At 72.4% G+C, this 56,903-nt stretch carries 53 protein-coding genes (2 of these 53 running past the window's edge); 35 read left to right on the plus strand and 18 right to left on the minus strand.

Annotation, left to right across the window (positions count from 1 at the left end; all coding sequences use genetic code 11):
- The 5 genes from AC5L3X_RS26330 to AC5L3X_RS26350 all read left to right on the plus strand — a co-directional run.
- On the plus strand, positions 1-104 hold the 3' portion of the coding sequence (locus tag AC5L3X_RS26330; protein ID WP_189125601.1) for a nuclear transport factor 2 family protein. Its footprint begins 400 nt before the window's first position; 104 of the gene's 504 nt are visible here — the last part of the coding sequence; its start codon lies off the left edge, out of view; it ends in the stop codon at positions 102-104.
- A gap of 75 nt (positions 105-179) precedes the next feature.
- Positions 180-1,358, plus strand: coding sequence for a hypothetical protein (locus tag AC5L3X_RS26335; protein WP_494860391.1), 1,179 nt, complete (start codon positions 180-182; stop codon positions 1,356-1,358).
- A complete protein-coding gene (locus AC5L3X_RS26340) occupies positions 1,358-2,179 on the plus strand; it encodes an SDR family oxidoreductase (protein ID WP_494860392.1) in 822 nt (273 codons plus the stop codon). Before AC5L3X_RS26335 ends, AC5L3X_RS26340 begins: the two co-directional genes overlap by 1 nt.
- Before the next feature lie 13 nt (positions 2,180-2,192).
- Positions 2,193-3,362 (plus strand): sulfotransferase family protein, encoded by a 1,170-nt coding sequence (locus AC5L3X_RS26345; protein WP_494860393.1) that lies wholly within the window; start codon positions 2,193-2,195, stop codon positions 3,360-3,362.
- 83 nt (positions 3,363-3,445) lie between these two features.
- Positions 3,446-5,785, plus strand: a complete 2,340-nt coding sequence (locus AC5L3X_RS26350; RefSeq protein ID WP_494860395.1) for a hypothetical protein — start codon at positions 3,446-3,448, stop codon at positions 5,783-5,785.
- Between the two features lie 184 nt (positions 5,786-5,969).
- On the opposite strand, the gene AC5L3X_RS26355 is transcribed toward AC5L3X_RS26350, so the two are convergent.
- Positions 5,970-6,668, minus strand: a complete 699-nt coding sequence (locus tag AC5L3X_RS26355; RefSeq protein WP_494860397.1) for an MBL fold metallo-hydrolase — start codon at positions 6,666-6,668, stop codon at positions 5,970-5,972.
- Positions 6,669-6,787: 119 nt separating this feature from the next.
- On the opposite strand from AC5L3X_RS26355, the gene AC5L3X_RS26360 reads away from it, so the two are divergent.
- The 5 genes from AC5L3X_RS26360 (at position 6,788) to AC5L3X_RS26380 (ending at position 12,332) form a co-directional block, all read left to right on the plus strand.
- Positions 6,788-7,750, plus strand: coding sequence for a LysR family transcriptional regulator (locus AC5L3X_RS26360; protein WP_494860398.1), 963 nt, complete (start codon positions 6,788-6,790; stop codon positions 7,748-7,750).
- Between the two features lie 65 nt (positions 7,751-7,815).
- Positions 7,816-8,919: an epoxide hydrolase family protein gene (locus AC5L3X_RS26365; RefSeq protein WP_494860400.1), complete on the plus strand. Its 1,104-nt coding sequence runs from the start codon at positions 7,816-7,818 to the stop codon at positions 8,917-8,919.
- Positions 8,920-9,093: 174 nt separating this feature from the next.
- On the plus strand, positions 9,094-10,773 hold the full coding sequence (locus AC5L3X_RS26370) for a DHA2 family efflux MFS transporter permease subunit (RefSeq protein ID WP_494860401.1): 1,680 nt from the start codon (positions 9,094-9,096) through the stop codon (positions 10,771-10,773).
- Positions 10,754-11,731 carry an Lrp/AsnC family transcriptional regulator gene (locus tag AC5L3X_RS26375; protein WP_494860402.1) on the plus strand — a complete coding sequence of 326 codons (978 nt, stop codon included), beginning with the start codon at positions 10,754-10,756 and terminating at the stop codon, positions 11,729-11,731. Before AC5L3X_RS26370 ends, AC5L3X_RS26375 begins: the two co-directional genes overlap by 20 nt.
- 37 nt (positions 11,732-11,768) lie before the next feature.
- Positions 11,769-12,332, plus strand: coding sequence for a dihydrofolate reductase family protein (locus AC5L3X_RS26380; protein ID WP_494860403.1), 564 nt, complete (start codon positions 11,769-11,771; stop codon positions 12,330-12,332).
- A gap of 76 nt (positions 12,333-12,408) precedes the next feature.
- Here the strand turns inward: AC5L3X_RS26380 and AC5L3X_RS26385 are convergent, their stop codons facing one another.
- From AC5L3X_RS26385 to AC5L3X_RS26410, 6 genes are all read right to left on the minus strand, one after another.
- Complete coding sequence (locus AC5L3X_RS26385) at positions 12,409-14,433, minus strand: geranylgeranyl reductase family protein (protein WP_494860404.1); 2,025 nt, start codon at positions 14,431-14,433, stop codon at positions 12,409-12,411.
- Position 14,434: 1 nt separating this feature from the next.
- Positions 14,435-15,412 (minus strand): polyprenyl synthetase family protein, encoded by a 978-nt coding sequence (locus tag AC5L3X_RS26390; RefSeq protein WP_494860406.1) that lies wholly within the window; start codon positions 15,410-15,412, stop codon positions 14,435-14,437.
- Positions 15,409-16,884: a hypothetical protein gene (locus tag AC5L3X_RS26395; protein WP_494860407.1), complete on the minus strand. Its 1,476-nt coding sequence runs from the start codon at positions 16,882-16,884 to the stop codon at positions 15,409-15,411. Before AC5L3X_RS26395 ends, AC5L3X_RS26390 begins: the two co-directional genes overlap by 4 nt.
- A complete protein-coding gene (locus AC5L3X_RS26400; RefSeq protein ID WP_494860408.1) occupies positions 16,865-17,122 on the minus strand; it encodes a hypothetical protein in 258 nt (85 codons plus the stop codon). Before AC5L3X_RS26400 ends, AC5L3X_RS26395 begins: the two co-directional genes overlap by 20 nt.
- Before the next feature lie 256 nt (positions 17,123-17,378).
- A complete protein-coding gene (locus AC5L3X_RS26405; protein WP_494860409.1) occupies positions 17,379-18,245 on the minus strand; it encodes an alpha/beta fold hydrolase in 867 nt (288 codons plus the stop codon).
- 247 nt (positions 18,246-18,492) lie between these two features.
- Positions 18,493-18,825: a hypothetical protein gene (locus tag AC5L3X_RS26410; RefSeq protein ID WP_494860410.1), complete on the minus strand. Its 333-nt coding sequence runs from the start codon at positions 18,823-18,825 to the stop codon at positions 18,493-18,495.
- 54 nt (positions 18,826-18,879) lie between these two features.
- On the opposite strand from AC5L3X_RS26410, the gene AC5L3X_RS26415 reads away from it, so the two are divergent.
- From AC5L3X_RS26415 to AC5L3X_RS26425, 3 genes are read left to right on the plus strand one after another with little or no spacing between them, the layout of a single operon-like run.
- A complete protein-coding gene (locus tag AC5L3X_RS26415; protein WP_494860411.1) occupies positions 18,880-19,212 on the plus strand; it encodes an Lrp/AsnC ligand binding domain-containing protein in 333 nt (110 codons plus the stop codon).
- Positions 19,209-20,033, plus strand: coding sequence for an SRPBCC family protein (locus tag AC5L3X_RS26420; protein WP_494860413.1), 825 nt, complete (start codon positions 19,209-19,211; stop codon positions 20,031-20,033). Before AC5L3X_RS26415 ends, AC5L3X_RS26420 begins: the two co-directional genes overlap by 4 nt.
- Positions 20,034-20,085: 52 nt before the next feature.
- Positions 20,086-20,439 carry a DUF1801 domain-containing protein gene (locus AC5L3X_RS26425; protein WP_494860415.1) on the plus strand — a complete coding sequence of 118 codons (354 nt, stop codon included), beginning with the start codon at positions 20,086-20,088 and terminating at the stop codon, positions 20,437-20,439.
- A gap of 64 nt (positions 20,440-20,503) precedes the next feature.
- Here the strand turns inward: AC5L3X_RS26425 and AC5L3X_RS26430 are convergent, their stop codons facing one another.
- Positions 20,504-21,940 carry an MFS transporter gene (locus tag AC5L3X_RS26430; protein ID WP_494860416.1) on the minus strand — a complete coding sequence of 479 codons (1,437 nt, stop codon included), beginning with the start codon at positions 21,938-21,940 and terminating at the stop codon, positions 20,504-20,506.
- Between the two features lie 131 nt (positions 21,941-22,071).
- On the opposite strand from AC5L3X_RS26430, the gene AC5L3X_RS26435 reads away from it, so the two are divergent.
- A complete protein-coding gene (locus tag AC5L3X_RS26435) occupies positions 22,072-22,509 on the plus strand; it encodes a MarR family winged helix-turn-helix transcriptional regulator (protein ID WP_189125616.1) in 438 nt (145 codons plus the stop codon).
- Between the two features lie 63 nt (positions 22,510-22,572).
- Here the strand turns inward: AC5L3X_RS26435 and AC5L3X_RS26440 are convergent, their stop codons facing one another.
- From AC5L3X_RS26440 to AC5L3X_RS26470, 7 genes are all read right to left on the minus strand, one after another.
- Positions 22,573-23,301 carry a 3-oxoacid CoA-transferase subunit B gene (locus tag AC5L3X_RS26440; protein ID WP_494860418.1) on the minus strand — a complete coding sequence of 243 codons (729 nt, stop codon included), beginning with the start codon at positions 23,299-23,301 and terminating at the stop codon, positions 22,573-22,575.
- Complete coding sequence (locus AC5L3X_RS26445) at positions 23,298-23,975, minus strand: 3-oxoacid CoA-transferase subunit A (RefSeq protein WP_494860420.1); 678 nt, start codon at positions 23,973-23,975, stop codon at positions 23,298-23,300. Before AC5L3X_RS26445 ends, AC5L3X_RS26440 begins: the two co-directional genes overlap by 4 nt.
- A gap of 70 nt (positions 23,976-24,045) precedes the next feature.
- Complete coding sequence (locus tag AC5L3X_RS26450) at positions 24,046-25,233, minus strand: thiolase family protein (RefSeq protein WP_494860422.1); 1,188 nt, start codon at positions 25,231-25,233, stop codon at positions 24,046-24,048.
- 72 nt (positions 25,234-25,305) lie between these two features.
- Positions 25,306-26,568: an FAD-dependent monooxygenase gene (locus AC5L3X_RS26455; RefSeq protein ID WP_494860424.1), complete on the minus strand. Its 1,263-nt coding sequence runs from the start codon at positions 26,566-26,568 to the stop codon at positions 25,306-25,308.
- Positions 26,569-26,602: 34 nt separating this feature from the next.
- The gene (locus AC5L3X_RS26460) at positions 26,603-27,325 is read right to left on the minus strand and encodes a maleylpyruvate isomerase family mycothiol-dependent enzyme (protein ID WP_494860426.1); all 723 of its coding nucleotides are present in this window, start codon (positions 27,323-27,325) and stop codon (positions 26,603-26,605) included.
- Complete coding sequence (locus tag AC5L3X_RS26465) at positions 27,325-28,161, minus strand: fumarylacetoacetate hydrolase family protein (protein WP_494860428.1); 837 nt, start codon at positions 28,159-28,161, stop codon at positions 27,325-27,327. The genes AC5L3X_RS26460 and AC5L3X_RS26465 overlap by 1 nt, the downstream gene beginning before the upstream one ends.
- Positions 28,158-29,306: a cupin domain-containing protein gene (locus tag AC5L3X_RS26470; RefSeq protein ID WP_494860430.1), complete on the minus strand. Its 1,149-nt coding sequence runs from the start codon at positions 29,304-29,306 to the stop codon at positions 28,158-28,160. The genes AC5L3X_RS26465 and AC5L3X_RS26470 overlap by 4 nt, the downstream gene beginning before the upstream one ends.
- A 144-nt stretch (positions 29,307-29,450) precedes the next feature.
- Here AC5L3X_RS26470 and AC5L3X_RS26475 point away from each other — a divergent pair, with 144 nt between their 5' ends.
- The gene (locus AC5L3X_RS26475; RefSeq protein ID WP_494860431.1) at positions 29,451-30,212 is read left to right on the plus strand and encodes an IclR family transcriptional regulator; all 762 of its coding nucleotides are present in this window, start codon (positions 29,451-29,453) and stop codon (positions 30,210-30,212) included.
- Here AC5L3X_RS26475 and AC5L3X_RS26480 read toward each other — a convergent pair.
- On the minus strand, positions 30,191-32,479 hold the full coding sequence (locus AC5L3X_RS26480) for a hypothetical protein (protein WP_494860432.1): 2,289 nt from the start codon (positions 32,477-32,479) through the stop codon (positions 30,191-30,193). The two genes, AC5L3X_RS26475 and AC5L3X_RS26480, sit on opposite strands and share 22 nt — an antisense overlap.
- Positions 32,480-33,103: 624 nt before the next feature.
- Between AC5L3X_RS26480 and AC5L3X_RS26485 the strand changes: the two genes are divergently transcribed.
- The 19 genes from AC5L3X_RS26485 to AC5L3X_RS26575 all read left to right on the plus strand — a co-directional run bounded on the left by AC5L3X_RS26485 (position 33,104) and on the right by AC5L3X_RS26575 (position 54,037).
- Positions 33,104-33,931 carry an IclR family transcriptional regulator gene (locus AC5L3X_RS26485; protein ID WP_225263373.1) on the plus strand — a complete coding sequence of 276 codons (828 nt, stop codon included), beginning with the start codon at positions 33,104-33,106 and terminating at the stop codon, positions 33,929-33,931.
- A 293-nt stretch (positions 33,932-34,224) separates the two neighbouring features.
- Positions 34,225-35,064, plus strand: a complete 840-nt coding sequence (locus tag AC5L3X_RS26490) for an ABC transporter permease (protein ID WP_494860435.1) — start codon at positions 34,225-34,227, stop codon at positions 35,062-35,064.
- A gap of 36 nt (positions 35,065-35,100) precedes the next feature.
- Complete coding sequence (locus AC5L3X_RS26495) at positions 35,101-36,153, plus strand: ABC transporter substrate-binding protein (protein ID WP_494860437.1); 1,053 nt, start codon at positions 35,101-35,103, stop codon at positions 36,151-36,153.
- 43 nt (positions 36,154-36,196) lie between these two features.
- The gene (locus tag AC5L3X_RS26500) at positions 36,197-37,642 is read left to right on the plus strand and encodes an FAD-dependent oxidoreductase (RefSeq protein WP_494860439.1); all 1,446 of its coding nucleotides are present in this window, start codon (positions 36,197-36,199) and stop codon (positions 37,640-37,642) included.
- Positions 37,642-38,412 carry a hypothetical protein gene (locus tag AC5L3X_RS26505; RefSeq protein WP_494860440.1) on the plus strand — a complete coding sequence of 257 codons (771 nt, stop codon included), beginning with the start codon at positions 37,642-37,644 and terminating at the stop codon, positions 38,410-38,412. The genes AC5L3X_RS26500 and AC5L3X_RS26505 overlap by 1 nt, the downstream gene beginning before the upstream one ends.
- 43 nt (positions 38,413-38,455) lie before the next feature.
- Entirely contained in the window at positions 38,456-39,292 is an 837-nt protein-coding gene (locus tag AC5L3X_RS26510; RefSeq protein WP_494860442.1) for an ABC transporter ATP-binding protein, read from the plus strand.
- On the plus strand, positions 39,289-40,656 hold the full coding sequence (locus tag AC5L3X_RS26515) for an MmgE/PrpD family protein (protein WP_494860444.1): 1,368 nt from the start codon (positions 39,289-39,291) through the stop codon (positions 40,654-40,656). The genes AC5L3X_RS26510 and AC5L3X_RS26515 overlap by 4 nt, the downstream gene beginning before the upstream one ends.
- A 78-nt stretch (positions 40,657-40,734) precedes the next feature.
- Positions 40,735-41,310, plus strand: a complete 576-nt coding sequence (locus AC5L3X_RS26520) for an ureidoglycolate lyase (RefSeq protein WP_494860446.1) — start codon at positions 40,735-40,737, stop codon at positions 41,308-41,310.
- Positions 41,307-43,697: a xanthine dehydrogenase family protein molybdopterin-binding subunit gene (locus tag AC5L3X_RS26525; protein WP_494860448.1), complete on the plus strand. Its 2,391-nt coding sequence runs from the start codon at positions 41,307-41,309 to the stop codon at positions 43,695-43,697. The genes AC5L3X_RS26520 and AC5L3X_RS26525 overlap by 4 nt, the downstream gene beginning before the upstream one ends.
- Complete coding sequence (locus tag AC5L3X_RS26530) at positions 43,694-44,614, plus strand: FAD binding domain-containing protein (protein ID WP_494860450.1); 921 nt, start codon at positions 43,694-43,696, stop codon at positions 44,612-44,614. Before AC5L3X_RS26525 ends, AC5L3X_RS26530 begins: the two co-directional genes overlap by 4 nt.
- Positions 44,611-45,105 (plus strand): (2Fe-2S)-binding protein, encoded by a 495-nt coding sequence (locus AC5L3X_RS26535; protein WP_494860452.1) that lies wholly within the window; start codon positions 44,611-44,613, stop codon positions 45,103-45,105. Before AC5L3X_RS26530 ends, AC5L3X_RS26535 begins: the two co-directional genes overlap by 4 nt.
- Complete coding sequence (locus AC5L3X_RS26540; RefSeq protein WP_494860453.1) at positions 45,102-45,563, plus strand: nuclear transport factor 2 family protein; 462 nt, start codon at positions 45,102-45,104, stop codon at positions 45,561-45,563. Before AC5L3X_RS26535 ends, AC5L3X_RS26540 begins: the two co-directional genes overlap by 4 nt.
- Before the next feature lie 48 nt (positions 45,564-45,611).
- Positions 45,612-45,965, plus strand: a complete 354-nt coding sequence (locus tag AC5L3X_RS26545) for a RedY/HapK family protein (protein ID WP_189125634.1) — start codon at positions 45,612-45,614, stop codon at positions 45,963-45,965.
- A gap of 32 nt (positions 45,966-45,997) precedes the next feature.
- Positions 45,998-47,218, plus strand: coding sequence for an MFS transporter (locus AC5L3X_RS26550; RefSeq protein ID WP_494860455.1), 1,221 nt, complete (start codon positions 45,998-46,000; stop codon positions 47,216-47,218).
- Complete coding sequence (locus AC5L3X_RS26555; protein WP_494860457.1) at positions 47,215-48,837, plus strand: FAD-dependent oxidoreductase; 1,623 nt, start codon at positions 47,215-47,217, stop codon at positions 48,835-48,837. Before AC5L3X_RS26550 ends, AC5L3X_RS26555 begins: the two co-directional genes overlap by 4 nt.
- A 114-nt stretch (positions 48,838-48,951) precedes the next feature.
- Positions 48,952-50,148 carry a CaiB/BaiF CoA transferase family protein gene (locus AC5L3X_RS26560; protein ID WP_189125637.1) on the plus strand — a complete coding sequence of 399 codons (1,197 nt, stop codon included), beginning with the start codon at positions 48,952-48,954 and terminating at the stop codon, positions 50,146-50,148.
- A gap of 110 nt (positions 50,149-50,258) precedes the next feature.
- Positions 50,259-51,122, plus strand: a complete 864-nt coding sequence (locus AC5L3X_RS26565) for a cyclase family protein (protein WP_225263376.1) — start codon at positions 50,259-50,261, stop codon at positions 51,120-51,122.
- Complete coding sequence (locus AC5L3X_RS26570; protein ID WP_494860459.1) at positions 51,115-52,551, plus strand: MmgE/PrpD family protein; 1,437 nt, start codon at positions 51,115-51,117, stop codon at positions 52,549-52,551. The genes AC5L3X_RS26565 and AC5L3X_RS26570 overlap by 8 nt, the downstream gene beginning before the upstream one ends.
- Positions 52,552-52,570: 19 nt before the next feature.
- Positions 52,571-54,037 (plus strand): dihydroorotase, encoded by a 1,467-nt coding sequence (locus AC5L3X_RS26575; protein ID WP_189125639.1) that lies wholly within the window; start codon positions 52,571-52,573, stop codon positions 54,035-54,037.
- 117 nt (positions 54,038-54,154) lie between these two features.
- Here AC5L3X_RS26575 and AC5L3X_RS26580 read toward each other — a convergent pair whose 3' ends face one another.
- Complete coding sequence (locus AC5L3X_RS26580) at positions 54,155-55,117, minus strand: NADPH:quinone oxidoreductase family protein (protein ID WP_494860461.1); 963 nt, start codon at positions 55,115-55,117, stop codon at positions 54,155-54,157.
- 212 nt (positions 55,118-55,329) lie between these two features.
- Here AC5L3X_RS26580 and AC5L3X_RS26585 point away from each other — a divergent pair, with 212 nt between their 5' ends.
- Positions 55,330-56,382, plus strand: a complete 1,053-nt coding sequence (locus AC5L3X_RS26585) for a site-specific integrase (RefSeq protein WP_494860463.1) — start codon at positions 55,330-55,332, stop codon at positions 56,380-56,382.
- Positions 56,383-56,416: 34 nt separating this feature from the next.
- Here AC5L3X_RS26585 and AC5L3X_RS26590 read toward each other — a convergent pair whose 3' ends face one another.
- Positions 56,417-56,903 carry the 3' portion of a LysE family translocator gene (locus tag AC5L3X_RS26590; RefSeq protein WP_494860465.1) on the minus strand. It continues 137 nt past the right edge of the window, so 487 of the gene's 624 nt are visible here — the last part of the coding sequence; its start codon lies off the right edge, out of view — the gene reads right to left on this strand; the stop codon is at positions 56,417-56,419.

Raw genomic sequence — 56,903 nt, forward strand, 5'->3', positions numbered from 1 at the left:
CGTACGAGTACACCGTCTCCCTCGACGACCTGCCCAGCCTGAGGTTCACCGCGAACCGCTGGTCTGATCCCGCCGCGGGCCGATCGCCCATTGACCCCACCTAGAACGGGTTCTACTCTCTCCTGGAAGGAAGCCGACCGCTCCGGTACCCGGGTGTACCGCGACGACGAGGGAGTCCGGTGGCCACGCAGTCATTCGCCGAGGCGATCGCCGAGGCCGAGCGGATCATCCGGTCGGCGCCCCACGTGCGGACCGACCAGGACCTGGCCGAGGGGCTGAACTACCTGGCCGGCAGCATCAAGGCGACGCTGCACATGGTCTGGGCCTACGACCGGGACTTCCCCTACTTCGCGACCTCCACCGGCCCCTACACCAAGCTCGGGCTGGACAACCCGGACACCCTCTACTTCCACGCCTACCTGCGCGACGACGCCGAGTACGTGGTCACCGGCCGCCGGGGCAGCACGGCCGACCTGAGCTTCCAGGTGCTCAACGGCGACTACTCGCCGTCGCGCTCGCCGGACAGCCTCACCGCGTTCGACGACCGGGACATCGAGATCGCCGCGGACGGATCGTACGAGCTGCGCTTCGGTCCCGCCGGAGCCGGGACGGGCCCGAACCGGTTCACGCTGGGGCCGGGCGCGGCGATGCTGATCGCCCGCGAGGTCTTCAGCGACTGGGACACCGAGCGGCCCGGCGAGATCCGCATCCACCGGGCCGGCGCGCTCGGCACCGCGCCACCGCCACCGACCGCCGAGCGGATGGCCAGGAGGTACGAGATCGCGGGCCGGATGCTGGTCTCCCGGCTGCGCACGTTCCTCGCCTTCCCGGAACGGCACTACCTCACGCTGCCGGTCAACACGATGACCGAGCCGCGGCCCACCCCCGGCGGGCTCGCCACCCAGTACTCGTCGGTCGGCCACTACGACCTCGACGACGACCAGGTCATGGTGATCACCGTGCCGGTGGCCGGCCGCGCCGTCGCGCCGTACCAGGGATTCCAGCTCGGCAGCATGTGGTACGTCTCGCTGGACTACATCAACCACCAGACCAGTCTCACGGCCGGCCAGGCGCGGGCCGACCCCGACGGGAGGATCCGCTACGTCGTCAGCGAGCGCGATCCCGGCCTGGCCAACTGGATCGAGCGCACCGGGCACCGGCGCGGCTACCTGCAGTTCCGCTGGCAGCGGCTGACCCGCGAGCTCAAGCCGGACGACGGCCCCGAGGTGGAGGTGATCCCGTTCGGCGAGCTGGCGGAGCGGCTCCCCCACTACGAACGCCAGCGGGTGACCCCGGTCGAGTGGGCGAACCGGATCGCCGCGCGCCAGAGCGCCGTCGCGAAGCGGATGCTGGGCTGATGTCACCGGCGAACCGAGTGCCGGCGAACGAGGTGCCGGCGGACCGGGTGCTGGCGGACCGGGTGGTCGTGATCTCCGGTGCCGGGCCGGGGCTGGGCCGCGGGCTGGCGCTGCGGTGCGCCAGGGCCGGCGCCGACGTGGTGCTGGCCGCGCGGAACGAGGCGCGGCTGGCCGAGGTGGCCAAGGAGGTTGCGGAGCTGGGCCGCCGCGCGGTGGCGGTGCGGACCGACATCACCGACGAGGCGTCCTGCCGGGAGCTGGCCGAGACGGCGCTGAAGTCGTACGGCCGGGTGGACGGCCTGGTCAACAACGCCTTCGCGATGCCGCCGCTGACGGACCTGGCCACCGTGGACCTCGACGTGGTGCGCGCCGCCTTCGAGACCAACCTGCTGGCCGCGCTGCGGCTCACCCAGCTCTTCGCCCCCGCCCTGGCCGAGCGCGGCGGCTCCGTCGTGATGATCAACTCGGCGGTGCTGCGGCACTCCAGGCGGACGTTCGGCGTGTACAAGATCGCCAAGGCGGCGCTGCTCGCCCTGGCGCAGAGCCTGGCGACCGAGCTCGGCCCGCAGGGCATCCGGGTCAACTCGGTCGCGCCCGGCTACATCTGGGCGGACAACCTGAAGCGCTACTTCACCTACCTCGGCCGCGAACGCGGCGTCCCGGCCCAGCAGGTGTACGACGAGATCACCGCCACGCTGGACCTGCGCCGGCTGCCCGAGCCCGACGAGGTCGCGGACACGGTCGTGTTCCTGCTGTCCCCGCTCGCGCGGGCGGTCACCGGCCAGTGCCTCGACGTCAACTGCGGCGAATGGCACCACTGACCCCGGAGGGACGATGACCACGGACACGGGTGTCGGCACGGCCGCGGACCTGCTCGCCTCGGCCACCGCCTACACGGGCCTGCACGACTTCGGCGACGACTTCGGCGACGACCCGTACCTCGACGGGCTCGACGCGCTGCTGGAGTCCTACGCCCGCGACGAGGCGCTCACGCCGCTGGGCGTCAAGGTGACGCGCGCGACGCTGCGCGGGGCGCTGACCTCGCGGCTGCTGTCGGAGGCGGCCTGGCGGGAGCACCCCGAGCACGCGGAGGTGCCCGTCGAGCGGCCGATCTTCGTCACCGGGCTGCCGCGCACCGGCACGACCGCCCTGCACCGGCTGCTCACCGCCGACCCGGCGAACCAGGGCCTGGAGGTGTGGCTGACCGAGGTGCCGCAGCCGCGGCCGGCCCGCGAGACCTGGCCGGCGAACCCGGCCTTCCAGCGGATCCAGGCCGCCTACGAGCGGCACCATGTGCGCAACCCCGAGTTCATGGGCGTCCACTACATGTCGGCCGGGCAGGTCGAGGAGTGCTGGCGGTTGCTGCGCCAGTCGATGCGGTCGGTCTCCTTCGAGTGCCTGGCCCACCTGCCGTCGTACTCCGCCTGGCTGGACGGCCAGGACTGGACCGCGGCCTACCGCAGGCACCGGCGCAACCTGCGGCTCATCGGGCTGCGCGACCCCGGCCGGCGCTGGGTGCTGAAGAACCCCAGCCACCTGTTCGCCCTGGACGCGCTGATGGAGGTCTATCCGGACGCGCTGGTCGTCCAGACGCACCGCTCGCCGCGCACGGCGATGGCGTCGATGTGCAGCCTCGCCGCGCACGCGACGGAGGGCTGGTCGGAGGTGTTCACCGGCGCGGTGATCGGGCGCGACCAGGTGGAGCTGTGGAGCCGGGGCCTCGACCGGTTCCGGGCCGAGCGGGCCCGGCACGACCCGGCCCGGTTCTGCGACGTCGACTACGACGGGTTCGTCCGCGACCCGCTGGGCACCGTCGAGGCCGTCTACGCCCGGTTCGGGCTGCCGCTCGGTGACGCGGCCCGCGCGGCCATGGCCGGGCTGCACGAGGAGAGCCGCTCCGGCGGGGGCCGTCCGTCCCACAGCTACGACCTGGCCGACTTCGGGCTGACCGGCGAGGAGATCGATGAACGTTTCGCCGGTTACCTGGCGAGCCTCGCCCGCTGACGCCTTCCGGCTTTCGCGGCGCCGGGGTCTCCGGCACACTCGGCCGAGGACCCGGCACTCGCCGTGCCAAGAGAGGACATGTGATGAGAAAGACGGGGAAGAAGGGCTTACCCCAGGCCGTCGTCGCGTTCGCGGCGCTGATCGGCACCCTGTTCGTGACGGGGCAGCCCGCCTGGGCCGGTGAGTACGACCGCAAGCCCGAGGTGACCTGCACCTCCGAACGACATCCGCAGTTCGCCGACCAGATGGCCGACTTCATCCGCATCGCGGTCAACGTGGGGACCGTCGTCAGGCTGGAAGGACTGCGCGAGCCGGGCGTCGCCTTCTACGACCACGTCACCGGCACCGAGTGCTACAGCACGACGGAGAAGTTCTTCGAGACCGGCAGCCTGGTCAAGGCGTCCATCATGGGCGCGCTGCTGCACCGGCCGCAGGATCTCAGCGCGGCCGAGCGGCCGCTGGTGGAGAAGATGATCCTCGAGTCGGACAACGACACCTCTCTGCGCCTGTGGCGGGAGTCGCTCGGCTGCGGCAAGGACGACAACGGCACCGTACGGCCGTGCGACCTGTTCAGGGCGTTCCTCGAGGCGGCCGGCATGGAGAACACCTATCCCGACGACGAGGGCGCCTTCGGCGACACCCACACCACCGCCCGGGACCAGGTCAGGCTGTTCCGTCTGTTCAGCGCGCCCAACCCGGTCATCAACGAGACCCGGCGCTCCTACGCCCTCGACCTCCTGCGCCGCGCCGAACCCCGTTACGGCGTGCCGTCCTTCGCGCCGCCGGGCACCACGCACGCGCTCAAGGTCGGCTTCAGCAAACTCGGCGGCAGCAACCACGAATGGCGCACGAACGTCGCCGGGTACGTCTCCGGCGGCAACCAGGGCTACGACTACGTCACGGCCTTCCTCAGCGACCGCAACGAGGAGGTCGAGATCCCCGGCCCCTACGACTGGCCCTTCAACGGCATCAAGCGCCTCAACAAGGTGGCCGAGCAGGTCAACTGCGGAATCCGCGAGCTGAACGGCGACAACACCTGCTGGGACTTCGAAAACGAGGACTGCTTCATCTCCTCGCCGGACATGGAGTGCCGCACCGACCACCCGCTGCGCTCCCACCGCAGCCAGCACTGGGTACGGGTGGACATCGGCGCCAAGCTCGGCTCGACCGTGCACTGGAAGCTCGTGGACGCCGCGAACGGCATCGTCGTCGACGAGGGCGACGCCGTCGGCGGGCCGGACTGCGTCTGCGAGAAGACCGTCTACGGCCTGTACGGCAGCTACATCGTGAAGCTGAACACGAACGTGGCCAACGGCGGCGACCGGGGCGCCATCTTCAACCACACGGGCGGCCCCCAGGACCCCGATCCCGACCAGCCCCCTGTCGTCTCCGCCGGGCCGGACCGCACGGGCGCCGAGGGCCAGGCGATCGAGCTGGCCGGGCTCGCCAACGACGACAAGGGCACGCCCGCCGTCCACTGGAGCGTCGAGCCCGGCCCGGACGTCGACGCCGGGGCCTCCTGCTCCTTCTCCGCCCCGACGGCCACCCGTACCACGGTGACCTGCGACGACGACGGGACGTTCACCCTGAGGCTGTCGGCGTACGACGGCGTCAACGCGGCGGTCGGCGACGAGGCGCGGCTGGAGCTGACGAACGTGGCGCCCGCCACGGAGACGCCGAGGGCCGCGCGAGCCGCCTCGGCGGTCACTCCCCAGCCCTGGCAGGTGTTCCGCGCCGGCGCCGCCGTGTCGCTGAGCGTGCCCTTCACCGACCCGGGCGGCAACGACACCCACACCTGCCTGACCGACTGGGACGACGGCACGACGTCCACCGGCGCGGCCGATGGGCTGACCTGCCGGGACAGCCACGTCTACACGCGGCCGGGGATGTTCACGATCAAGACCGAGATCACCGACGACGACACCGGCTCCGGCGGGCACGAGGTCATGGTGATCGTCTACGATCCGGACGCGGGCTTCGGCCCCCAGGGAGGATGGCTGTCCTCGCCGGCCGGCTCGGTCACCGCCGACCCGTCGGCGAGCGGTAAGGGGCACTTCCAGGCGAACGTGAAGTATCTCCCCCACGACCAGGGGCCCGTGCCCGGCAATGGCAAGGTCTCCTTCCGGGTGACTCCGGCCGGGTTCGACCTCGACTCGACCAGCCTCGAATGGCTGGTGGTCACGCCCGACGACAAGCTCGCGGTCAAGGGCACGGGCAGCGTCGACGGCCGGCCGGGCTACGGGTTCGTCCAGTACTCCTACGACGCCGACCCCGACCGGGTGCGGCTGGTGGTCTGGCCGCTGACGGCGGGGGCCTATCCGACGGACACGCTGACGTACGACAACGTCAGGGGCGCCGGGTTCGACCTCGACGTGGCCCGGCCACAGGAGATCGCGCACGGCTCGGTCGTCGCGCACAACTGACGTCAGCGGGGCCTGGCCGATGTTCCATCGGTCCAGGCCCCGCTGGATCAGCCGGTAGTCGATGACGGTGATCTGCTGTTCGCGGAGGAGTTCGCGGGCTGCGGCCGAGGTGAGGAACTCGTAGCCGGTCCGGCGCACCAGCCACCCACTCTCGCCGATCCGAGCCGCTCACGCACGCGGCCGGTCAGGCGGAGAGGGCGGCCGCCGCTTTCTGGAGCGCGGTGCGCGCTCCCGTGACGGGGTCGCCATGGCCAACGCAGGCGACCTCGGCGTCGAGGTCCGCGAGCCGGCGGAACGAGCGGAGCGTCTCGTCGCGGTCGATGTTGAACACCCCCGGCATGACCTGGCCGTTGACGTGCGCCACGGTGTCGCCGGTGAACAGGACCCCCGCATCCGGCAGGTGGAGGGCGATGCTGCCGGCGGTGTGCCCGGGGGTGGCGATCACGCGGGCTCCACCGCCGAAGCCGATCAGGTCGCCGTCCTCCAGTTCGCGGTCCACACGGCACGGCGGGACAGGAGGCAGCAGGTGAGCACCGAGGCTGCGGTGCAGTTCCCGCTCCTCGTCGGTGAAGTTCGGCGGCGGCGCGGGCGTCTCGCCTCGGATCACCGGCGCCTCCAGCCGATGAGCCATCACCGTCACCTCTCCCCACGTCACGACCGCCGCCGCGCCGCCGCTGTGGTCCTCGTGGTAGTGGGTGAGCACGACCTGCCGTACGGCGTCCGTGCGCAGCCCGAGCCGGCCGATCGCCTCGGCGATCTCGTCGCCGGACGTGGCGATGCCCGTGTCCACCAGCGTGAGCGCGCCCGCGTCGTTCCACAGGTAGGCCTGCCCGAACTCCAGCCGCAGCAGGTGCAGCCCTCGCCGGATCTCCACGATCTCCACTGCCCAGCCCTCTCTTCCGGATGACGTCAGGCGACCAGATAACCCGCTCATCGAGGTCGCCGTCCAACAATGATCGACGCCGCATTGACAACCGATCGTTGTCGCTCCAGGCTCCCGGCATGGATGCGGACATCCCAGGCATGCGTGCCTTCGTCGTGACCGCCGAGGAACTGCACTTCGGCAGGGCAGGAGCACGGCTGTTCGTCACCCAGCAGGCGCTGTCGAGACGCATCCGCCGGTTGGAGGAGGCGCTGGGCACGCCGCTGTTCGAGCGGAGCACCCGGTCCGTCGAGCTGACAGCGGCGGGGCGGGACTTCCTGCCGATGGCGGTGGAGGCGATCGCCGCGTTCGACCGGGCCGTCGAGGCGGTCCGCGTGGCGGACGACCCGGTCCGGGTGGATGTCTACGACGAGCGGTTCACACCGCTGCGCATGGTCCGCGAGGCCAGCGAGCGCGACCCGCGGTTGCGGGTGGAGCTGAGCATGCGGCAAGGGCTGGCGGTCGCGCTCCCGGCCCTGCGCCGGCGGGAGATCGACGCGGCCTTCGGGCGGGCGCGCGACCTGCCCGGGCCGTGGCCGGAGGAGCTGGCGTCCCGGCTGATCCGTCTGGAGCCGCTGGCCGCGTTCGTGCCGGAGGATCATTCGCTCGCGGGGCGGAGCGAGCTGCGGCCCGCCGACCTGCGAGCCGGGGGCATCGCGATGCCCGACCCGGCGGGCGCCGCGGAGTGGCGCGGCTACCTGAGACGCCTCGCCGGCCGGTTCGGCGTCCCGTTGCGCTTCACCGCGCCCGCGATCGGCCAGCGGCATCTGGTGGAGCAGTTCCTGCGCGAGAAGAACGCCGTGGGCCTGGGCGAGATGAGCATCGACGCGGCCGGGAGCGGGCTGCGCAGGATCCCGATCGTCGAACCGACACCCCTCATGCCGTGGTCGGTGGTCTGGCACCGGCGCAACCCGCGCCCGCTGCTGCGAACGTTGCTCGGCCACCTGCGGCCCGTGTCCCCGCCCGATCCGGCCGACCGGCGGCACTGGATTCCGGAGATCGACCGGGCCGCGGTTTCACCAGGGGAGGCCGGCCTTCGATAGCGGCAAGAAGTCTTCCGCATCGGCTCGTACCGTGGCGGTGCCCAACGATCCGAGGGAGTCTTTCGATGAGCATCGACCCGTTCACCATCGCCGTCCCGCGGTCCGCCGTCGACGACCTGACCGACCGGCTGGCGAAGACCCGCTGGCCCGACGAAACGCCCGGTGCCGGGTGGAGCCGCGGCGTGCCACTGGAGTTCCTGAGGGAGCTCACCACGTACTGGGCGTCGAGCTACGACTGGCGTGCCGCCGAGGCGCGGCTCAACGAGTTCGCGCAGTTCACCACCGAGATCGACGGGCAGCGGATCCACTTCCTGCACGTCCGTTCCGACCGTCCCGACGCCCTCCCGCTGGTGCTCACGCACGGATATCCGAGCTCGTTCGCCGAGTTCAGCACGCTCATCGGGCACCTGCGGCAGGACTTCCACGTGGTGGCGCCGTCGCTGCCCGGCTTCGGCTTCTCCACCCCGGTGCGCGAGCCCGGCTGGGCGATGGGCCGCACCGCCCGGGCCTGGGCCGAGCTGATGCGCCGCCTCGGCTACGACCGCTACGGCGTCCATGGCGGCGACATCGGCGCGGGTGTCTCGGGCGCGGTGGCCGGCATCGACGGCGAGCACGTCGTGGGAGTCCACGTGGTGACCGATCCGCTCACGGCGGCGAACACGGCCACCTTCCTGCCGGGCATGGCCGACCGGCTGGACCCGGCGGACCCGGCGGACAAGCCGGCGCTGGACCGGATGGCGGCCTTCCAGCGAGAGGGCAGCGGCTACCTGGCGATCCAGAACAGCCGGCCCCAGACCATCGGCTATCTGCTCAACGACTCGCCGGCCGGGCAGCTCGGCTGGATCGTCGAGAAGTTCGAGGAGTGGACCGACCTGCCGTACGACCGGGACCACCTGCTCACGATCGTGAGCCTCTACTGGTTCACCGGCTCCGGCGTCTCCGCCGCCCGTTACCTGTACGAGCAGGCACACTCGTCCGACTGGGGGGCGCCGTCCGCGGTGCCGCAAGGATTCTCGGTGTTCGGCGCCGACACCACGGTCCGGAAGCTGCTCGCCCCGCCCGCCGGCACCCACTGGGTGGAGCACGATCGGGGCGGGCACTTCCCGGCCATGGAGGCGCCCGGGGTGCTGGCCGCGGATCTGCGTACCTTTTTTGGGCAGGTGAAGTGACACTGCTCGGGTGGCCTGGCTGCCTGGTCGGTGTCGGAATTCTCGGATCATCCGCGGCTTGACGTCGGATTTCCACGACGGAGGGGGCGCTGGGTGGACCGGAACGCGGGAGGTGGCGCAGAGTAGCGCGGTTGTCATCGACCGCGGCGCGCCGTCGCCGCAAAGGGGATTTCGTTGAACGTTTCGAGTAGGGGGACGGAGGCTGCCCGCGCGAAGAGAGTCTCGGTCGCGGCGGCCTGCGCCGGGGTCTTCGTGGCCTATCTGCCGGTGACCACCGTCGTGGTGAGCCTGCCGGCGATCCAGCGGGCGCTGGACGCGTCGACCGCGCAGCTCGCGTGGGTCTCCGACGCCTTCGTGCTGCCGGTGGCCGCGTTGATCCTCACCGCGGGAGTGTTCGGGGACGTGCACGGCCGTAAGAAGGTCTACCAGGTGGGCCTGGCGCTGTGCGCGCTGGGAGCCGTGGTGGCGTTGTGCGCTCCCTCGGTCCAGGTCCTGTGGGCCGGGCAGGCGCTGGCCGGCGCGGGGGCCGCCGCGCTGCTGCCGGTGACCCTGGCGCTGATCAGTCACGCGGTGCCCGATCACCACGAGCGCGGCAGGTACATCGGTCTGTGGACCACCTGCATGATGGCGGCCATGGCGCTGGGGCCGCTGCTCGCCGGAGTGCTCGTCGACCACGTGGGCTGGCGGTGGATCTTCGTGCTGCCGATCCCGGTGTCACTGCTGACCATGGTCGTCGCCGCGCGGCTGCTGCCTGAGTCGCGGGCCCCCCGCACCCGCAGGCTGGACTGGCCCGGTCAGTTCACCGCCGCGGTGGCGATCACCGCCCTGGTCTACGGGGTGATCGAGGGTGGCGCCGAGTCGTTCACGCATCCCCGGGCGCTCGTCGCGCTGGCGCTCGCCGTGGTGAGCGGCGCGGCGTTCGTGGTGGTGGAGAAGCGTAGCGGCAGTCCCATGCTGGACCTGTCGCTCTTCCGCAGCCCGGGTTTCACCGCCTCCGCGCTGGTGGCCCTGATCAGCTTCCTGGGGCTGATCGGCTTCTTCTTCATCCTGAGCCTCTACTTCGGCCTGGTGCAGCAACTGGACACCCTGCAGTCGGGGGTGCGGATGGTGCTGGTCAACGTGGTGTCCATGCTGCTCGGCGTCGTGATGGGCCGCGTCATGCGCCGCGTGTCGTCCCGGGTGCTCATCACGGCCGGTCTGCTCGTGGCGGCCGGCGCACTGCTGTCCCTGACCACGGTCGGCGTGGACACGTCGTTCTGGTCGGTGGCCTGGCGCCTGGTGCTGCTGGGGCTGGGCCTCGGCGTCGCCTTCCCGTGCATCACGAACACCGCCGTCGCCTCCGTCCCGCCGCACCAGGCGGGCATGGCCGCCGCGGGCAACAACGCCTTCCGGCAGGTCGGCGGCGCACTGGGACCGGCCGTCCTGGGATCCCTGCTGTCCCTGCGGGCGCTGGGCGACCTGCCCGGCCGTCTCACCGACGCGGGCCTGACGGCCGCGCGGTCACAGCAGGTCGTGGGTGCCGTCGACGCGAACGGGCTCGGCGCGGTGGCACAGCTGGACCTGGGCCCGGACACCGGTCCCGCGCTGGCCGCCGTGTCGGAGGCGTTCCTCGGGGGCCTGCGGCTGTGCCTGGCCGTCTCGGCCGTCCTGCTGGTGCTGGCCGCCCTGGCCGCCGCCGTCCTGCTGCGCCGCCCGCGCCCGGCCACCACGTGCGCCGCCGGCGCGGCAGGTCCCGCCCTCCAGACGGACACGCGGTCGCCGCAAGGGAGCGCGCGGGAGCCGGAGGAAGCCGGCGTCCGCCGCTCGCCGGCCGCCACTCGCGCGGGAGGACCTCGTGGCACTCCAGACTCTTGACCTGCTCGACCTGAAGCTGCTGCAGGCACTGGAACTCGACGGACGGGCGCCGTTCAACCGGATCGCGCGGGTGCTGGGGGTGTCCGACCAGACCATCGCGCGCCGGTTCAGGCGGCTGCGCACCACGGCGCGGCTGCGGGTGACCGGCATGACGGACGACAGCCGCCTGGGCCAGGACAGCTGGATCGTCCGGCTCGGCTGCCTCCCCGACGTGGCCGCGCACCTGGCGTCCGCGCTGGCCAGGCGCGCCGACACCCAGTACGTCGACCTGCTGTCAGGCGGCACCGAGGTGCTGTGCGTGATGAATCCACGCAGCCGGCAGGAGCGCGACGAGCTGCTTCTGGAACGCCTCCCGCGCACGCCACGGGTCACCTCGGTCAGCGCCCACTGCATCCTGCACTCCTTCTACGGGGGTCCGGTCGGCTGGCTGCGCAAGACCAGCGCGCTGGATCCGGACGAGGAGGCCGCGCTGCGCACTCCGGCCCCCGCTCCCGCCTCGGCGCCGGTCACGCTGGACGCCGTCGACGAGGCGCTGCTGGCCACGCTGCGGCGGGACGGCCGGGCCACGTTCGCCGAGTTGCAGGCGGCCAGTGGTCAGACCGAGGCCGTGGTCAGGCGGCGCATGGAGCGGCTGCGGGCCACGGGAGCGCTGTATTTCGCCGTCGAGTACGACCACGAGCCCATGGGGCAGGGCGTCGAGGCGATGTGCTGGCTGACCGTGGCTCCGCACGCGCTGGCCGAGGCGGGGCAGGCGCTGGCGCGCCATCCCGAGGTGCGTTTCGCGGGGTCCATCACCGGCCAGGCCAACCTCGCCGTCTCGGTGCTCTGCCGCACCACCGGCGACCTGTACACGTACCTGAGCGACAAGATCGGCGCCTTGGCCGGCGTCCTGACCGTGGACACCACCCTCGTCCTCCGCCGGGTCAAGGCCATCACCTACGAACACCCGCCCAGGTGATCCGATGAGTTCGATCAGTTCGCCTAGTCTGACCGGCATGCGCAAACTCATCATCCAAGAGCTGGTCACGGTCGACGGTTACGCGGCCGGCCCAGCAGGAGAGCTTGACTTCTTCGAGTCGGTCACCGACTACAGCCAGGTCGACCAGGACAACCTGCAGATCATGGAGAACGTGGACACCGTCCTGCTGGGCGCCGCGACGTACCGGATGTTCGTCGAATACTGGCCCACCGCCGACGAAACGGTCGCCAGGTCGGTGAACACCATGCCCAAGCTGGTCTTCTCCAGCACCCTCGACAAGGCGCCGTGGGGAGAGTGGGAGCCGGCGCGGGTGGTGCGCGGCGACGCGGCCCAGAAGGTCGCCGAGCTCAAGCGCGAGCCGGGCGGCGACATCATGCTCTGGGGCAGTCTGTCGCTCGCCCGTTCGCTGATCCGGGCGGGCCTGCTGGACGAGCTCCAGCTCCGCGTGATCCCGGTGGCCGTCGGCGCCGGTCAGAGACTCTTCCCCGACGACCTGGGCCGCCTCGACCTGGAGCTCGTCGAGGCCAAGCCCTATGACTCGGGGATCACCTCGATGCGCTACCGCCCGAGGCGCGCCTGAACCACCCGCCGCCGGTGGCAGGACGACGGCGCCCCGCCACCGGCAGCCGGCCTCACCGCCTTCGCCACGCGTCGGATCAGCTCGGTGCGGCTCCGGTGCCGGGCGACAGCCCCGCGGGGATACGGGCGAGCAGGTCCCGGACGAGGGACGCGGGGACGCGCGCGAGTGCCTGTCCTGCCGCGTGCGCGTGCGCGGCCACGAGCCGTTCCGTCTGGTCCGTCAGGAGCTCGTCCGAGATCCGGGGGAAGAACGGCGAAGTCCCCAGGTCGCTCTGGGCCCCCTTGACGAGTGAGTACGCGATCCCCAGATGGCGTCCGTACGCGGCCAAGGCCTCAGTGGTGGGCGCGTCGCACCCACCGAGCCGGGCCCCCAGCCGGCACGGCAGTTCGAACGCCATGGCGGTCTTGTCCCGCAGGATCCGGTCGCGTCGCGCCGGGCCGCCCTCTTCCCCGGCGGTCAGCTCGCGCCCCCGTCCCTGGCAGAGCGCGGACAGCGCCTCGGCGAACTCGGCCGCGACCGCGCCACCACCCGCGGCGGCGAGTTCGTAGGCACGGGCCAGGAAGAAATCGGCGGCCAGCACCGAGAAGCGGTTCCCCCACGCGGGCCGCCCGTCCTGTTCACCGGCCTGTCGCACGCTGTCGGCCGCGAGGCCGGCGAGGAGGCCCAGGTCCACGGCCGCCGCCATGACCTGCGCGAGGGAATGAGGGTGACCGCCCACGTAGGTGGCCAGCAGGAGGAGAACGGCGGGCCGTACCCGGTGTGCGGACAGGCTCTCCCCGAGCCCGTTCAGTTTGACGAACATCGGCCAGTCGTCGCGGACGGTGCCCGCGAGCAGTTCGGCCACCGCCAGGAGATCGCGGCGGAGCATCCGGTCGATGGCGGGGTCCGGCTTCGGCAGGGGGTCGAGCAGCACCTCCGCGTAGGCGCCTTCGGGGAACAGGGCAAGGCGCCGGCACAGGGAGAACAGTGGACGGTCGTCGTGGAAGGTGGCGCCGAGCACTCGCCAGGCGAGCAGGTAGCGGCGTACCGAATATCGGCCGGTCTCGAAGTGCCCGCCGTGCCTGAGCCCGAGCCGGCGCGCGTAAGCCTCGGGACGGACGGGCCCGGCAGGGTCCGCGCCGAGGGCCTCGTCGATGTGCTCGGCGGCCAAGGCGCCCGACTCCAGCGCGAAGCCGATCCCCTCGCCGGTGAACGGGCTGATCAGGCCGGCCGCGTCCCCGGCCAGGAGCAGGCCGGGGACGCCGCAGCGGTCGGGGGCGAAGTCGGTGCGCAGCGGTGCCGCCGTCATGGGGCGTTCGGCCAGGGCGCGGCGGAAGCGGGGATCGGTACGGCGCAGATCGGCGACGAACCGGTGGTAGAGGTCGCTCACGTTCTGGGTCTTCTCGGGCTCGAACAGGCCGACGCCCACATTCGCGCGGCCGGAGCCCAGCGGAAAGATCCATCCGTAGGACGGCAGCAGGTACCGCTCGGTCATGTCCTCCAGCGGCAGGTGGAACTCCAGCACGTCGGGCAGCTCTTCGACGCCGGTGAAGTAGCCGCGGGCGGCGACACCGGTCCATCGGCCGCCGTCTGGCCCGAGCCCGGCCTGCCTGGCCAGGCGGGACGACGCTCCGTCGGCGGCGACCAGGGCCGGTGCCCGGAGCCGGACGGGCCTGCCGTCACGGACCACCTCGACGCCCTCGACGCCGGCCGGCCCGCCGATCAGTCTGGTGGCGGTGGCGGTCCACAGGGTGGCCCCGGCTCGGACCGCGTGGGCGCACAGCCGGGCGTCGAGCTCCAGGCGGGGCACCACCATGCCGTACCCGACGCCGCCTTCGTAGGCGAACTCGCGGGTGCCCTGGTGGCGCATGGTCACGCTGACCCCGCCGATCCGCCGGGCGTGGGACGTCTCTACCAGTTCGTTCAGTTCGTCCAGCATGCCCATCTCGGCGAGGAGGTGTACGGCCCGGCGGGTCAGCCCGTCGCCACAGCACTTGTCCCGTGGCAGGCGCCTGCGGTCGAGGAGGAGCACCTGCCGGCCTCGTTTCGCCAGGTGGTACGCGGTCGCGGACCCCGCGGGACCGGCGCCCACGACCACCGCGTCGAACGCGGGCCCGGCCATGTCAGCCCGCCCTGGCCACGGCGTGGTCGGCGAGCCGGGACAGCGACTCCCGGGCAGGGGTGCGGGGCAGTGTCGTCAACTGTTCGCGGGCTTCGGCCGCCCGGCTTCTGGCCTCCCTCAGCGCCTCGTCGACCGCCCCCGATCCGAGCGCCAGCGCGGCCACCTCGGCGATCTCCGCTGGGCACGGATCGGTGAGACCGAGGAGCTCGCGCAGCCGCTTCGCCTCTGGCGTGGTCCTGCCGAGCAGCCGGATCAGGGAGAGCGTGTAGACGCCCTCCCTGACGTCGCGCAGCGGCCCCTTGCCCAGCGCTTCGGCGGTCCCGCGCAGGTCAAGCGCGTCGTCGGCGAGCTGGAAGGCGAGTCCGAGGGCGGCGCCGTACCGCAGGAGCGCACCGGTGATCGCCTCCGGCACTCCGGCGAGCAGGGCGCCGAGACGGCAGGGCAACTCGAAAAGGGGCGCGGTCTTCCCGGCGATGATGTCGAAATGGGCGGGCTCGGTGAGGTCCAGGTTGAAGGCGTTCTCCGTTTCCCTCAGTTGCCCACCGCACAGCCGGACCATCGCCGCGGCGGTTTCCCGGCCGCACGCGTCGTCCAGTTCGGCCAGAGTTCTTGTCGCCCTGGCCACCAGAAAGGTGCCGGCGGTCATGGCGGCCGGCTCTCCCCATTGGGCATTGACGCTCGGTCCGTGTCTGCGCGTCCGCGCCTGGTCCATGACGTCGTCGTGGTAGAGCGAGGCGAGGTGGAGCAGTTCGAGGGCGGCCGCCGCGTCCAGCAGGCGTCGGTGGTCGACGTCGCCGAACTCGGCAGCCAGCAGCAGCAGTGCGGGACGGAGCCGTTTGCCGCCCCTGCCTGACAACGCGGTCGCCATCGCGCGCAGGGTGGTGTCCGAAGGGCCGATCAGGGCGTCGATGCGCCCGTCGAGGGCGGTGAGCGCCGTACGCACCCGGACGCTCACCAACCAGTGCGCGCTCGGCGTCATCGCCGCTCGTCCGGCTGCCGCAGGAAGTCGAGCCGGTTGACCTGTTCGATCGCCTCGCGCAGCACGTTCTCGTCGTTGAGGTGGCGCAGGATCTCCTGCGGCGGCCGGCCCTGGAGTTCGGCCATCATGTCGAGCACCAGCTCGGCCACGCCGGTCTCGGCCTCGCTCAGGTGCGGCCGGAACCTGCGCAGCGCCTCGCGAGCCTCGGCCACGTGCTCGGCGGTGAGCGTGACCGAGGTGGACGTCGGCTGCAACGCCACCTCTCTCGCGGTCCCGATGTAGGTGTCGTAGAGGCGGCGGAGGTAGCGCCGGTCCTCCTCGCTCACCGTGGCGTGGCGCAGGCGGTCGACGATCTGCTGCTCATTGACGAAGTAGGTGTCCACCAGGTAGGCGCCGACGCGGGTCTGCTGGAAGTAGCGCCAGCGGAAGTCGTGCTCGATCGCCGTGTCCGCGTCGAGGTCGCGGCCGAGCAGCTCGCCCGCGATCGACATGATGACCCACCCGCAGGAGTCGGCCAGACCGCCCTCGCCGCCCCGGTAGACCACTGATCCCGAGTCGCCGACCTGGCACAGGGAGGCGCACGCGACCTGCTCGTAGAAGGTGTAGGACCTGCCTTCGTACTGAACGCGCGCCTCGACGTCGACCTCGGTCACCGTCGCGGTCGTGTATTCGGTGGTCCGGCCGACCTTTTCCACGTGGTCGCCGATGTGGGCGTCGTCGATCACGCCTGGACCGCCGGGAAACGCGATGTCCAGGTCGTCGCAGACCCTGCGGATGGGGCTGAACACCGTACGGGCGCAGTTGCCGGCGAACTGGAGCCCCACCGCCGGGTGGGCGGCGGTCGCGGTGGGGATGAGGGTGTTCTTGACCTGGTCGATCACGTCGGCCTGGTTGACCACCTGCGCGATCGCGGCGTCCACGAAGTTGCCCGCGGCAGCCAGCGGGATGAAGCGCTTGAGCGTGGCGACGATGTCGCCCGGCGCGTAGCCCCCGTCGAACAGACCGGGCTGGATGACCAGGTCGCCCGTGTGCCCGGCGTTCGTCCTCGCGATCACGTGGTTGTTGCTGAGGATGTTGAGCGTTCCGTCGTCGGTGTCGATGACCAGCGCCCCGAACGTGCCGGTGTCGTATGCGTTGCCGATGCTGACGCCGCTCGGCGCGGGACGTTCGCGGCGGGTGAAGGACTGCGCGTAGAACGGGCCGGTCTCCACGACATCCACCTCGATGGAGTCCCTCCCGACGTACAGGCGACGCGGAAGCAGGATGCTCGGGGGGAGGAATCTCTCGGGCGCCTTGCGGTGAACGTAGACCACCACGGCAGGTTCGTCGGTCCGCATCCCACCGGCCATCCGGCGGCCGTATCCGACTCCCGCGACGTTGACGTCGTCGAACAGGCCGGCCAGCGGTCCCCTTCGTACGGCGCGGGCCAGAGCTCGGCCCCGGGTGTCCCCGTCATCGCTGGAAGCGGTCATCGTGCTCCCCCTGCTGGGCCCGGAACGGTCCCGTCACCACCAGGCGTACCGGTACGTCTTCGACGGTCATCGGGGCCGGGCGCTCAGGGGGACGCTCGACGTAGACGGTGATGACATAGGGGCCATCCGGCTCGGGCCTGCCCACACCGAGGCCTGTGGCGGAGAAGCGGGCGATGATCGCTGTGCGATGCGCCGCGACGACCCGCCGTACCTCCTCCAGCGAATGGGGATCGGCCATCGCACCGCTCCTTCGAACCGTTGAGGCGATATTCACGATGCATATATGCCCACAGAACACGACTGATTACCGTATGTAGGCATGCCCGGCTCGTCCGCTGCCGAGGGAGCTAGATGAGTTGCCCAGAGCCGATGAGGCAGCCCACGTGCGGCGGTCTACACCGTGGATCCACTTCGCCGACCGAGCGTGCCGGCGATGGCCCCGCCGGACGTGTGGCGGGGCCATGGCGGTGCCACGTGCGCTGGATCGGGCCGTCTCAGCCGGCCAGGACCTGGCGGAGGGTGACGGCGAAGGCGTCCGGGTCGCCCTTCATTCCGAAGTCTCCGTCGAGGAAACCGCCGTGGTGGCTGGGGAAGGTCACGGGGGTCGTGCCCAGCCGCTCGGCGACCGCCACGCCCGCGCGGTGGGCCATCTCGCCCTCCGACTCGGCTCCGACGCCGATGACGACGCGGGTCGACGCCGCGCGCAGCGCCTCGAAGTCGTGCTCGTAGTGCGTGCAGCTGATGAGGTTCTGCGCGAACAGCGCGTCGTCCCGCGAACCGTCGTCTTCCGCCGGCAGGCCGAAGTCGCCCGGGCTCGGAGCCGGCCGTCCGGCGAGGTCGGCCGGGATCTCGCCCCGCAGGCTGCTGACCGCGATGAACTTCACCATCGCCGGCCCGAAGCCCTCGCGCTCGTACGTCCGGCGGACGTCCGCGATCGCGGCCATCGCCTCCTCACGGTCCGGCAGCACCGGAGCGGCCGGCGGCTCGTGGGCCACGAGGGTGCGCACCTGCTCCGGATGCCGGGCCACCAGCGCCAGGGCGTTGACCGCGCCGCCGCTGCTGGCGAAGATGTCCACCGGACCGCCGCCGAGCGCGGTGATCAGCCGGTGCAGGTCGTCGGCGTGCTGGTCGGGCGTCGACTCGGCGGCGCCGTCGGTCCGCTCGCTGCGGCCGATCCCGCGCGGGTCGTAGGTCGCCACCGTACGGTCCCGGAAACGCTCGGCCAGGCCGGCGAACCCGGTGGCGTCCATCGGCGACCCGATCATCAGCAGGATCGGGCCGGTGCCCGCCTCGGCCTCCCGCACGTCGTAGTGCAGGATGGCGCCGGGCACCTCAAGGGTGTGGGTCTTGGGCTCGCTCACGGGTGTTCTCCGTTCCGATGTTTGCCATAGGGACCATCGGGAGCCGCGAAACTCATCGACCGACCGGCTCCTGACAGGGACGTCCAGCTTGAAGCGCTCCGCACGGACGAATCCGGGGGTTGCGAGCTTGGTTATCGCTCACATGTTCGATCACGATTGACTGTACCAGCCGTGGTGCGCTGCCGCAGCAGGTTCCGGCCAAGGCACGCTCAGGCGCCGGAGCGCGCCGGTGGCGGAACACCATCTTTCACAGGGATCCGCGGGCGCCCCAGGATCGCCCGTACCGAGCGGTCGACGTCGTCCTCGGTGGTCGACCAGCTGGAGACCGAGACGCGCATGGCGTAGCGGCCGCGCCAGGTGGTGCCGCCCAGCCAGCAGGGACCGCGTCCACCACGCGCCGCGTCAGCGTGTCGTGCTCGCCGTCGTCCGCCCGGAAGACGGCGAGCACCTGGTTCAGCGTCACCCGGTTCAGCACCTCCACCCCGGGGACCTCGCGCAACCGCTCCGCGAAGCGCCGGGCGAGCTCGCAGGTGCGCTCCGCCAGGTCGGCCACCCCCTCCCCGCCGAGGGCGCGCAGCATCGGGTCCACCGCGCCGGTGGCAGGCCGTACAGCTCTACGAGCCAGCGCGCGCAGATGCTCTCCCAGATCCCCGAGGTCGTGGAGTGCCGCCATGTCACCGGCGAGGACTGTTACGTGCTGACCGTGTGGGCGCGGTCGATGACCGACCTGGAACGCGTCTGCACCCACCTGGCCACCGCCGGCCACACCACCACCTCCCTGATCTTCTCCACCCGTATCCACGACCGCATCCCGCTGGTCCCGAGGTGGGCGAGATCGTGGCCGCCTGATGTGGATCACAACATTGACAAAGTTTATTTTTACGTACAAACTTTTCGTATCAATGCGAGGCGGCCTGCGCTCGAGCTGATCGCGCGGCGCCACCTCCCTCTGAAGGGAAGAGCATGACCCAGCCCTTGACGATGAGCGCCCGCGTCTCCGCACCGGCCAAGACCGTGCACGAGGCGTTCACCGACCCCGTTCAGATGCGCGTCTGGCTTGCTGAGCACGCCGAGGCCGATCTGCCGGACCGCTACGCCTTCTGGGGCCGACACACCCCGGAGGGCGACGCCCCCCGCCAACGTCCGCTCCACCTCGACGACCACACGCTGCGCTTCGCGTGGCCGCTGGCGGGCAAGACGACCACCGTGGAGATCGGCCTCCGGGAGGAGACTCCCGGATCAACCGTCGTCACGGTGTCGCAGACCGAGTTCGACTTCTCCCATCCGGGCAGCCTGGGCACACTGCAGACCTTCTGGGCGCTGGCGATCGCCAACCTGGTGGACCACCTCGAAGGCCGCCCCCTCACCCCCAAGCCCGACTACACCTCGACCGAGCTGCGCGCGGACGTGCTCCTCGCCGCGCCGCCCGCCGAGGTGTACGACTCGCTGGTCGACGGGGCCCAGGTGAGCCGCTGGTTCGGTTTCCCCGTCGACATCGACGCGCGCGTGGGCGGACAGTACGGCCACGGCGGCAGGATCCTCGACCTGGACCCGGGCCGGGCGCTGTCCATCGACTGGACGGGCACGGGCGTGTTCACCTGGGAGCTGGCCGGCTCCGGCGGCGGGACCCGGCTCACCCTGGCACGCAGCGGCTTCGACGCCGGCCAGCCGCCCTACGCGGCCTGGACGGGCGAGCTGTGCGCCGTCGCGGAGCTGCGCCGCTTCCACGAGCTGGCCGACTGGCAGCCGATCTGGCTCCACGACGAGCACGACTCCACCGCCGGCTGAGTCCGCCCCGCCTCCGCGACCCGACCGGCCCTATCCCTGCATCGGAGAGATCTTGAGCAACCAGGCTGTCGACGAATACGTCAGGACCCGGGTCGCGCCCGCCCACCAACCCACCGTCGAGGCCCTGCGCGAGCTGATGAGGCAGCACGCGCCCGAGGCCCAGGAGGTGATCACCTACGGCTCTCCCGCCTGGCGGGGCAACAGGATCCTGGCGATCATCAGCGTCAGCAAGACCCACATCACGCTCGCCTTCGAGCGTGGGGTCGAGTTCGCCGACGCGCATGGCCTCCTCAAGGGCTCCGGGAAGAGAACCCGGCACGTCAAGATCAAGAATCCAGAGGACGTCGATCACGAGGCCCTGCGTGACTACATCAACCAGGCAGCCGAGCTCGACCAGCGATCCTGAGGATCTGCCGACGGCAGGCCGGCGCGTCCGTGACGATCATGGCGACGATCACGCGCGCCCGCCGTCAGTGGCGCGCGGCGGGGACGACCGGCTCGGCGTGCGCCTCGGGCTGCTCGGCCCGGCGTGGAAGGGCCAGGGTGATCGCCGCGGCGGTCAGCGCGGCGCCGCAGCCGATGAGCATGCCGACCCGGAAGCCGCCCTCCGAGGGCACCATCGCCGGCCCGAACCGGATGGTCATCTGCGACAGGACGAGGCCGATCACGGCCGCCGAGGTCGTGGTGCCGATGGACCGCATCAGCGTGTTGAAACTGTTGGCCGCCGCGGTCTCCGAACGGGGCACGACGCCCATGATGAGGGCCGGCATCGAGCCGTAGGCGAAGCCGATGCCGATGCTGCAGACGCAGGTGACGACCAGCATGCCCCAGGGTGAGCCGAGCAGGACCAGGGAGGAGCCGTAGCCGAGCGCCATGATGAGGCTGCCGGTGATCAGCGTGACCTTGGGGCCGCGGGCGGCGGACAGCCGGGCGCCGACGGGTGAGACGAGCATCATCATCAGGCCCGAGGGCGCCATCCACAGGCCGGCGGCCAGCATCGACTGGCCCAGGCCGTAGCCGGTGGCCTTCGGAAGCTGCAGGATCTGCATGATGATCAGCGCCTGGGCGTACATGGCGAAGCCGACCACGATCGAGGCGAGGTTGGTGAGCAGCACCTGACGCCGGGCGGTGACCCGCAGGTCGACCAGCGGAGTGTCGTCGCGCAGCTCCCACCAGCCCCACGCGAGCAGGACGACCGGCGCGGCGCCCAGCAGGCCGAGCGTGGTGCCGCTGGTCCAGCCCCAGTCGGCTCCCTTGGACACGCCCAGCAGCAGGCACACCAGCCCGGCGCCCAGGCCGAGCGCGCCGACGACGTCGAGGCGTCCCGGGGTCCGGGCGGGCGTGGGCGGCACCAGCGTGCCGATCAGCACGGCCACCAGCACGCTGAGCGCGGCCGTGCCCCAGAACAGCACCCGCCAGCTGGCGTACTCGGCCACCCCGGCCGCGATCGGCATCCCCAGCGCGCCGCCGATGCCCATGGAGGAGCTCATCAGCGCGATGGAGGGGCCCAGCCGCTCGGGCGGCAGCAGGTCGCGCAGCGCGCTGATGCCCAGCGGGATCAGGCCCATGCCCATGCCCTGCAGGCCACGGCCCACGATCATCGGCGCGAGGGAGCCGGCCAGCGCGCAGATCACACAGCCCACGACGAGCGGCACCGAGCAGACGAGCATCATGCGGCGCTTGCCGTAGAGGTCGCCGAGCCGGCCGGTCACCGGCGTCGTGACGGCTCCGGCCAGCAGCGTGGCGGTGATCACCCAGGAGGCGTTGGACGCGCTGGTGCCCAGCAGCCGGGGCAGCTCACCGATCAGCGGCACCACCAGGGTCTGGGTGAGCGAGGCGACGATGCCGGCCACCGCCATCACGATCACGATGCCCTGAGGGCGGGAACGGGTCGCGGGCTCCTCCACGCGGAACTCCCTCGCACTCCGGGCCGACACAGATGATGTGCACTCTACACATGGTGTGTGACATGCACATAATATGGGGGTTACACATCGCAAGGCAGACACGCCAGGCGCGCCAAGGGAGTAGGACCGGCATGGACAAGCCCACGCACCTGATCGAGTACGAGACGATGCTGCTCGGGCGTTTCCGCCACGTCGACCGCAGCGCCTACACCCTGCTCAGCCGCCTGCGGATGGAGGGCCCGATGTCCATCGGGCAGCTCAGCGACGCGTTCTGCCTGGACGTCTCCACCCTCAACCGCCAGACCACGGCCCTGCTGCGCGACGGGCTGGTCGAGCGCATCCCCGATCCCGAGGGCGGCATGGCGCGTAAGTTCCGCCTCACGTCGGCGGGTGAGCGCCATCTCGACGAGGAGCACGCCCGGAACATCCGGGGCCTGGAGAAGGTGCTGGCCGACTGGTCGCCCGAGGACGTCGCCGCCTTCGCCGCCTACCTCAAGCGGTTCAACACGGACGTGGAGCGCCTGGGCGGGCGGCCCTGGCCACGCCCGGAACGTTCGCGGACGTCCTGAGGGGCCGGCCGCCGTTCTCGGAACGTTCGCGGACGGCCCGTGAGGCCCGGGTCCAGCCGCGTTCTAGCCGGCGTCCTCGCGGCCGCCGAGGGTGCGCAGGGTGACGTCCAGCCGGGAGGCGAGCTCCTCGACGGTCGTGCCGTAGGTCTCGGCGACCGTCACGCCGTCCGGGCCGAGGTGGAAGATCGCCCGGTCGGTGTAGAGACGGCTCACGCAGGCCAGCCCGGTCAGCGGGTACGTGCACTCCGGGACGAGTTTGGGCGTGCCGTCCCTGGCGAACAGCGTCATCATGACGAACACGTTCTTGGCGCCGATGGCCAGATCCATGGCGCCTCCCACGGCGGGGATCGCGTCGGGGGCGCCGGTGTGCCAGTTGGCCAGGTCGCCACGCTCGGACACCTGATAGGCGCCGAGCACGCACACGTCGAGGTGGCCGCCGCGCATCATCGCGAAGGAGTCGGCGTGGTGGAAGTAGGAGGCGCCCGGCAGCTCGGTGACGGGCATCTTGCCGGCGTTGGTCAGGTCGGGGTCGATCTCGTCGCCGTGCGCGGCGGGGCCCATCCCGAGCATGCCGTTCTCGGTGTGCAGGATGACCCCGGAGCCCGCGGGGAGGTGGTCGGCGACCGTGGTCGGCTGTCCGATGCCGAGGTTGACGAACGACCCCGGCGGGATGTCGCGGGCCACGAGGGCGGCCAGCTCGTCGCGGTCGAGCGGGCCACGGCCGGTGTGCTCGACGGTCCGGGCGTCGGGGTGCACGTCGGGGTTGATGTCGGGGTTGAGGGAGACGGTCACGCTGAGACCTCCGCTGCGCTCAGGTCGAGGATCCGGTCAACGTAGACGCAAGGGGTGACGACGGTCTCGGGATCCAGCTCGCCGACCTCGACGACCCGGTGCACCTCGGCGATCGTGGTCGTCGCGGCGGTCGCCATGACGGGCCCGAAGTTGCGGGCGGTCTTGCGGTAGACGAGGTTGCCCATCCGGTCGCCCACGTGGGCGCGGATGAGCGCGACGTCACCCTTGATCGGATATTCCAGCACGTGGTCGCGGCCGTCGATGGTGCGCCTCTCCTTGCCCTCGGCCAGGGGCGTGCCGACGCCGGTGGGACTGTAGAAGGCGCCGATCCCGGCGCCGGCGGCGCGCATCCGCTCGGCGAGATTGCCCTGCGGCACCAGCTCCAGCTCGATCCGCCCCTCCCGGTACAGGGAGTCGAAGACCCAGGAGTCGCTCTGCCGGGGGAACGAGCAGATCATCTTGCGCACCCGGCCGGCCGCGAGCAGCGCCGCCAGGCCGGTGTCGCCGTTGCCGGCGTTGTTGCTGACCACGGTCAGATCGGTGGCGCCCTGCCGGATCAGCGCGTCGATCAGGGTGACCGGCATGCCGGCCATGCCGAACCCGCCGATGAGGACGGTGGAGCCGTCCGCGATGCCCGCGACGGCGGCGCCTGGATCGGCGGTGACCAAGGTCATCGGATGTCCTTTGCTGGAGGCCCCGGGCTTCTTCAGCCCTGGGGAGGAGGTCAGGAAACGCCTGGGGAGGTCAGGAAGCGCTCACGTTCTCGAGGACGACGGCCAGGCCCTGGCCGACGCCGATGCAGATGGCGGCCACGCCCCACCGCTCACGCCGTTCGCGCAGCACGTGGGCGAGGGTGCCGAGGACGCGTCCGCCGGAGGCGCCGAGCGGGTGGCCGATGGCGATGGCGCCGCCCCTGGTGTTGACGATCCCGGGGTCGATCTTCCACGCGTCCAGGCAGACCAGCGACTGCACGGCGAACGCCTCGTTCAGCTCGACGGCCCCGACGTCGTCCCAGCCGATGCCGGCCCGGCGCAGCGCCCGGTCGGCGGCCTCGACCGGCGCGTACCCGAACAGCTGGGGCTCCAGTGCCGAGGCGCCGCGGCCCGCGACGCGGGCGATCGGGTCGGCGCCGACGCGGCTCGCGGCGGCCTCCGAGCCGAGCACGACGGCCGAGGCGCCGTCGTTGATCGGCGAGGCGTTGCCGGCCGTGATGGTGCCGCCGGGGCGGAAGACGGGCTTGAGCCCGGCGAGGATCTCCGGGGTGGTGCCGGGGCGGATGCCCTCGTCGCGCGCGAGGTCGGCGCCCTCGACCGGCACGACCAGGTCGTCGTAGAAGCCGGAGTCCCAGGCGGCGTCGGCCAGCGCGTGGGAGCGGGCCGCGAAGGCGTCCTGCCGCTCGCGGGAGATGGAGTAGGTCTCCTGCAACTGCTCGTTGGCCTCGCCCAGGGAGACCGTCCACTCCTGGGGCATCCTCGGGTTCACCAGCCGCCAGCCGAGCGTGGTCGAGACGGCGGTCGCGTCTCCGGCGGGGAAGGCGCGCGACGGCTTGGGCAGCACCCACGGGGCCCGCGTCATCGACTCCACTCCCCCGGCGACGACGATGTCGGCGTCGCCGCTCTCCACGGTCCTGGAGGCGATCATGGCCGCGTCGAGGCTCGATCCGCACAGCCGGTTGACCGTGGTGGCGGGCACGCTGACCGGCAGCCCGGCCAGCAGGACGGCCATCCGGCCGACGTTGCGGTTGTCCTCGCCCGCGCCGTTGGCGTTGCCCCAGACGACGTCGCCGATGGCGGCCGGATCCAGCTCGGGGACCTTGGCCAGGGCGCCGCGCAGGGCGGCGGCGGCCAGGTCGTCCGGACGGACCCCGGCGAGCGCGCCGTTGAACCTGCCGAACGGTGTGCGCGCCGCGGCGTAGACGAAGGCCCCACCCATGCCGTCCTCCTTCAGTGTTCGCTATGCGAACAACAGTTCCTCATACGAACTTTGTGTAGTTTACCGCTTTCCTTACCCGGCGCGACGGGCACGAGACGGGTACATCGGGGACAGCTCGCCGGGCGTGAGAGCGGTCGGCCCGAACAGCCAGTCCACGTAGTCGTAGTCGTAGACGTCGCGGTCACGGAGCACCTCGTTGCGCCACAGCCGCTCGTCCCCGTCGTGGTGCCACAGGTCTCCCCAGGCCCGTGCCGTGGTCAGCACGCGGCGGCAGTGCTCGGGGCGGACGGCGTTGTAGGCCGCCAGCGCGGCGTCCCAGTCGACGCCCGTCGGAGTCCCCGAGGCCGCCGAGCCGGTCACGCCCTGCGCGCCCACGTGCTCGGCCAGCACCCAGGCGTCCTCGATGGCCATGACCGCGCCCTGGGCGAGATACTGCAGCGGCGGATGGGCGGCGTCGCCGGTGAGGGCGATCCGGCCCCGGACCCAGTCCGCGAGCGGGTCCCGGTCGAACATCCGCCACCAGCGGTCACGCCACATCAGCGGCAGCCCGGCCCGCACCTGGGCGCAGGTGGCCTCGAAGGCTCCGTCGAGCTCGTCCGGCGTGCCCCAGTCCTCCTCGCCGGCTCGCGCCTTGGGCGACTCGAACACCGCGACCTGGTTGAACATCTCGCCGTGGCGCAGTGGGTACTGGACGAAGTGGCACCGGGGGCCGACGTAGACGACCACGTCCTTGAGGCGTACGTCGAGGTCGGCGACCCGGTCGATCGGGATGGCGCCCCGGTAGGCGACGTACGCGGAGCTGACCGGCTGGTCGTCGCTCAGGATCCGGCGGGCCACCGAGTGGAGGCCGTCGGCGGCCAGGACGACCTCCCCGAACTCCCGCCCCCCGTCGTGGACGGCGACGGCGCCGCCCTCGGCCTGCTCGTACGCGGTCACCGTGACGTCGTTGACGAGGTCCACCCCCGCCCGCCGGCAGGCGCGCAGCAGCGTGCCGTGCAGGTCGCTGCGATGGATCACCAGGTACGGGAAGCCGTAGCGCCGCTCCACGTCGTGCAGGTCGAGCCGGGTGAGGACGCCGGCGTCGACGGCGTCCTTCATGACGATGCTCTCGGGGAGCACGCCGAGCGACTTGACCTCGTCGAGCAGGCCCCAGCGGTCGAGGATGCGGGTGCAGTTGGGCGCGATCTGCAGACCGGCGCCGACCTCACCGAACTGGGAGGCCTGCTCCAGCACCCGCACCCGCAGGCCCTTGCCCGTCAGAGCGAGGGCGTTGGCCAGGCCGCCGATCCCGCCGCCGACCACCACCACGTCGACGTCGTTACCGTCTTCGGACATGTCCGGTGTTCCTTCCATCACGTCGCGCCGGGAGCTAGAGCCACCGGGGGAGTTCGGGCGCCGGCCGGTCGCCGGCGGCGGTGACACCGTCGCTCCGCCGGCCGGAGAGGTAGGCCGCGAGGCCGGCGAGGGTGCCGGTCACCGGCGTGGGGTCGCCGGCGCCGGACACGGCCCAGGCGCCGTCGTGGCCGGCGGCCGTGAGGGTGAGCGCGGGGCCGTCGCCGGCCCCGGACCGCTTGGCGGTGATGTCGTCGATCAGCGCGGCGAGGAAGCCGGCCGGGAGGGCGTCGAAGCCCACCCCGGCGCCGAGGTCGACGGCGTGCACCATGACCTCGCGGGCGCGCATCCAGGGGATCTCCCCGGCCGGGACGGTGCGGCCCTGGGCGGTGCGGACCCGCCGGGCCCACTGCGACTCGTCCAGCTCGGCGAGCCGCGCGTCCAGCACGTCGGCCGACCGCGTGGCCCAGGCGCGCAGCTCGGCCGCCGGCCGGGTGGCGCCGGCCTCGATGTCGGCGACGCGCCGGCCCGGAGAGGAGTACATCGGCGTCTCCTCCCCGGTGCGCGCCCAGTGCGCCAGGTTGACCAGCGCGTCGGCGTTGGCGGCGACGTGGGCCAGCAGATGCCGGCCTGTCCAGCCGTCGAGCGCCGTCGGCCCGGCCAGCCGCTCGTCCGGCAGGGCCCGCAACACCCCGAAGAAGAGCTCGCTCCCCTGGGCCGTCCAGCGCAGGCCGTCGGCGCGGCTCCTGCTCGCGGCCATCAGGCCACCGGCTCGGCGACGGTCTTCGCCTCGGACCGTCCCAGCCCGGTGATCTCGGTGGACAGGACGCTGCCCTCGGCGAGGTAGCGGGCGGGCTTGCGGGCGTGTCCCACGCCGCCGGGGGTGCCGGAGGCGATGACGTCGCCCGGGTTGAGCGTGATGATCGTGGAGACGTAGCGCACCAGGGCGACGGGATCGAACACGAGGTCCGAGGTCTCGGCCCGCTGCACCACCTCGCCGTCGACGGACCCGGTCAGGGTGAGCGACGGCCGGGTGCCGCCGGGAAGTTCGTCGGGGGTGACCAGGTAGGGGCCGAACGGCGTGCTGCCCTCCCACGTCTTGCCCTGCAGCCACATCGCCGAGCGGTACTGCCAGTCGCGCATGGTGACGTCGTTGAGGACGGCGAACCCGGCGATGGCCTCGGCCGCCTCGGCCTCGCCCGCCCGCCGCACGGACGTGCCGATGACGACGGCGAGCTCGGCCTCCCAGTCGACCTGGCCGGACTCCGGCGGCAGCCGGATCTCGTCGTCGGCCCCGATGAGCGCCTCGGCGTACTTGGCGAACAGCGTCGGGTACTCCGGCAGCTCCCGCCCCATCTCCAGGATGTGGTTGCGGTAGTTGAGGCCGACACAGACGATCTTGCCGGGGCGGGGGACGACCGGCGCGTAGCCGGCGCTCTCGACCGCGCTCCCTTGCGCACGGGCGGCCCGCCCGGCCCAGTCCGGCTGGGCCAGCAGTTCGCCGACGTCGGCGAAACCGAGGTCGACCAGGGTCTCCCCCTCCACACGTACGGCCCGGGTGGCGCCGTCGGCGGTGCGGATGGTGGCGAGCTTCATGGGGTCTGTCCTTCCACGTGGGCGCGGTCGAGGCGGAGCGCCTCGAAGATCGGCCCGTCACTGAATCTGAAGAGGTCGAGGGCGCCCGAGTCGGAGTCGGACGCCGTGGCCTCGGACCTGGCCGAGAACGGCACCCACGACGGGACCACGAACAGGTCGCCGCGGGTGACCGACCAGGACGCGTCGCCGACCGTGACCCGCCCGCTGCCGTCGAAGACCTGGTACACCGAGGAGCCGACCTCGCGCAGGGGCGCGGTCTCGGCCCCGCCGCGGATCCGGTGCATCTCCACCCGGATGGTCGGCAGCACGTCGCCGCCCGTGGTGGGGTTGGTGTAGCGCACCGCCGCGTGGCCCGGCTCGACCGTCCCGGGGTGGCCCTCGGCCTCGAGTGCGAGCTGGTCCGTCAGCGCGCGGTCGGTGTCGGCCCACCGGTAGGCCAGCAGCGGGGTGCCGGGCCGGGCTCCGGGCGCGGAGACCGGACGCAGGCCGGGGTGCCCCCAGAGCCGCTCCGACCGGGAGCGCTCGGGGGTGGTGCGCTCGGCCGCGGTGATCTCGTCACGGCCGAACTCGAAGAACTGCGCCTCGGTGACGTACTGGAACGGGATGTCCAGGCCGTCGATCCAGGCCATCGGCCTGTCGGTCGCGTTGTGGTGGGCGTGCCAGTTCCAGCCGGCCTGGGGCAGGAAGTCGCCGCGGCGCATCGGCACCGGGTCGCGGCCGACCACGGTCCACACGCCCTCGCCCTCGACGACGAACCGGAACGCGTGCTGGGTGTGCCGGTGCTCCGGGGCGTCCTCACCCGGCATCAGGTACTGGATCGCGGCCCACAGCGTCGGCGTCGCGAACGGCCGGCCGCCCAGCGCGGGGTTCGCCAGCGCGATCGCCCGCCGCTCCCCGCCGCGGCCGACGGGCACGAGGTGCCCGGCCCGGTCGGCCAGGGCTAGCAGGTTGTCCCACCGCCACAGGTGCGGGACCGCCCTGGAGCGCGGGTGCGCCGGCATCAGGTCGCCGATCTCGGTCCACAGCGGGACCAGCAGCTCCTTCTCGAAGCCGTGGTACAGCTCCTCCAGCGCCGCCGACGGCGTCGGCTGGTCCGGTGAGTCGACCACGGCGAGGCGAACCGGGGAGTTCGCGTTCTCAGTCATGTCTGGCTCCTTCGACGTGCCGTGACACGGCCTCGGCGCGGGGATGGCATGGCGGCGCACCGGCGGCGCCGTGGTCCAAGCTTGTATTCTGGGCACAGGAAAAGAACAGGAGATTCTGCTCTGAAGAATCCACCGAACTACTCCGTGCGCAGTGTCGATCATGCGCTCCAGCTCGCGGTCCTGCTCCAGGTCGAGGGCCCGTTCGGCGTGGGCGAGGCGGCGGAACGGCTCGGGGTGGCGCCCTCCACCGCGCACCGGCTGCTGGCGATGCTGGTGTACCGGGACTTCGCGATCCAGACCAGGGACCGCCGCTACGCCGCCGGGCCGGTCCTGTCGCTGGGCGCGAGCTCCCAGTCGCGCACCGCGCTGCTGCGCTCGGTCGCCATGCCGCACCTGGCCGCCCTGGTCGAGCGGGTCCGCGAGAGCTCCAACCTGGTGATCCTGGCCGGTGACCACGTACGGTTCATCGGATCGGTGGAGTGCGCGCAAGCGCTGCGGGTCGGCAACCGCGAGGGCATGGTCTTCCCCGCGCACCTGGCCTCGGGCGGCAAGGTCCTGCTCGCCGACCTGCCGCCGGAGCGCCTCGACGCGCTCTACAGCGAGGCGAAGTGGGCCGGGCGCCTCGACCAGCGCCCCAGCCTGGCGGCGCTCCGCCGCGAGCTGCGGACCGTCCGCGAGCGGGGTTTCGCCATCAACGCCGGCAAGACCGAGTCGGGCGTCACCGCCGTCGGCCGGCCCGTGCGCGGCGAGGACGGCCGGGCCCTGGCCGCGCTCTCGGTGTCGCTGCCCACCGTCCGGTTCTCACGGGACCGCCTGCCGGAGCTGACCAGCGCCCTGGCCATGGCCGTCCGCGACGTCGAGGAGGAGATGCGCGGTGGCGGCGCTCACCTGCCCGGTCGGCGGTAGGTGGCGACCTTGTCGCCGCCGCCGGGGTAGGCCATGATCAGCAGGCGCTGGGCACCCTCCCGCGCGCTCTTCCCCGGGAACCAGGCGTGGTGCACGCGGATCCGGTAGTGGCCCTCGCGGCCGTCGAGCGCGAGGTCGGGCAGCTCGGTGCCGCTCAGGTCGTCCGTGAGCACGATCTCGCCGGTGGGACTGTCGTAGCCGACCTCGACGACGTGGTCCCAGCCCTTCGTCTCCACCGGCGGGCGGCGGGTGTAGGTCTCGACGGTGACGCACAGGTCGAAGTCGGAGTGTGACAGCACGATCAGATGGCCGGGACGGGCGGCGACCAGTCCGTTGTCCTGGGCCTTGTCCAGGAGTTCCATGCTGGACGGGTCGTATGCGTCCTCGGTCTGCTCCCAAGCCTCCAGGACCCCGTGGTCGGTCCGCTGGGGCTCCTTGATCACGATCCGCCGGGCGGGTCTGATGAGCGGCCGGTGGCGCGGAGTCGCGTCGCACCTGCGCCGCGACTCCGCCCGCCACTCCTCCAGCTCCCGGTTCCGCGCCTCCTGGGCCGCCTTGACCGTCGCGGCGGCGCTCGGGCAGATCCCGGCGAGTTCGTAGGCCAGCGTCCGGGGGTCATGCCCCTCCCGGGCACGCAGCCGGGCGACCTCCTGCGGGTCGTCGCGCGTGTAGACGCCGCACAGCCGGCGTCCGTGGGCGAGCAGGACCTGGTCGGGTGTGGTGGCGGCGAACTTCAGCGTGCCGCCGCTCCGGATGCCGCACAGGTACGCCTCCTCGCCGGTCGGCGTGCGTCTCTCGCTCTGGTCCAGCCCTCTCCACGCCTCGGGCGGCTCGCAGTCCTGGGCCGTGGTGACCGGGCCGCGTGACTGGTCGGCGACCGGCAGGAGGCAGAGCACCACGGCCGTGGCCAGCGCGGCCACGGGCACGTGGTGGCGCACGCGCTGGGCGGGCGGGGCCCCGTACAGGGAGAGCAGGATGAGGGCGGAGGCGAGCAGGGCGGCGCTGTACCACAGCGGTGAGAGCCCGAAGGAGAGCTCCCCCTGCTCGCCGGCGAGGAACAGGCCGTCCGGATACAGCGGCAGACCGCCCGGTGAGTCCCAGCTCGGGGCGGAGTCGGTGGTGAGCGCGGTGACCACGCCGGTCGACGCGAGGAGGATCAGGGTCTGCGTCGTGGCCCGCATGAGGCGCCGGGTGCCGCGCAGGATCGCGGCCAGGATGAGCAGCGCGGGCACGCCGACCCCGACGAGCAGGTCGAGGGCGAGCCATGTCAGGGCCATGGCCTCTCCGGTCTCCTCGAAGACGAGGCCATGGATCGCCCCCCTGGGCCCGATCCAGAACGGCATCCCGTTCGCGAGGTTGACGGCCGCGGGGACCAGCGGGAGCGCGATCGCCAGCGCGGGGAGCGGCCACCGCCGGGACGGCACTCCCGCGGGCCTCGGCCGGACAGGTGACGGGCGTGGTCCGGTCAGCTCGTGGGCGGAGCGGGCCTCCCACACCATCCCGAACACGCTGATCGCGCTGAGCAGCGAAGAGACCACCAGCGTGTACGGCACGTCGCCGGGCGAGAAGGACACCAGGCTCGACCCGGGATGGAGGAACGACACGACCGGCGTCAGGGCGCCCATCCAGACGGTGGTCCTGCTCCAGCGGGCATCTCTCGCCTGGGCCACCAGGAGCGGGACCAGCCACGTCAGCCAGAGCAGGCCGTCCATCGTCACCAGGGTGAGGATCCGCACGGGGGCGTCGAGATGGAGCGCGTAGGAGAGCATGAGGCCGATCCCGACCGCCGCGTTGATCATTCCCGTGACGAGCAGGAGGATCCGCGACCACGTGGGGATCGCGCCGGCCAGCACCCGGAAGAACAGCCAGACGATGACCGGCTGGACGAGAGCCGGAGGAAGGCTCAGCCACATCCATGAGTCCGCCCACGACCACAGGAACGGGTAGGGGATCAGGGAGAAGGCGACGCTGATGTACAGCGCGCCGCGTAGCAGCGCGACCTGCCCGCCCCCGTCGGCCGGCTCGCCGCGTACGCGCCCGCGCAGCACCTGCCAGTAGGCCCAGCCCTGCACCGCCCCGGCCAGGACCAGCGCGAGCACGAGCCACCAGAGGGCGGTGAGCTGCTCCATCGGGGGGTCGTGCGCGACGACCCACCACAGGAGGTCCACCTCTCCGGTGACCAGCGCGACGACGCCGAGCACGACGACGACGGCGAGGTAGAGCGCGGCGACCGACGCCGCGAGCCTGCCGAAACGGTGGCGACGCACGAGCACTCCCGGGGGACGGAGCGGCCAAAGCGCCCCACCCTAGCGAGCCACCGCGAGCCGATCAAGCGCGTTGATCACGGAGCTGGAAGCCCCGGAAATGACTTTTTCACGGCTGTGAACGCCTCGTCCTGAATGGAGATCCCGGAGGCCGGGAACAGCGTCGTACGCCGGTGCCGCCGGCCTTTAAGCGGGACGAAATAGCCTGGTTTATCTTTCAACCATCGGCGCGAATCCGCGGAGCCGCCGGATTTCGCTCGTCGGCCCCTCTTCCGGCCGAGATCGGTACGCGGCGTCCGGCGACGACGGGAGGGCGCGCACGCCCGCTGACCTGGCGCCCAGGGCGATTCCACGAGAAAGGGCAAGAGGCGGGAGCGGGGATTCGCCGGGCGAAGGACCATCGCGCACTCGTCGGCACGTCACGGTGCGGACGGCACTGGAATTCCCGGCGCGCGCCGGGGACACGGCGACCCCGGAGGGGATTCACCGGCCACTCCCCCGGTTTCCGCCGGTTCCGCGCAAGGCCACGCGCAGATGTTCGCGAAACGGGACAATTAACCCGTTCGCCGGGAGCCGGCGGTGCGCGGATCGCGGCTATGCTTTGGCTTTGTGCGGTCGGTTGAGAACATGAACTCGGGAGACACCGGGCGTCCGCCGGCGAACGGCGCCGGCACGTCCGACGAGGGGCAGACGAGCAGCGGTGTGGAGCGCGCCCTTCAGGTGATCTTCGCCGTGGCCGCCGCCAAGGAGCCCGACATCGGGGTCTCGGAGCTGGCCCGATCGCTCGGCCTGAGCAAGGCCGTGGTGCACCGCGTGGTGCGCACCCTCGTCGCCGCCGACTTCTTCTCTTTCGACGAGCGCACCCGCCGCTACCGTCTCGGGCCCGGCGCGGTGAGCGTGGGCCTCGCGGCCATGGCGCAGATGGAGGTGCCGCGGATCGCGCAGCCGCACCTCGAACGCCTCGTGGCCCGCACCCGCGAGACCGCCACGCTGTCCGTCCGCTACGGCTACCAGCGGATGTATCTGACGCAGGTGCTGTCGCCGCAGGAGATCCAGATGTCGGTGCAGCTCGGCCGGCTCTATCCGCTGCACGCCGGCGGCTCGTCCAAGGCCATCCTCGCCGCGATGGAGCCCGACGAGATCCGCTCCTGCCTGGCCTCCGGGCCGCTCGACGCGCTGACCCCGATCACCATCCAGGACTCCGACCGCCTGCTCGAGGAGCTCGAGCTCACCCGGCGGCGCGGCTACGCGGTGAGCCTCGGCGAGCGTCAGCAGGGTGCGGCCTCGGTGGCCGCTCCCGTCTATGAGGCCACCGGCCGCGTCTACGGCTCCATCTCGGTCTGCGGCCCGGTCAGCCGCCTCAGCGCCGGCGAGACCGAGGAGTACGGCCGGCTCGTCAAGGAGGCCGCGGCCGAGGTGTCGCGGCAGCTCGGCTACCGGCCCGCCCAGCCGTAACCACCCTCTCCGCACGTTCCGGGAGTCACCCGGCGACGTCGCGCGCGGCGGCGTCCGGACTTCTACGGGTGTCGGCGGTGCCCCTGTCACCTGTGGACATCACGTTTCGTGTCTGCTTTGTCGTTCCCTGTTATCTCCTTATAGAGTGTCATACCGGTATAAATCGGTCATTTTGCTCTCATTTGGAAAAATGGGGAGACAGAACCTTGACCCTCACTCCAGGGCACATCTAGCATCCTCCCTACCGGTACGGCGTTCCGCTAAGCGATACAACCGTGAGTATGGAGATCTACATGCCGAGCCCTGACCTCGCCCCCGAGGGCCCCAGACCTCGCGTGTCCCGTAAGAAGTGGGCCGCTTCACCGGTGATGCTGTGGATCACCACCCCGTTGCTCCTCCTGGTGTTCCTCGGCATCTGGAAGGCCTACACCCTCATGTTCGACGTGAGCTCGCTCATGCTGCCGCCGCCCGAGCAGGTCGGCACCGCGATGATCGAGCTGATGCAGGGCACGATGATCTACGACGCCATCCAGGTCACCCTGTACGAGACGCTCGTCGGCTTCGCGCTCGCCGCCGCCGTCGGGATCGGCCTCGGGATCGTCCTCGGCAAGGCGCGCAACCTGGAGCGGGTGCTCTCGCCGTTCCTCGTCGCCACCCAGGTGGTGCCGAAGGTGGCGATCGTGCCGCTCTTCCTGCTGTGGTTCGGGTTCGGGACGACCTCCAAGATCTTCATGGCGGCGATCATCGCGTTCTTCGTCATGATGCAGAACACCATCCTGGGGATCCGCTCGATCGACCCCGGTCACCGCGACCTCATGCGCGTCATCCAGGCCCCCTGGTGGAAGCGCGTGATCTCGCTCGACATCCCGTCCTCGCTGCCGTACGTGCTCACCGGTGTCGAGCTGGGGATCGTCTTCGCGATCACCGGCGCGGTCGTGGGTGAATACCTCGGCGGCGACGAGGGGCTCGGCGCCCTCGCCACGACGATGCTCGCCAGCCTGCGCACCGACATGCTCTTCGCGGCCGTGATCGTGATGACGGTGCTCGGCTTCCTTCTCTACGCCATCACGGCGGCCATCCGGCGATTCGCGATCCCGTGGCACGAGTCGTCCGGCCGCCCCACCTCCCTCTGAGAATTTCCGAGAACCTCCGAGAACAGGACGCATCCCATGGATCGCCGCAATTTCTTCAAGACGACCGGGCTGATCGTCGGCACGCTGGCCGGGAGCCAGTTCCTCATCGGCTGCGGGTCGGACGACGCCGGCACCACGACGGCCGCCTCCTCCGGGCCCGGGGGCGCCGACCTGCGCAACCTCGTCTACATGACCCCGTTCCAGCACATCATCGCGCACTCCGATGTGTACGTGGCGGCCCATCAGGGCTTCTTCGCGGAGGAGGGCCTGCTGATCACCTCGGTCGGCGGCACCGGCACCGCCAGCTCCATCTCGCAGGTCGCCGCCAAGCAGGCGATGTTCGGCAAGGCCGCCTCCGTCATCACCTGCCCGCTCATCGCCGACCAGAACACCGAGGTGGTGACGATCGGCCAGAAGGACCAGGTCAGCCAGTACAGCGTCGCGTCGCTGCCGGACAAGCCCCTGACCCACCCCGAGCAGTGGCAGGGCAAGACCATCGGCGTCATCTCCAAGGGCGGCACCACCGAGCTGCAGCTCGACGCGATGTCGGTGGCCGCGGGGCTCGACCCGTCGAAGGTGAAGAAGGTCGTGACCGGCGCCGACGTGGGCTCGCTGGAGTTCCTGCGGCGCGGCGACGTGGACGGGTTCATCACCTTCATCGGCACCGAGACCTCGTTCAAGCAGAAGAACATCGACCTGCACTACCTCAACACCGACGAGTTCGCGGTGCTGCCCGGCGACTCCTACCTCGTCACCCGGGAGACCGCGGAGAAGGAGGGCGAGGCGATCACCGGCTTCCTGCGCGCCTGCCGCAAGGCCTGGGAGTTCATGGCCGACCCCGCCAACGGCGACAAGGTGCTGGAGGCCATGGGCAAGCTCAACGAGATCGAGGTCTCCGACAAGGAGCTGGCCAAGGCCAAGGTCGCGGGCGAGGTCAAGGTGAGCACGCCGAAGAACGGCAAGTTCCTGTCGATCGACGTGGCCGCGTGGGAGAGCGCGATCGAGCTGATGCGCAAGTCGGGGATCATGAAGGACAAGTCCCGGCCCGTCACCGACTTCGTGAACACGACGTTCGTCGACGCGGTCTGAGGGGATCGTTCATGCTGCACATCACGACTCCGGGGCACGCGCGATGACCGGTAGGCCGGCCACGACGGACCTCGTGGTGATCGGCGCCGGCACGGCCGGCCTGCCGGCCGCCATCGAGGCCGCGCGCCACGGGCTGCGGGTCACCGTCATCGAGAAGGCCGGCCGGATCGGCGGCACGCTGTGGCGCTCCTGGGGCCAGCTCTCCGCGGGCGGCACCTCGCTCCAGCGCTCCAAGGGCATCCGCGACAGCCCCGACCTGCACTTCGACGACGTCATGCGGATCAGCAAGAACACCGCCGACCCCGTCCTCGTCAGGCTCGCGGTGAGCCACGCGCCCGCCACCATCGAGTGGCTGATGGAGTCCGGGTTCGACATGGACCCCGAGGCCCCGGCGGTGCTGCACTTCCACGAGCCGTACCTGCTGGCGCGCACCTACTGGGGGCGCAACGCGGGCCGGTCGGTGCTGGACGTGCTCGCGCCCGCGTTCGAGGAGGCCACGGCCGGTTCCGTGACGCTGGAGCTGAACACCGAGCTGGTCGAGCTGCACGCCTCGGCGCCCGGCCGGGTGGACGGGCTGACCGTCCGCCGGCCGGATGGAACGCTCCACGACATCGAGGCGCGGGTCGTCATCCTCACCAGCGGCGGCTACGCCGGCAACCCCGAGCTGTTCCCCCGGTTCACCGCGGGCTCGCCGCTGGCGGGCCCCGGCTCGCCCGGCGCGGACGGCTCCGGCCTCCTCGCGGCCGTGGCCGCGGGCGGGCGGGTACGCGGCCAGGAACGGTTCCTCCCGACGTACGGCGGCGTGCTCAAGTCCGGCAGCTCGTGGGAGACCGTGCATCTGGACGACTACCCGGCGCTGACCCCGCAGGCCCGGCAGCCGTGGGAGATCCACGTGAACGCCCGGGGCGAGCGGTTCGTGGCCGAGGACGCGCCGAGCGTCGACCTCCGCGAGAACGCCCTGCTGGAGCAGCCCGAGCTGAAGTTCTGGGTGGTGTACGACGCCGCGATCCGCCGGGAGGCGCCCGCGCTGTTCCCGACCTGGAGCGAAGCGGAGCTGGACGACGCGTTCGCCGGTCACCCGTCGTTCGCGATGGCCGATGACCTGCGGACGCTCGCGCAGGCCGCCGGCCTCGACGCCGACGGGCTGGCCCGCACCGTGGCGGCCTACAACGAGGCCGTCGCCTCGGGCAGGGACGAGTTCGGCCGGACGCACCTGCCCGCCCCCATCGCCGAGCCGCCGTTCCACGCGGTGCTGAACCACGGCTCCACGCTCAAGAGCCCGGCCGGCCTCGCGGTGGACGGCGAGCTGCGGGTCCTCGGCCCCGACGGGCCGTTCGAGAACCTGTGGGCGGCGGGCGAGGTCCTCGGCGGCAGCACCTTGTCCGGCAAGTCCTTCGTGAGCGGCATGAGTGTCACCCCGGCCCTCGGTTTCGGCCGGATGCTGGGACGCCGGGCGGCCGGCGCGGACACCGATCCAGGGAGCATGTGATGTGGAACAGGCCTGACGTCGACTTCATCCAGAGCCAGGACGTGCCGTGGCAGGCGGTCCCCGAGGGCGACTTCGGCGCCGCCCAGAGCGGGCGGAAGCGGCTGCTCAGCGGCGACGCCGGCACCGGCGCGGAGACCGCGATCCACCGCCTCACCGGACGGCACTCCGGAGTGCTGGCCAGCGCTGTGGACCTGTTCGTCATCGGCGGCGAGGGCGTCCTCGACGGCGAGCCGCTGCGCGTCGGCGACTACGTCTACGCCCAGGCCGGCACGGCCCTCGACCTGGTCGCCTCGGTGCGCGGGCTCACCGTCTACTGCGGCTTCTGGGGAGCGCCCGGCTTCGCGCCGGGCACCGGCTCCGGCGAGCCGCCGCTGCGGATCTCCACCGAGCGCGAGCCGTGGGTGCCCGCCGGATGGAGCGGCGAGGTCCAGCTGGAGACGGGCGCCATGTCCAAGGTGCTGCGCTCCGACGACACGGTCTTCGTCTACCTCGCGGGGATGATGCCGGGCTGGAAGTCACCGCTGGAGGAGGCCCACCCCCAGTACGAGGAGTCCTTCAAGATCTACGGAGACGTCATGATGGGGCCGCTCGGCGTCATCAGGACCGGCGGCTACTTCTTCCGGTCCCCGCACGTCTTCCACGGCCCGCTCTACTCGCGCGGCGGAACGATGTCGTTCATCCGCTCGGACGCGGCCCCCACCACCGAGTATCGCGACCCCGGACCAGGCGGAGCCTGGGACGAGCTGTCGGCGACCGCGTATGTCGACTGACGGCGCCCCTGCCAGCACCAGCACCACCGACCGTGGAGTAACGATGAACCATCCCGCCGGCGTCACGCCGTCGCCGGATCCCGCGCCCGCCGGCGGGGCGGCGATCTCCATCAAGGGCGTCGGGAAGGAGTACACGACCGACGCCGGGCGGGTCCGCGCACTGCTGCCCACCGACCTGGAGATCAAGCCCCGGGAGTTCGTCGTCCTGCTGGGACCGTCGGGCTGCGGCAAGACCACCCTGCTGCGCATGCTGGGCGGCCTGATCACCCCGACCGAGGGCTCGATCACGATCGGCGACAAGACGCTGTTCGCCGAAGGCGACGCCAACCCGTCGCAGGAGGCGCTGGGCTCGCTCGGGTTCGTCTTCCAGCAGGCCACGCTCATGCCGTGGCGCAAGATCTGGAAGAACATCGCGCTGCCCCTTGAGGTGAAGCGGGTCAAGAAGAAGGAACGCCGGGAGCGGGCCGAGGCGCTCGCTGAGACGGTCGGCCTGTCCGACTTCCTGGAGCACTACCCTCGCGCGCTGTCCGGCGGCATGCAGCAGCGCGTCGCCATCGCCCGGGCGCTGATCCACCGGCCGTCCATCCTGCTGATGGACGAGCCGTTCGGCGCGCTCGACGCGATGACGCGCGACCAGATGAACGCCATGCTGCAGCAGCTCTGGATGGACACCGGCAAGACGGTCGTCCTGGTCACGCACTCGATCTCCGAGGCGGTGTTCCTCGCCGACCGGGTCGTGCTGCTCTCGCAGCGCCCCGGCCGCATCCAGGACATCGTGGACATCGACTTCGAGCGTCCCCGGGGCCTGGACATCTCCAAGGATCCCCGGTTCGGCCAGATCGTGCAGCGCCTGCGCGCCCAGCTCGGCGAGGTGTCATGAGCGAGCCGACCGGCGCGACCTCGGCCCTGGCCGGGTTCGCGGCCGGCCTGCGTTACGACGACCTGCCCGAGGAGGTCGTGGCCAAGGCGCAGGTCCTGCTGCTGGACTTCTTCGGGGTCGCCCTCGCGGGCAGCCGCGTGCCGGAGATCGCGGCCATCACCGGCCTGGTCCGCTCGCGCGGCGGACGGCCGGAGGCCACGGTGCTCGGCACCGACTTCGCCACCTCCGTGCCCGACGCCGCCTACCTCAACGGCTGCGCCTCCGACGTGCTGGAGCACCAGGACGGCTACCGGTTCGGCGGGTTCCACCCGTCCCACGCGCTGCCGGCGCTGCTCGCGGTGGCCGAGTCCACCGGCGCGAGCCTGCGCGACCTGGTCGTGGCGGCCGTGGCCGCCTACGAGGTGGCCGACCGGATCGGCCGGGTCCTGCACCCCGGCGCCACCGCCAAGGGCTGGTTCCCGGTGGCGGCCGGCTACGGGGCGGCGGCCGGCTGCGCCAAGCTCCTCGGGCTGGACGCGGCGGGCATCGCCTCGGCGATGGGCGCGGCGGGATACTTCGTGCCCGCCGTGATGATCGAGCAGATCTTCACCGGGCACACCGTCAAGCCCGCGTTCGCCGGGCAGATCGCCAGGTCCGGGGTGGAGGGCGCGCTGCACGCCCACGCCGGGCTGAGCGGCTGGCCGGAGGTGCTGGAACATCCGAAGGGCATGATCGCGCTGTTCGGCGGCGCGGCGGGCGACCCGCGGCTGACCGACGGGCTCGGCACCGAGTGGACCATCCTGGAGGTGCACCAGAAGCGCTTCGCCGGCTGCCGCCACACGCACGGCGCCGCCCAGGCGTGCGTGGACCTCGCCACCGAGCACGACCTGGACCCGGCCGAGGTCGCCGACATCGACGTGGAGACGTACGACGTGGCGCGGATCCTGGTCGAGCGTTCGGTGACGCCGGCCGAGTCGGCGATCCCCTGCACGCTGAGCCTGCCGTACGTCGCCGCGGTCGCCGTCGTGGACCGCGACGTCTCCGGCGCCCAGTACGCGCCCGGCAAGCTGGCCGACCCGCTGGTGCACCAGGTGGCGTCCCGGGTGCGGATCCGGGTGTCCGACGAGATGAACGCCCTGTACCCCGAGTTCACCGCGACCCGGGTGATCGTCACCACGCGCGCGGGCGAGCGGTACGAGAGCTTCGTCGACCTGCCGGCCGGCGACCGGCGCGCCCCGCTGAGCAGGGAGGAACTGCTCGGCAAGTTCCGCGGGTACGCGCGTCCCGTGACCGGCGAACGGGCGGCGGACCAGGCGGCCGACCTGGTGCTCTCGCCGCCGGGCGGCTCCGCCGTACGGGAGCTGACCGCCCTGCTGACGGCCTGACCGCCGGCACGCCCCCCGCGAGAAGCCGACCGCGAGAAGCCGACCGCGAGACCACCGCGAGACCACGGGAGAGAAACCTTGCTCAGTCCTGACAGTCCCCAGCACGTCATCACGCCCGAGGAGTTCACCGCCGAGGCGTTCGCCCCTTACGGCGAGGTGATGTCGCTGGACGCCACTCCCAAGCTGCCGATCAACTTCTACTCGGGCGCCAACGCCGTGCACGGGCCGGTCCGGCTCGACTCCGACACCCCGCCGGAGTTCCTGGTGTTCCGGGTCGGCCTGCGCGGTGACAACCTGCGCTACCTGGAGCGGCACGTCGAGATGACCCAGACGATGATCCCGCTGGGCGGCCGGCCGTACGTCGCCGTGGTGGCGCCGCCGCAGGTGCCGCTGGACAACGGATTCCCGGTGCTCGACGAGATCAAGGCGTTCGTCATCCCCGGCGACGTGTCCATCAACCTGTACCGGGGCACCTGGCACGAGCCGCCGTTCCCCTCGGTCGACGGACAGCTCTTCCTCATCACCAGCCACGAGCGGCTGACCCGGGGACTGCAGTGCAAGGTGGACGAGAACGGCGAGCTCGACCAGCTCGACGTGGAGAAGCGCAGCCCGTTCCACCGCACCGGCCAGCGCGTGCGAGTCCGGCTGCCATGACCGTGACGACCAGTGGCGAGGCCGGCGTCCGGGCCATCGGCTCGCCGGTGCGCAAGGCCGACGGGCCCGCCCTGCTCACCGGGCGCGGCCGGTTCATCGACGACTACAGCCTGCCCGGGACGCGGCACGCCGTCGTGGTGCGCAGTGAGCAGGCGCACGCCCGGATCGTGGACGTCGACGTGCGCGCCGCCGCGGCGAGCCCCGGCGTGGTGCTGGTGCTCACCGGCGAGGAGGCCGCCGCGCACGCGGGGCCGATCCCGCACTTCATCGAGCCGGCCGCGCGCGGCGGACGGCACGCCGACGTGCGCTGCCTGGCCACCGGCAAGGTCGTCTACGCCGGCGAGCCGGTCGCCGCCGTGGTCGCGGGCACGCGCCGCGAGGCCGAGGCCGCCGCGGCGCTGGTCAGGGTGGAGTACGAGCGGCTGCCGCACGTGCTGGACGCCGACGCGGCGCTGGAGCAGGACGCGCCCCGGCTGTACGAGGAGTGGCCGGACAACGTCATCCTGCACAACCACTATGGCACCGGCGACGTCGACGCCGCCCTGGCCGGGGCCGACCTGGTCGTCTCCGACACGATCCGGATCTCCCGCACCACGACGGCCCCGATCGAGCCGCGCGGCTACCTGGCCTCCTGGGACGACCTGGACGGCACGCTGACGGTGTACGGGTCGCTGCAGAACCCGCACCAGCTCCGCTGGATGCTGGCCACGACCCTCGGCCTGGACGAGACGGCGATCCGGGTGATCACCGCGCGGGTCGGCGGCAGCTTCGGGCTGAAGATGCAGGGGCACCCGGAGGAGACCCTGGTCTGCCTGCTCAGCAAGCTGACCGGCGCGCCGGTGAAGTGGATCGAGGACCGCCGCGAGTGCTTCATGGCGGGGGCCCGGGAGCAGGTGCACCGGTTCACGATCGGCGCCATGCGCGACGGCCGGATCGTGGCCGTCCGCGACCGCATCGTGGCCAACACGGGCGCGGTGTCGGCGCAGGCCGGCTGGGCGATGCCGAACATGTCCGCCACGACGCTCGCGTCCGGCTACACCGTGCCCAACGTGCGGGCCGAGCTGCACGTCGTGGTGACCAACAAGCCGCCGCTGAACGCGGCCCGCGGCTTCGGCAAGGACTCGGCGCACTTCGTCATGGAGCGGATGGTCGACCTGGTGGCCCGCGGCCTCGGCGCCGACCCGGCGGAGGTGCGGCGGAAGAACTTCATCCCGCCGGACCGGTTCCCCTACCGGACCGCGACCGGGCTGAACATCGACAGCGGCGACTACCCCGGGCTGCTCGACAAGGCGCTGCGGGCGCTCGACTACGACGCCCTGCGCGCGCGGCAGGCCGAGCTCCGCGCGGCCGGACGGCACCTCGGCATCGGGCTGGCCTTCGAGCTGACCCCCGAGTCGGCCGACGGGCCCGGCTCCTTCGTCTCGGGGTTCGACGTCACGACGGTGCGGATGACCATGACCGGCGGCGTGACCGTCTACACCGGCGTCACCTCGCCGGGCGGCGGCAACGACACCGGGATCGCGCAGATCGTCTCCGACGAGCTCGGCGTGCCGCTGAGCTGGATCACCGTGGTCCAGGGCGACACCGAGCGGTGCCCGAGCGGGTTCGGCAACTTCAGCGGGCGCAGCATGGTGGTCGGCGGCGGGTCGGCGGCGCTGGCCGCCCGCGACGTGCGCGCCAAGCTGGCCGTCGTCGGCGCGCGGATGCTCGACGTGCCGGTGGACCAGGTGGAGGTCGCGGACGGGCGAGTCCGGGCGACCGCCGACGGCCGGTCCGTGCCGGTGCCGGAGGTGGCCGCCGCCGTGCTGACGCGGGCGTTCGCCGTCGCGAACGACGTCGAACCGGTCCTGGAGGCCACCCGCGCCTACAAGCCGGGCAACATCGACCACGTCCCGGACGAGCGCGGCCGGATCCAGCCGTACCCGACCTACTCCAACTGCCTGCACGCCGCCGTGGTCGAGGTGGACCCGGAGACCGGGGTGACGAGGCTCGTGGACTTCGTGATGGCGCACGACTGCGGCGTCATCATCAACCCGGCGCTGGTGGAGGGGCAGGCCCACGGGGCGATCGTGATGGGCCTCGGCGCTGCGCTCTCCGAGCGGCTCACCTACGACGCCGACGGCCGGCTCACCAGCGACCGGTTCAAGACCTACCTGATGCCCCGGGCGGGCGACCTGCCCACCATCCGCCTGGAACACCAGGTCACTCCCAGCCCCTTCACCATGTACGGCAACAAGGGCGCGGGCGAGGCGGGCGTGGGCGGCGCGCAGGCCGCCGTGGCCAACGCCGTCGAGGACGCGCTCGCGCCCTTCGGCGTCACGGTGCGCGAGGTGCCGCTGTCCCCGCCGGCCGTGCTCGCTCTGATCGACGAGGCGCGCACCCGATGATCACGAAGAACTTCGCCTACCACGCCCCCGCCGATCTGGACGGGGTCGTCACCGCCCTGTCCGCGGCGTCCGGCACCACCGTGGTGCTGGGCGGGGGCACCATGCTCGTGCCCGACATGACGCACGGCAAGACCGTGGCCGACGTGGTCGTGGACCTGTCGCGGGCCGGGCTGTCCGGGATCACGCTCGACGGCGGCGGCGGCCCGCACGACGGACCCGTGGCCGACGACGGCGTGGCCGACGGTCGTGTGGCCGATGGCGGCGTGGTCGTGGTCGGCGCCACGACCACCTACGCGCACGTCCTGTCCGACCCCCGCAGCCGGACGCTGGCCCCGCTGCTGCGCCGCGTGGCGGGCGGCGTGACCGGCGGCCCGCAGATCCGCAACAAGGGCACGATCGGCGGCTCGGCCTGCTACGCCAACCCGTCGTCCGAGGTGCCGGCCGCCCTGGTCGCCCTGGGCGCGCGGCTGCGGCTGGCGTCGGCCGGAGGCACCCGCGAGGTCGCCGCCGGCGACTTCTTCACCGGCGCCTTCGCGACCGCCCGCCGTCCCGGCGAGGTGCTCGCGGCCATCGCGCTGCCGGTGCCCACCGGCCCGCGTCCGGGCTACACGAAGCTGAAGCTCAACGAGAGCAGCTGGCCGATCGCCACCGCCGCCTGCGTGCCGGGGCCGGACGGCGCCCTGCGCGTGGCGCTCGGCGCGGTGGCCGCGACGCCGCTGCTCGTCACGCTCGACCCGCCGGAGGCCGGGGTCGCCGACCCCGCCTGGCGGGCGCACGTACGCGAGGTCGTCGACGCGGCTCTCGCCGAGCCGTGGAGCGACGTCCTCGCCGACGGCGAGTACCGCAGGCGGGTCGCCCCCGTGGTGGCCGTGCGAGCCGTCGCCGACGCGCTGCAGCAAGCCGAAGGAGAGTCGTGAACAGGATTCGCCTGGTCGTCAACGGCCGGGAACGCGAGATCGAGGTCGAGGCGTGCAAGCTCCTGGTGCACGCGGTGCGGGAGGACGTGGGCCTGACCGGGACCCACGTGGGCTGCCTGACCGGTGACTGCGGCGCGTGCACGGTCCTGGTCGACGGCGCGTCGGTCAAGTCCTGCTCGGTGCTGGCCGTGCAGGCCGACGGCGCCGAGATCACCACCATCGAGGGCGTGGCCGGCGACGACGAGTTGCACCCCGTCCAGCGGGCGTTCTGGGACGAGTTCGGGTTCCAGTGCGGCTACTGCCTGCCGGGCATGCTGCTGACGGCGCGCGAGCTGCTCGACCGGACGCCCGACCCCGACGACGACGCTATCGTCCAGGCGATCAACGGAAACCTGTGCCGCTGCACCGGATACGGCAGCATCCTGCGCTCGATCCGCTGCGCGGCCACCCGGATGGCCGCGTCCGGCGAGCCGGCGGAGGAGGCGTCATGAGCGGCGGCACCGGCGCGGCCGTGGCGGTGGTCGAGGACTTCCTCGCGGCCCTCGGCCGGGGCGACCGCGACGCCGCGGCCCGGCACCTCGCCGACGGCGCGGTCATGATCTTCCCCGGCGGGCGGCGCCACACCACCCTGGACGAGCTCGCGGCGGCCTCGGCGGTCCGCTACCGGCACGTCGACAAGCACCGCGAGGAGTACGAGGCGTTCACCGATGAGGCCGGCGACGTGGTCGTCTGGTCCATGGGAACGCTGTTCGGCGAGAACAACGCCGGTGTCCGCTACGACGGCGTCCGCTACGTCGACCGCTTCCGGCTGCGCGACGGCGAGATCGTCGAGCAGCGCGTCTGGAACGACCTGGCGCAGAGCGGCGTGCTCGACGCCCGCGCGGAGACCGAGATCGAGCCCCAGTGGCGCCCCCGCGCCTGTTGCGGAGAGCCGGCTCCGCCCAGCTGACCCCCAGCCTGACGACCCCTGTACGAGACCCCCATCAAGGAGACTTCCATGGCCCGCAAACTGGTGCTGCTCACCTACAACCTCAAGCCCGGCACCGACCTGGCGGAGTACGAGGACTACACCCGCAACGTCGACTACCGCGCCTTCCGCCAGAACCCCCGGATCCAGGACTACGCGAACTTCGTGATCAGCCGGAACGTCCGCGGCGAGGAGTGGTTCAAGCACTTCGACCTGATGTACGTCGACGACCACGACGCCTACCACGCCGACGGGAAGCTGCACTACGGCGACCCCGTCATCCTGAACCACGCGGCCGAGTGGCGCGACAGGTGGGCCAAGGACGACGCGAGCGGCTGGCGCGGCCAGGTCAACATCTCCTACGCGGACGAGATCTGGGGCTGAGACCCTTCACGAGCAGTCGGTAGGACCTCGCAGTGGTAACCGGAGCCGGCGGCGGAGCCGTCGAACCCCCCGCTATCCCTTCCGCGTCCGAGGAGCCCGGCGAGGCGGGATCGGCGCGGCGCGCGGTCACGCTGGCCGTCCTGCTCGGCATGACGTACATGTATCCCGCCTACCTGGCGGGGACCCTCGGCGTCGCCATCCGGCTCGACCTGGGCCTGGACAGTGCGGCGCTGGGCCTGACCATCAGCCTGTTCTACGCGGTCAGCGCGGTCGCCATGTCGTTCGGCGGCCGCATCGCGGACCGGATGGGCCCGCGCCGCGCCCTGCGCCTCGCGGCCGCGATGACGGGCGCCTCGCTGGTCGGGGTCGCGGTGTTCGGCGGCTCCTGGGCCGGGCTGCTGGTGTCGCTGGCGGTGGGTGGCGTCGGCTCGGCCGTGGGCGGGCCGATCGGCGCGCTGCTGATCGTCCGCAACGTGGGCCTGGCCCGGCGGCCCATGGCGTTCGGCGTCGAGCGCGCCTCACTGCCGGCGTCCACGCTGCTGGCCAGCCTGGCGCTGCCGCTGCTCGCCACGATCATGCACTGGCGGCTGGTGTTCCTCGTCGGGACCGTGGCGGTGGTCGTGCTCATGACGCTGCGCGTCCCCGACGCGTCGTCCCTGGCGAGGGCGGGCGGCGTTCCGGAGCCCCGGGTGCCGCTCACACCGCTGCGGCCGTTGCTGATGATCACCGGGGCCTTCTTCCTGTGCTCGGCCGCGGCCAACGCGCTGAGCGGCTTCTTCGTCGACTACGGCGTCACGGTCGGGCTCAGCCAGAGCGCGGCGGGGACGGCGCTGGCCGCGGGCAGCGCGGTGATCATCGCCGTCCGGCTGGGGCTGGGGCTAGGCCGACGCCGTCGCCACGGCAGGCTGACCGTCGCGGCACTGATGGCGGTGGGAGCCTGCGGCTTCCTGCTGCTCGCCTCCGGCGACCGGATGCTGGGCCTGCTCGGCATGCTGATCGCGGGCGGCGCCGGCTGGGGCTGGACCGGGGTGATCGCCCTGGTCATCGCCGAGGCCTATCCGGCGGGTCCCGGCGCGGCGTCGGGGCTGATGCAGGCCGGCGGCTCAGCCGGGGGCATCGTGGGGCCGCTCGCCGTCGGCGCCGCGGCGCAGTACTCCTCCTACTCCCTTGGCTGGGGGCTGGCCGCGCTGTTCGTCGCGCTGGCCTCCGTCCTGGTCCTCCTCAATCGTGCGGCATGGAAGGAAATCCGATGAACGCGAGAGGCGCCTTCACGGCCTCCGCCGAACCGCCCGCGGCCTGCGACGTGCTGGTCCTCGGCAGCGGCGCGGCGGGTCTGGTCGCCGCCTGCCGGGCCGCCGACGCGGGCCACCACGTCGTGCTCGTCGAGCGGGCCCGGTCGCTGGGCGGCTCGACGGCCGTCTCGGGCGGGGTGATCTGGGTGCCGGGCAACCACCTGATGGCGGCGGCCGGCTTCCCGGACACGCGGGAGGACGCCGTGGCGTACCTGACCGCGGTGACGCGCGGCGCGGTGCCGCACGAACGGATCGAGTGGTTCCTGCGCACCGCCCCCGAGGCCGTGCGCTACCTGTGCGACGAGACCGAGGTGGGCCTGGCCGCGCTCGGGCGGCCCGACTACCGGGCGGACGCGCCGGGGGCGGTGGCGGGCGGGCGCGCGCTGGACAACCTGCCGTTCGACGCCCGCGCCCGTCCCGGCCTCGACGAGCTGCTCAGGACGCCCACGTACCTGCCGTCGATCACCATGGTCGAGCGGGAGCACGGGCACGGCCTGGATCTCGGCGCGCTCTCCCGGCAGCGCGCCGAGCAGGGCATCAGGACCATGGGAGGCGCGCTCGCCGGAGCGCTCGCCCTGTCCGCGCACGACCGCGGGGTCACCTTCGTCACCGGCGCCCGGGCGACGGCCATGGACCGCGCCGGCCAGGCCTGGGACGTCAGCGTGGCGTCCGGCGGCGGCGTCCGGCGGGTCCGCGCGCGGCGCGCGGTCGTGCTGGCCAGCGGCGGCTTCGAGTGGAACGCCGAGTTGCAGCGCGCCTTCCTGCCCGCGCCGCTGCTGCCTATCGGCGCGCCCGGCAACGCGGGCGACGGCCTGCTCATGGCGCTGCGGGCGGGCGCGGGGGTGCGTGACATGACCGCCTCGTGGGGCGTTCCCGCGTTCCAGGATCCGGACGCCCGCTACGACGGCCGGCCCACCGGCCGGTTGGCGAACGTCGAGCTGACCCGTCCCGGGTCGGTGATGGTGAACGCCGCCGGTCGCCGGTTCGTTAACGAGGCGCACAGCTACCACGACCTGACCAAGGTGTTCAGGGAGGTGGACCCGGCCACCGGCGTGCCCCGGCACTCCCCCGCCTGGCTCGTCTACGACAGCGGTTACGGCGAGCGCTACCCCGTCGCGGGAGCGCCGCCGGGGACGACGCCCGCGTGGGCGGTGACCCGGCCCACGCTGCGGGAGCTGGCCGGCGCCTGCGGGATCGACGCCGACGGCCTGGCCGCGACGGTGAAGGAGTTCAACGCCGATGCGGCCGAGGGCACGGACCGGCAGTTCGCGCGGGGCTCGTCGGTGGCGGACCGCCACCTGGGCGACCCGGCGGTCGAGCCCAACCCGTGCCTGGCGCCGATCGGCCGGCCGCCGTTCACGGCGGTGCCCGTGCACGCGGCGACCCTCGGCACGTGCGGGGGTGTGGTGACCGACCACGACGGCCGGGTGCTGTCCACCTCCGGGGAGCCGGTGGCGGGCCTGTTCGCCGCGGGCAACGTCGCGGCGACGCCGTTCGGCGACTGCTACCCCGGCGGGGGGACGTCGCTGGCGGCCGCGGTGGTGCGCGCGTACGCCATCGGCCCGGCGCTCGCCGGCTGAGCGCCGGCCGGTGCCTTCAGGTGGCGCCCGGTGAACGGTGCGTTGACCTGGCAAGAAGCAATGAACTAACCTCTGAGCGGACCAGCGTTCGCTATAGCGGAACATGGAGCTAAGGTGGAAGACGGGCCGCTGACGGGACTGAGGGTGCTGGACGCGTCCACCATCCTCGCCGGACCCCTGTGCTGCCAGATCCTCGGCGACCAGGGCGCCGAAGTCATCAAGATCGAACACCCGGTCAACGGGGATGGCATGCGAGGGCACGGACCGTCCAAGGACGGGGTGCCACTCTGGTGGAAGGAGATCTCCCGCAACAAGCGGGCGCTCGGGGTGAGCCTGTCGGCTCCCGAGGGCGCCGACATCCTCCTGCGGCTGGCCGTGACGGCCGACGTGCTGGTGGAGAACTTCCGGCCCGGCACGCTCGAACGCTGGGGCCTCGGACCGGAGGCGCTGCACGAGGCCAACCCCCGGCTGGTCATCGTCCGCATCACCGGCTTCGGCCAGCGGGGACCGTACGCGGCCCGCGCCGGGTTCGGCACGCTGGCCGAGGCGATGAGCGGGTTCGCCCACCTCACGGGTGAGGCCGGCGGCCCGCCGACCCTGCCGGCGTTCGGCCTGGCCGACAGCATCTGCGGCATCGCCGCGTCGTCGGCGACGATGATGGCGCTGTGGGCCCGGCAGCGGACCGGGCGGGGCGAGGTCGTCGACCTGAGCCTGATCGAGCCCATCATGGCCGCCGTCGGGCCGGGGCCCACGGTCTACGACCAGCTCGGCGTCGTCGGCCGGCGGCAGGGCAACCGGTCGTCCAACAACGCCCCGCGCAACACGTACCTCTGCAAGGACGGCGGCTGGGTCGCGGTGTCGACCAGCGCACAGCGCATCGCCGAACGGGTCCTGACGCTGGTGGGCCACCCCGAGGTCATCGACGAGCCGTGGTTCGCCTCCGGCCGCGAGCGGGCGGAGCACGCCGACCTGCTCGACTCCTACGTGGGGTCGTGGATCGCGGAGCGCACCCGCGATGAGGTGATGGCGGAGTTCGAACGGGTGGGCGCGGCCGTCGCGCCCGTCTACAGCGCCCGCGACCTCGTCGAGGACCCGCACGTGCGGGCCACCGGCATGCTCACGCACGTCGAGGACGAGGACCTCGGGCCCGTCCTCATGCACAACGTGATGTGGCGGATGACGGGCGCCCCCGGCCGCATCCGCTTCACCGGGCGGCCGCTCGGCGCCGACACCGACGGGATCCTCCTGGACGAACTCGGCTTCGACGCCGAGACGGTGGAGGATCTGCGCACCAGGCGGGTGATCGCATGACAGGCGTCGGCATCACCGGCGTTCGGACCAGTGACGAAGGACGAGAAGCGTTGAGCCCAGAAGAGTCGAGCCCAGAAGAGTCGAGCCCAGAAGCGTTGAGCCGAGAAGCGTTGAGCCGAGAAGAGTCGAGCGCAGAAGAGGCGCATGCGACCACCACGACCGGCCTGCTGCTGCGGGCGGTCCAGGACGGGATCCGGATCTACGACCTGGGACGGCCCCTGACCATCGGGATGCCCCAATCGCCCAACCACCCCGCCTTCTGGCACGCGCTGCCGCGCCGTCACGGCGACATGGTCCGGGCCGACGGCGGCTCGGCCGCCAACGACGTCATCACGATGGGCACCCACGTCGGCACGCACATCGACGCCTTCTCCCACGTGTCGCAGGACGGCAGGCTGATCGACGGCTCCGACGCCGTGGAGGCGAGCCGGGGCGGCAGGTTCGCCGCCCTCGGGGCCCACACCATCGCCCCGATGCTCCGCCGGGGCGTGCTGCTCGACGTGCCGGCCGCCCTCGGCACGCCGGAGGGCTGCGCGCCCGGCTACGAGATCACCCCCGACGACCTGGCGGCGACCGCCGAGCGGCAGGGCACGCCCATCGGCGCCGGCGACGTGGTCCTCATCCGCAGCGGCTGGGGACGCCTGTTCGGCGACCGCGACGCCTACACGGGCCTGGAGTCGGGTGTGCCCGGCGTCGGCGAGGCCGGCGCGACCTGGCTGGCCGACCACGAGCCGCACGCGGTCGGCGCCGACACCATCGCCTTCGAGTGTCTCAAGCCGGGCGGCGGCCACAGCCTGCTGCCGGCCCACCGTGTCCTGCTCGTCGAGCGGGGCGTCTACATCATCGAGACGATGGTGCTCGACGAGCTGGCCGCCGACGGCGTGCACGAGTTCGCCTTCGTGCTCTCCCCGCTGCCCATCTTCGGCGCGACCGGGTCCCCCGTGCGTCCCCTGGCGGTGGTCGGCCGTGGCTGAGACTCCGGCCCTCGCGGGCGAACTGTCCCGGTTCGCGGCCGGGACGCTGACCGGGCCGCTGCCGGACGCGGTGACCGAGAGCGTGCGCCGCCGGATCCTCGACGTGCTGGGGCTCTGCGTCGCCGCCTACCGGCTGCCGACCAGCGCCGCCGCCGCCGGTTACGTGGCCGACCAGGGCGGCGCGCCGCAGGCCAGCGCCGTCGGGGTGGCCGACCGCCTGCCCGCCCCGCAGGCCGCCTTCGCCAACGGGGTGCTCGCCCACTCGCTCGACTACGACGACACCCACCTGCCGTCGGTGCTCCATCCGAGCGCGGCGGTCGTGCCGGCCGCGCTCGCCGCCGCCGAGTCCTCCGGGGCCTCGGGAGCCGACACGGTCGCCGCGGTGGCCGCCGGGCTGGAGGTCGCCGTACGGCTCGGCATGGCCGGCTACGACAGCGAGCTCGGCAACTCGGTCTTCTTCGAGCACGGCCAGCACGCGACGTCCATCTGCGGCGCGATGGGCGGCGCGGTGGCGGCCGCGCTGCTGATGGGGCTCGGCGCGGACGGTGTCGGGCACGCGCTGGGGATCACCGCGTCCTTCGCGTCCGGCATCATCGAGGCCAACCGCACCGGCGGCACGGTCAAGCGGCTGCACTGCGGCTGGGCCGCGCAGTCGGCCGTCACCGCCGCGGAGCTGACCCGGCGTGGCTTCACCGGCCCGCCCACCGTCCTGGAGGGCCGCTTCGGCTTCTTCGAGGCGTTCCTGCGCGGCGAGACCGACCTGGACCAGGTGCTCACCGGGCTGGGCGAGGAGTGGGCGGTCCCCGGGATCTTCTTCAAGCCCTACCCGGCCAACCACTTCACCCACACGGCCGTCGACGCCGGCATCGCGCTCCGGGAGCGGGGCGTCCCGCTCGACCGGATCGAGCACATCGAGCTGCGCGTGCCGTCGGCGGTGATCCGCACCATCGGCCAGCCGCTCGACCAGAAGCGGGCCCCGGAGACGGGCTACCAGGCGCAGTTCAGCGGGCCGTACGCGGTGGTCGCCGGGCTGGTCGGCGGGTCCGGGCTCGGCGTGGGCCTCGACGACTACACCGACGAGCTGGCCCGCGACCCGGCCCGCCGGGCGTTGATGGCCCTGGTCGACGTCGTCCCCGACGAGCGCTGCGACGCCATCTTCCCGCACCAGTTCCCCGCGGTGGTCCGGGTGCGCACCGACGACGGCCGCGAGTGGACCGAGGAGGCGCTGGCCAACCGGGGCGGCCCGGCCCGGCCGCTGTCCGACGCCGAGCTCGCGCGCAAGTTCCGCGAGAACGTGGCCGGCCGGCTGCCGGAGGAGTCCGCCCGGACCGTACGCGACCTCGTCATGCGGCTCGACCACCTCACCGGCGTGGCCGAGGTCATGCGCCCGCTCACCCGGCTGACCGAGACCCCGCCTTCCGCCCTCTGAGCCTTCAAAGGAGAACCACGTGGCATCGTTCGACGTGATCGTCACCAACGTCCGGGTCGTCCGGCACGATCGGCCCGAGCCGGAGACCGCCGACATCGGCATCCTCGACGGCCGGATCGCCGCCGTCGCGCCGGGCCTCGACCCGGCCGGGGCGCGCACCGTCGTGGACGGCGGCGGCAAGCTGGCCTTCCCCGGCGCGGTGGACGCCCACCAGCACTGGGGCATCTACAACCCGCTGTCCGTCGACACCGAGACCGAGAGCCGGGCCTGCGCCCAGGGCGGCGTCACCTCCGCCCTCACCTACATGCGCACCGGCCAGTACTACCTCAACAAGGGCGGTCCGTACGGGGAGGTCTTCCCCGAGGTCCTGGCCGCCTCCGAGGACCGCTCGTACGTCGACTACGCCTTCCACCTCGCGCCCATGATGCGCGGGCACATCGACGAGATCCCCGCCCTGGTGCGCGAGCACGGGGTGACGTCGTTCAAGGTGTTCATGTTCTACGGCAGCCACGGCCTGCACGGGCGGTCCGCCGACCAGAACGCGTTCCTCATGATCCCGGAGGGCGAGCGGTACGACTACGCGCACTTCGAGTTCGTCATGCGCGGCATCCAGGCGGCCCGCGAGCAGTTCCCCGACCTGGCCGACGAGATCTCGCTGTCCCTGCACTGCGAGACGGCCGAGATCATGAGCGCGTACACGAAGATGGTGGAGGAGGAGGGCACGCTCACCGGCCTCGCGGCCTACAGCGCCTCCCGTCCTCCGCACTCGGAGGGCCTGGCGGTCAGCATCGCCTCCTACCTCGCGCACGAGACCGGGCTGCCCACGATCAACCTGCTGCACCTGTCGTCGGCCAAGGCGATGGACGCGGCGCTGCGGATGGCCGAGGCGTTCCCGCACATCGACTTCCGCCGCGAGGTGACCATCGGCCACCTGCTCGCCGACATCACCACCGCGAGCGGCATCGGCGGCAAGGTCAACCCGCCGCTGCGCCCGCGCGAGGACGTCGAGGCGCTGTGGGGCCACCTGCTCGACGGCAAAGTCGACTGGGTGGTCAGCGACCACGCCTGCTGCCGCGACGAGCAGAAGTTCGGCGAGCCGCGCGACGACGTCTTCGTGGCCAAGTCGGGGTTCGGCGGCGCCGAGTACCTGCTGCCCGGCCTGATCAGCGAGGGCTCCCGGCGCGGGCTGTCCTATGGCGACGTCGCCCGGCTGCTCTCCTGGAACCCCGCGCGGCGCTTCGGCCTGCGGACCAAGGGCGCGATCGCCGAGGGCCTCGACGCCGACTTCGTCCTCGTCGACCCGGACTCGTCCTGGACCGTGCGCGCGGCCGACTCCGAATCCACCCAGGAGTACACGCCGTTCGAGGGCTTCGAGCTGACCGCGAGGGTGACCGACACCTTCCTGCGCGGCCGGCAGGTGCTGGAGGACGGCAAGATCGTGGGCGACCCGCAGGGCCGCTACCTGGCGAGGCCGGTCACGGCCTGACCGAGGCCGGCGCACCGTGCTCGCCTCGCCGGATTCCGGCGGGGCGAGCACCGTCGCGGCCGAGGTCCGTACGAGGTGGTCCGCCGAGCCGGGCCGGCCGCCGCGGAGTGCCCGAACTCAGGGGATGAGGGCGACCTTGCCGGTGACCCGGCGTTCCAGGAGGTCGTCCAAAATTTGGGCCCCGGACTCCAGCGGGGCGGTCGCCGGGGCGGCCGGGCTCAGCGCGCCGTCGTCGACGAGGCCGAGGAGCTCGGTGAGCAGGGCGTGCTGCCCCTCGCGATCGGACATCGACCAGGCGCCCCAGTCGACGCCGATGACCGCGCGGTTACGCAACAGCACCTGGTTGAGCGGCAGCGACGGGATGGCCCCCGAGGCGAACCCGATCACCAGGTAACGGCCGCCCGGCCGCAGCGACCGCAGCGCCGGCTCGGCCAGGTCACCGCCCACCGGGTCGTAGACCAGGTCGACCCCGCCGGGGGAGAACTCGCGGGCCGCCTCCTTGACGCTCCGGGCGGTGGTGTCGACCACGGCGACCGCTCCCGCCTCGCGCGCGGCCCGCCGTTTGTCCTCACTCGACGCGCCGGCCAGCACCGTCGCGCCGAGCGCGGTCGCCACCCGCACCGCGGCCAGCCCGCCCCCGCCGCCCGCGCCCAGGACGAGCACGCTCTCCCCCGCCTTCAGCCCGCCCCGGTCCCGCAGCGCGAACAGCGCCGTGCAGTAGCTCTGGGCGAACGTGGCGGCCCGGGCCGCGTCCAGCGCGCCGGGAATCTCCACCGCGCCGGCGGCCGGGACGGCGACCCGTTCGGCGAACCCGCCCAGCCCGCAGAACGTCACCACCCGGGTGCCCACCGAGGGCCAGGTCACGTCCGGCGCGACGGCGCTGACCGTGCCCGCGACCTCGCTGCCCGGCACGAACGGCGGCGGCAGCTTGATCTGGTAACGGCCGTGGACGAACAACGCGTCCACGTAGTTGACGCCCGCGGCCTCGACGTCGATGACGATCTGGCCGGCGGCGGGCTCCGGGGCCTCCGTCTCGGCCACCGTCACCGAACCCAGCTTCTCACAGATCAACGCGCGCATCCCGCCACCCTACGCGGCAACCGAACGGCGTTCTACCCGGGACGGGCGGTCACGCGCCGCCGCCGGAATTGGAGCCTGCGCGGCCATCGTGAGACGATCACCATCGTGACCGGCCTCCCCAGCTCGCCGTCCCGTCGTCGCCGTGCCTTCGCGGCGGCCGGGGGCTTCCGGCTGAACGTCCCCACTGATCTGGTCGTCACCTGGAGCGGTCGATGAACACGCACCCACTCGACGGCAGCGGGCCGCAGGCGAGGGCGACCCTGCCCCTCGGCTCCCCCTCAGCCGGCGTCCGAGGAGTGACCGAGACCGCCGCTCCGCCAATCGGCCCGCCGGTGACGAGCGTCGGGGAGATCGCCGGGCTACGGCCGCGCCGCCGGTCCGGCGACGGCGGCGAGGTGCCCGGCGACGACGTCGACCTGGTCGACGCCCTCGACGCGCAGGCCCGGAGCACCGTGGCCGGTTGGCTGGCCGACACGCCGTCCCTGACCGGCCGGCGGACCCGGCTGCGGGTGCTGGCCGCCTTCCTGCGCTGGCTGCACGCCCTTCGGCCCCCGGTCGAGCTGCTCGCGGTCACCGAGGAGCACCTCGACTCCTACCGCGACGCCGCCGCCTCCGGCACGCTCACCGTCGGCGTGCGCACACCCGGCAAGCCACTGCGAAGCTCCACGGTGGCCAGGAGGCGCGCCACCCTGTCGTCCTTCCACACCTACGCCCGGCTGCGCGGCACGCCGGCGCACGGTCCCGCCGGCGAGCCCGCCGAGCCCACCGAGGCTACCCGCGCCCGCCGGCCGCTCTCCCGCGAGGAACGCCGGCTGTTGCGCCAGGGTGTCGCCCGGCTGGCCGCCGACGGCCGGCTGGCCACCGCCGCCGCCGTCGCGCTGCTGGAGGGCACCGGAGCCCCGATGGGCACGCTGGCCGGCCTGACCGCCCGCGGGCTGCGTACCGTGGCCGAGGTCGACGGCACCGAGCACAGTGTCATCACCTTCCGCAACCACGGCGGTGACATCGTCGCCGTCCCGGTGCCCCGGCCGGCCCGCCTGCTGCTGGACGTGCTGCGCCGCGGCCGGCCCGCCGGCGAGCTGCTGATCACCAGGGAAGACGGGCAGCCCGCCGACCCCGCGTGGATCGGCGCCGCGCTCATCGACGCCGCCCTCGCCGGCGGCATCCCGGGCGAGCGGGCCAGGCGGTTGCACCCGCACCTGCTGTGCGCCGCCACCATCGGCGAGCTCCTCGACGGGTGGTGCTTCCCGGCATCCCCGCGTTAGGCCCCGGCCCCGGCACCTCGCTGATCGGCGCGGTTCAGCCCACCAGACGATCGACGAGGAGCGATGCGCCGATGCCGATCATGGCGGCTCCGGACAGACGTCCGATCAGGCGGCCGGCGGAACGGCCTTGCAGGAGCGCGCGGGTGAGCCGGCCGACGGCGAGGTAGAACAGGCCGCAGGTGGTCGCGAAGGCCAGGCCGAGCACGCCGATCTGCGCGGCGACCGGCCAGGCGCCACGCGGGTCGGTGAACTGCGGGAGCAGGGCGAGGAAGATCAGCAGCCCTTTGGGGTTGAGGCCGCTGACGCCGATCCCGCGCAGGAAGGTGTTCCAGTCGGTGCCGGCCGGGCCGTCGGCGGGCGCGGTGAGCGTGGCGGGGCGGGCGAAGGTCGTCGCGCCGTGCCAGATCAGGTAGAGGCCGCCCACCACGGTGAGGCCGGTCAGGATGGCGGGGTTCGCGGCGACGAGGGCGCCGACCCCGGCCGCGACGACGAGGGTGACCACGGCGTAGCCGGCGACCAGC

It is taken from the genome of Nonomuraea sp. CX421 (genome assembly GCF_059358955.1).

Coding starts and splice junctions, on each gene's coding strand:
- AC5L3X_RS26340 (WP_494860392.1), top strand. CDS start 1,358: ATGTCACCGGCGAACCGAGTGCCGGCGAACGAGGTGCCGGCGGACCGG.
- AC5L3X_RS26345 (WP_494860393.1), top strand. CDS start 2,193: ATGACCACGGACACGGGTGTCGGCACGGCCGCGGACCTGCTCGCCTCG.
- AC5L3X_RS26350 (WP_494860395.1), top strand. CDS start 3,446: ATGAGAAAGACGGGGAAGAAGGGCTTACCCCAGGCCGTCGTCGCGTTC.
- AC5L3X_RS26360 (WP_494860398.1), top strand. CDS start 6,788: ATGGATGCGGACATCCCAGGCATGCGTGCCTTCGTCGTGACCGCCGAG.
- AC5L3X_RS26365 (WP_494860400.1), top strand. CDS start 7,816: ATGAGCATCGACCCGTTCACCATCGCCGTCCCGCGGTCCGCCGTCGAC.
- AC5L3X_RS26380 (WP_494860403.1), top strand. CDS start 11,769: ATGCGCAAACTCATCATCCAAGAGCTGGTCACGGTCGACGGTTACGCG.
- AC5L3X_RS26385 (WP_494860404.1), bottom strand. CDS start 14,433: ATGGCCGGGCCCGCGTTCGACGCGGTGGTCGTGGGCGCCGGTCCCGCG.
- AC5L3X_RS26390 (WP_494860406.1), bottom strand. CDS start 15,412: ATGACGCCGAGCGCGCACTGGTTGGTGAGCGTCCGGGTGCGTACGGCG.
- AC5L3X_RS26395 (WP_494860407.1), bottom strand. CDS start 16,884: ATGACCGCTTCCAGCGATGACGGGGACACCCGGGGCCGAGCTCTGGCC.
- AC5L3X_RS26400 (WP_494860408.1), bottom strand. CDS start 17,122: ATGGCCGATCCCCATTCGCTGGAGGAGGTACGGCGGGTCGTCGCGGCG.
- AC5L3X_RS26410 (WP_494860410.1), bottom strand. CDS start 18,825: ATGCTGCGCGCCCTCGGCGGGGAGGGGGTGGCCGACCTGGCGGAGCGC.
- AC5L3X_RS26415 (WP_494860411.1), top strand. CDS start 18,880: ATGCTCTCCCAGATCCCCGAGGTCGTGGAGTGCCGCCATGTCACCGGC.
- AC5L3X_RS26420 (WP_494860413.1), top strand. CDS start 19,209: ATGACCCAGCCCTTGACGATGAGCGCCCGCGTCTCCGCACCGGCCAAG.
- AC5L3X_RS26435 (WP_189125616.1), top strand. CDS start 22,072: ATGGACAAGCCCACGCACCTGATCGAGTACGAGACGATGCTGCTCGGG.
- AC5L3X_RS26445 (WP_494860420.1), bottom strand. CDS start 23,975: ATGACCTTGGTCACCGCCGATCCAGGCGCCGCCGTCGCGGGCATCGCG.
- AC5L3X_RS26450 (WP_494860422.1), bottom strand. CDS start 25,233: ATGGGTGGGGCCTTCGTCTACGCCGCGGCGCGCACACCGTTCGGCAGG.
- AC5L3X_RS26455 (WP_494860424.1), bottom strand. CDS start 26,568: ATGTCCGAAGACGGTAACGACGTCGACGTGGTGGTGGTCGGCGGCGGG.
- AC5L3X_RS26460 (WP_494860426.1), bottom strand. CDS start 27,325: ATGGCCGCGAGCAGGAGCCGCGCCGACGGCCTGCGCTGGACGGCCCAG.
- AC5L3X_RS26465 (WP_494860428.1), bottom strand. CDS start 28,161: ATGAAGCTCGCCACCATCCGCACCGCCGACGGCGCCACCCGGGCCGTA.
- AC5L3X_RS26470 (WP_494860430.1), bottom strand. CDS start 29,306: ATGACTGAGAACGCGAACTCCCCGGTTCGCCTCGCCGTGGTCGACTCA.
- AC5L3X_RS26485 (WP_225263373.1), top strand. CDS start 33,104: ATGAACTCGGGAGACACCGGGCGTCCGCCGGCGAACGGCGCCGGCACG.
- AC5L3X_RS26490 (WP_494860435.1), top strand. CDS start 34,225: ATGCCGAGCCCTGACCTCGCCCCCGAGGGCCCCAGACCTCGCGTGTCC.
- AC5L3X_RS26495 (WP_494860437.1), top strand. CDS start 35,101: ATGGATCGCCGCAATTTCTTCAAGACGACCGGGCTGATCGTCGGCACG.
- AC5L3X_RS26500 (WP_494860439.1), top strand. CDS start 36,197: ATGACCGGTAGGCCGGCCACGACGGACCTCGTGGTGATCGGCGCCGGC.
- AC5L3X_RS26505 (WP_494860440.1), top strand. CDS start 37,642: ATGTGGAACAGGCCTGACGTCGACTTCATCCAGAGCCAGGACGTGCCG.
- AC5L3X_RS26510 (WP_494860442.1), top strand. CDS start 38,456: ATGAACCATCCCGCCGGCGTCACGCCGTCGCCGGATCCCGCGCCCGCC.
- AC5L3X_RS26515 (WP_494860444.1), top strand. CDS start 39,289: ATGAGCGAGCCGACCGGCGCGACCTCGGCCCTGGCCGGGTTCGCGGCC.
- AC5L3X_RS26525 (WP_494860448.1), top strand. CDS start 41,307: ATGACCGTGACGACCAGTGGCGAGGCCGGCGTCCGGGCCATCGGCTCG.
- AC5L3X_RS26530 (WP_494860450.1), top strand. CDS start 43,694: ATGATCACGAAGAACTTCGCCTACCACGCCCCCGCCGATCTGGACGGG.
- AC5L3X_RS26540 (WP_494860453.1), top strand. CDS start 45,102: ATGAGCGGCGGCACCGGCGCGGCCGTGGCGGTGGTCGAGGACTTCCTC.
- AC5L3X_RS26545 (WP_189125634.1), top strand. CDS start 45,612: ATGGCCCGCAAACTGGTGCTGCTCACCTACAACCTCAAGCCCGGCACC.
- AC5L3X_RS26555 (WP_494860457.1), top strand. CDS start 47,215: ATGAACGCGAGAGGCGCCTTCACGGCCTCCGCCGAACCGCCCGCGGCC.
- AC5L3X_RS26580 (WP_494860461.1), bottom strand. CDS start 55,117: ATGCGCGCGTTGATCTGTGAGAAGCTGGGTTCGGTGACGGTGGCCGAG.
- AC5L3X_RS26585 (WP_494860463.1), top strand. CDS start 55,330: ATGAACACGCACCCACTCGACGGCAGCGGGCCGCAGGCGAGGGCGACC.